Below are 56,501 nucleotides of genomic sequence, written 5' to 3' on the forward strand. Positions count from 1 at the left end.
GGACAGGACAGGACAGGACAGGACAGGACAGGACAGGACAGGACAGGACAGGACACTTGCGTCCGCGCCCGCCGCGGTCAACCCGCTGCCTGACGGGCGCGCCGTCCGTTTCACTCGCTTTTCTCCGCCGGCCGCGCCGGCGGCGCGGCGCCATTCCACCGGCGGGCGCCCGCCCATTCCCATCTTTCCCCACACCCCCAACCATGCGCGCCGCGCGGCCTCCGCTTTGCGGCCGCGGCCAGCGTGGCCAGGCAGCGCGCGGCTGTTCTCTCTGAGGTGGCTTTCCATGAAGAAAGACGACACTCGATGGCTGCATCGAGGCGCTTCTCCTCGCCTGTAATGCTGCGCGTGTGAGCGCGCGCGGCGGCATGGCCAGGCATCGCGATCGATGCCAGCGTAGGCAACGCCATCCGGGGCCTCCGGCAGGCCTGTCCGGAACTTTCTTTCAACCCGGTGAGGCCTTGATCGGGGAGTGCAAAGGAAATCGGCTCCGGGCGCCGTGCGGACGGCCGACAGACGCTGTGTGTCCTCGTCTATAGACTCTGCGTTCGTATTGATCGCCGCCTGCAACCAGGCGATTCGTGGAGGTCTGTGAGTGAAGCCGAGGGGCAAGAGGTGTCTACGCTATATGTGCAACGCCCTGCATTTGAGTTGGGTCGATGTGCGTACGCGCTATCGCAAAAGCGTCCTCGGGCCCCTCTGGCTGACGCTGGGCAATACCGTTGCCATTGTCGGTTTCAGCGCCGTATGGGCGCAGTTGCTGCGCGTGAACCGCGCCGAGTTCGTGCCCTCCCTGACAGTCGGCCTGGTGTTCTGGCAATACGTCTCGGGCTGTCTGAGCCTGGCGGTCACGGCCTACACGCAGAACGCCGCCGTCATGCGTAATCTGCGTGTGCCGGTGTGGTTTTTCGTCGCGCGCTTGCAGGGCTATCAACTGATCAACCTGGCGCACAACCTTCTGCTGGTCGCCGCCGTGCTGGTCTTCTATGGCGCCCGCCCGACCCTGGGGCTGGCCTGGTTCCTGCCCGGCCTTGCGCTGGTGGTGATGATCTGTGCCCTGCTCAGCCTGGCGCTGGCCGCCCTGGGGGCGCGCTACCGCGATGTGCGCTATGCCATCGAAGTCAGCTTGCCGCTGCTGTTTTTTGTCAGCCCCGTGCTGTTCCGGCCGGAAAGCCTGGTGAGTCACTATATATGGTTCAACCCGGTTTCCTACCTCATCGAGTTGGTGCGCGTGCCCCTGTTGTCCACGCTGGGCGGCCCCTTGCATCCGCCCGGCTGGGTCTACGAGGGCGCGTTGGTCATCCTGGCGGCCATGTCGCTTGTCTGCGCCGCGATCTATTGGCGCAATCCGCGCCGCATCTTGTTCTGGATCTGACATGGCGCTTATCCGGTTCGAGGGCGTGTCGCTCACCTATCCGCTGTTCGATCTCCAGGCCTCTTTTCTGCGCAACCAGATCGCCAAATGGCTGTCGCTGGGCCTGTTGCGCGGACGGGGCGGACAGGTGCGCAGCATCACGGCCCTGCGCGATGTCGATCTGGAGATCGGCATGGGCGACCGGGTCGGCCTCTATGGCCACAACGGCGCGGGCAAGAGCACGCTGCTGCGGGCCATGGCCGGCGTCTACGCGCCCCAGCGCGGCCGGATCGTGGTCCATGGCCAGGCCGCGATGCTCTTCGATATCGAGGCCGGGCTGGATCCCGAGTTGAGCGGACGCGAGAACGTCCTGAACCTGGGACTCATCATGGGCCTGTCGGTGGCGCAATGCCGTGGCATCGCGCCCGACGTCCTGGCCTTCAGCGGCCTGGACGAATGGCGCGATGTGCCGGTGGGGGCGTATTCCAGCGGGATGCGCATGCGCCTGCTCTTCGCCGTGGCGACCGCCGTGACGCCGGAGATCCTGCTGCTGGATGAATGGTTCTCGACCGGGGATGCCGAATTCCAGGAGAGAAGCCTGCGGCGCTTGCAGCAGATGATGGATCGCACGCACATCACGGTGCTGGCCTCCCATGACCGCCAGCTGCTGCGCCGCTACTGCAATCGCGTGTTCGTGCTGGATCGTGGCTGCCTGCAGGAAGTCGCACCGTCATCGTTGTAGTTATTTCGAGGAAGACAATGAAAAACACCAGTCTGGAAGAATTTATCGAGTCGTTCTTGACGGCCTGCGATTTTGTCGAAGACGTGCGCGTGACGGGGCAGAGCCGTTTCGACGAAATGGCCGACTTCGATTCCCTGGCCATGCTGGGCGTCATCATCATGATGGAGGCCGAGTACGGCCGGCCGGTGACGGCGGACAAGGTCTTCACGCTCGGCACCGTCGGGGCGCTGCATGCCTATGCTCAAGGAGCGGCTTGATGGCTGTCGTGCGTCTGGATCATGTGGCCTTGCGCGGCATCACGACCGTGGTTCCGGGCGGGCGCCTGGACAACCTGGCGGTGCCGCAGGAGCAGTTGGCGCAGCGCGAGCGCCTGGTCAGGAATGTCGGCGTACGCTGGCGACCGTATTGCGACGAAGGAATGATCTTCTCCGACCTGGCGCAGCATGCGGCCGAAAAACTGATCGCGGGACTGGGCTGGGACAAGGCGTCCATCGATGCCCTCATCCTGGTCACCCAGTCGCCCGAGTTCCTGATTCCGGCGACCGCCATCATTCTGCAAGACAGACTGGGCCTGCCAGAGACCACCGCCGCCTTCGATATCAACCTGGGCTGCTCCGGCTATACCTACGGAATTTTCAATGCCGCCGCACTGGTGGGCGAACATCGCTTTCGCCGCGTACTGGTGCTGGTGGGCGACCAGGCGGCGTCCAACGACGGCCTGGACAACGGGCGCGACATTCTATTTGGCGATGCCTGCACCGCGACCGCGCTGGAGTTCGACCCCCAGGCGAAACCGCTTTATTTCGAGGGGTTTTCCGATGGCTCGGGCTATGAGGCCATCATCATCCCGCATGGCGGCAAGCGCTATCCGCCCGGCGAAGACAGCCGCCGGCCCCGGCTATGCGCCGACGGCGTGCAGCGCCGCCCCGACGATGTCTGGCTGGACGGTCCGGCCATCCTCAGTTTCTCGACCTTGCGCGCGCCCCAGGCGATACGACGCATGCTGGATCATCTTGGCTCGGAGGTGGCCGATGTCGATTACTTCGTCATGCACCAGGCCAATCGCATGATCAACAACACCATACGCCAGAAGGTCGGCGGGTCGCCGGCGCAATGGCCATCCTCGCTGGAGCAATACGGCAACACGAGTTCGGCCAGCATTCCGGTGACGATATCCAGCCAGTTGAGCGCCGCCGCCCAGGAGCGCAGCCTGCGCTGGCTGTGGTGCGGTTTCGGCATCGGCTTGAGCTGGGGCACGCTGTCTCTGCAGACCGAGCCCTTCTATGCGCCCGCGCCCTTCGTTCTTGAGCATCGCTATGATTTCCAGCCGACTCGGATTTCGTGAGCGCCGCTATCTGGCGTTGGGCGGCGCCGCCAGTCCGGCAATGCAGGCCGCGCGCCGGCTGCTGGGCCTGGGCGCGGTGATGCACATCGCCAGCGCCGATGCCTTGGCGCCCGAGCTGGAGGCCTGCCGCATCGGCGCGCGCGCCCAGCCGGACGCCGCCGAGCTGGCGCGCGGCTTGGGCGGCATGAGGCTGCATGGCGCCGTGATCGCCGCGGCGTCAGGCGGGCCGATGGGCCTGTTGGACGGCGACGCGGCCGAGTGGGAGGACGCCATGGCGCGCGGTTTCCTGGCGCCCTTGCGGCTGGTCAGGGGCTTGCTCGCTGGCGGCGGCCTGGCGGCCGGCGCGTCGCTGGTCTTTTGTCTGGCCGATGAGGCGGCAGGCGACCTGGCCGCCGCGGCGGCGTCGGCCGCCTTGCAGCAGGCCTTCTTTCACGGCCGGCGCGAGCTGCTGCAGGCCGGCGTGCGGGTCAATTTCCTGGCCGGCGCCGACCTGGAGTCGGGACCGGTGCTCTTTCTGCTCAGTGATGCCTCGCGCTGGATGACCGGCAGCCTCATGGTGGCCGACCAGGGCCGGGGTTTGCGCAAGGTGCCTCTGTCATGAGCGCCGCGCCTTTCATGTCCCTGGAGGGCAAGCGCCTGTGGGTGGTGGGCGCTGGCTCCGATATCGGCAAGGCGGCGGCCCGGCATGCCCGGGCCCTTGGGGCCAAGGTGCAAGGCGTGGCCCGGCAGCCGCAGGACGATCCCGCCGTGGCGGTGGCCGACCTGCTCAATGACGAAGATCTCAAGCGCTGCCTGCGCGAGCTGGAGCATCCGCTGGACGGCATGGTGTTCTGCATCGGCCACGCGCTGCTCGTGCCGGCCCATATGCTGGGCCGCGATGCCGTGCGCCGCGTCATGGAGATCAATGTGGCCAGTTTCATCGCCGTGCTGACGGGTTTGCTGCGGGCGCGCAAGCTCAAGGCCGGCGCCTCCGTGGTGGTCTTGTCCTCCATCAGCGCGCACACGGCCACGGAGGGCGTGGCGCCCTATGCGATGTCCAAGGCTGCGCTGTCGGCGGCGGTGCGCAATATCGCCCTGGAGCTGCAACGCCGCGAAATCCGGGTCAATGCCGTTTCGCCCGCCATGGTGCGCACCAAGATGACGGCCAGCGGCGATGTCTTCAGCCTGGATGAGATGGCGCGCGAACGCTATCCCATGGGTGTGGCCGCGCCCGAGGATGTGGCCGCGCTGGTGCTCTTTCTGCTGTCCGACGAGGCGCGCATGTTCACCGGCTGGGACACGCTGATGACCGGCGGGGTGGTCGAAGTATGACGCCACGCATCTGCCTGCTGGGCGCGGGAGGGCTGGCCAGGGAACTGCAGGCCTGGCTGGGATGGCGGGTCGTGGGCTTTGTCGACAGCCGCGAGGCCATGCAGGGCCAGACCGTCGCCGGCTTGCCGATATTGGGCACGCCGGACAACGTGGCGCTGGACGAAGAGCGGGAATTCCTGTGCGCGGTCGGCAGCCCCCAGCTCAAGCGCCGGCTGGCCGCCGGCATCCTGGCGCGCGGCGGCCGGATGCTTTCGTTGCCGCCCCGAATGCTGGGCGGCCGCAGCGAGTTCGGCCGGTCCTGCGCGCTTGACGGGGTGAGGATCTCGCCGGATTGCCGGGTGGGCGACCATGTCCATATCGCCGCGGATGTGGTCATGGGACACGATTCGAGCATCGGCGACTACTGCCATATCGGCGAGGGCGTCTTCATCGGCGGCGAGTGCGTGATCCAGGACGATGTCGTCATTCACCCCCGGGCCTGCATCGGCCGCGGGGTGGTCGTGGGCCGGGGCGCGGAGATCGGCATGGGCGCCATCGTGATCCGGGACGTCCCGGCCGAAGCGGTGATGCTGGGCAATCCGGCAAGGAGGGTGGGATGAAGGAAGCCGTATTCCAACCGCAGTGGTATTGCGATGCGCGCTATGCCGAACTGGAGCGCGAGCATGTGTTCGAGAAGCTCTGGCTGACCGCCGGCTTTACCTCCACCCTGAAGAAAAGCGGGGACTATTTCACGCTCGCGGTCTATGGCCGGGAAATCGTGGTCCATCGCCTGGGCGAGGAACTGGTCGCTTACCTTAACGTGTGTCCTCACCGTGGCGGCGTGGTCGCCACGGGCAAGCGCGGCAATACGCGCCCGGTCTGCAAGTATCACGGCTGGGCCTTTCGCAACGGGGCGGCGCTGACCGGGATCCCCATGGCGAGCGATTTCGAGGCCGACGAGGCTTGGCGCGACAAGTCCTGCGGGCGCGCGCTCAGGCGGGTGGCGATCCAGGTGGTCGGGCCCGTCATTTTTATCAATCTCAGCGAGAACCCCTTGCCGCTGGAGGCCCAGTTCAGCGAGGAGATCCTAGGCTGGATACGGCGCATGGGCACGACGTCGACGTCCATCCAGACGGATTTCAGGGGCGACTACAACTGGAAGCTCAACGCCGAAAACATCCGCGACGCGCTGCATGTGCTGTTCGTGCATCCCACGTCTTTCTCCGGCGTGATGCCCGACGCCCTGAACGTGCTCAAGCAGGATCGCGTCCTGCGTGTGCAGGAAACGCCCTTGCGGCGGTATGGGAGCTTCGGCGCCGAGAAGACCCCGGACTTGCGGGCGCTGTCTCTCATCACGGACAGCCATATCGACGAGGGGCAGTACTGGTATGACGCGCTGGTGGACCGCTGCATGCCGCGCGAGAGCTTTCTCCAGATCGTCCTGTTTCCGAACACCAATCTGTATTCCGTGGCCGGCCGCTACTACGGCATGCAGCAATACCTGCCGACCGGCCCATCCGATTTCCACTATCGACTGACACTGGCCATGCCGCGCATGCTGCGCGCCTTCGACGCCAGCGCGCTGCTCATCTCCATCGCCCGTTCGGAGCGCTGCGTCATCGATGAAGACTCGGTCATATTGAAGAAAGTGCAGGGCAATCTGGCGGCCCTGGCTGGCCAGGATTTCCGATTTTCCCAGGGTGACTATGAGAGGCCGCTGATGGATTTCATGAGGTACATGGCAGACAATATATATTCGAGTCGAGTCGAGTCGAGTCGAGTCGAGTCGAGTCGAGTCGAGTCGAGTCGAGTGGTGCGCCGTAATGCTGTCCAAGGCCGTGATGGCTGGCGGCGCCGGCCGCGCCGGGTTGGCGGCATGAGCATGGCGGCCCTGGCATGAAACAGGCCGTCTTCAAGCCGGAGTGGTATGTCAGCCCGGAGTATGCCGAGTATGAGCGGGTCCGCGTGTTCGAGAAGCTCTGGCTGGCCGCGGGCTTCAGTTCCGCCATCCGCAACAACGGCGATTATTTCGTCCTGATGATTCATGGCCAGCGCGTGCTGGTGCATCGGCTGGGCGATGAGATCGTGGCCTATGTGGATGCCTGCCCGCATCGCGGCGGGGTCATCGCCACCGCCGAGATGGGCAATACGCGCCCGGTCTGCAAATACCATGGCTGGGCCTTCCGCGAAGGCCGCGACCTGACCGGCGTGCCCATGGGCGCGCAGTTCGAGAACGACGCCGCCCTGAGGGACCGCTCCTGCGGCCGCCGCCTCAAGCCGCTGGCGGTGCATTGCGTCGGGCCGCTGATCTTCGTCAATCTCGACGAGCGGCCATTGCCCTTCGAGGAACAGTTCAGCCCGGAACTCATCGCATGGTTCGAGCGCATGGGGCAGACCTCGACCATGATCCAGCTGGGTTTCAAGTGCGATTACAACTGGAAGCTCAACGCCGAGAATGTGCGCGATACGCTGCATCCTTTCTTCGTGCACGCCGATAGCTTCTCGTCGGTGCTGCCGGCGGCCGTCGAGACCTTCAACCAGGATCGCATGGTGCGTTTGCACCCGACCGCGGACGAGGACTACGCCCGCGATGAAACGCCCCCGCCGGCCCTGCGTGAGCTGAGTTTTGTCTGGATGCCCGAGTTCGACGAGGGCAGCTATTGGTATGACGGCCTGCTGCGGCGTTCCCTGCCGCAAGACCGCTTCGTGGACATGCTGCTGTTTCCCAATACGAATCTTTATTCGGTGGGCGGGCGCTATTACGCCATGCAGCAGTATCTGCCGACGAGCGCCACGACCTTCGACTACCGGCTGAGCATCGCGATGCCGCAGATGCTGCGGCGCTTCGATGCCCAGCCGCTGCTGACCTCGATCGCGCGTTCGGAGCGCCACGTCATCGATGAAGACAGCATCATCCTGCGGCGCGTGCAGCAGAACCTGGCCGCGATGTCGCAGCGCCGTTTCCGTTTCACGCAGGGCGACTACGAAACCCCAATCATGCAGTTCATGCGCTACATGGGCGAAGTCGTCTATCAAGAGTCCCAAGCTGACCACCGTTGACCTTCATGCAGATCATTCTTGCGCAACCCTATCTTCCCGGGCTGGTCCGTCGCTACATCGCCCGGTTCCCGGAGGCGTCCGTGCGGACCCTGGATTGCCTGCCGAATCTCGGACCCGACCCGGCCGCCATCGCCGAGCTGGAGTGCCCGGATGGGGAGGGCCTGCTGTTTGGCGACGGCATGTTTTCCAATTCGCCGCGCACCGCGCTCTTCACGCGCCTGAAGGCGCTGGGCGTATCCCTGGGCAGCGCGGTGCTGGACGGGGCGCTGGTGAGCGACGATGCGCGCATCGGCAGCGGCGCCGTGCTCTACCCCCATTGCGTGGTCGATGCGGGCGCGGTGATCGGCTTTAACACCATCATCGGCCCGGGCGCCGTCATCGAGGACGGCGTCAGCATCGGCAATCACTGCTTCATCGGCGCGCATTGCGTGGTCAAGCGCGGCAGCGAGGTCGGCAGCGGCAGCTACCTGGCCGACGGCTGCGTGGTGGGCGGCGTGCACGGCTACCGGGGAGAGACGACCGCGGTCAAGCTCGGGCGGGGCGTGGTGGTCTATGACACGCTGGCCATACGGCAGGACGTCGAACCCGGCGTCATCCGCGATTCCCTGGTGGGGGACGAGATCCGTGTCCTGCGTTAGCGGTCTGGCGCGGCGCGCCCTGGCGCTGGCCCTGCTCATCCTGCTGGCGCCCTTGCTGGCGCTGCTGGCCCTGGCGCTGGTCCTGACGCAGGGCCGGCCAGTCCTGTTCCGGCAGTGGCGCGCCGGCCTGATGGGCGCGCCTTTCCCGCTGTACAAGTTCCGCAGCATGCGGGCGCCGCGCTTCGATGGCGAGCCGGACGCGGCGCGGTTGACACGCCTGGGGCGCTGGCTGCGGCGCAGCAGCCTGGACGAGCTGCCTGGTTTGTGGAACGTGGTCCGCGGCGAGATGAACTTCATTGGCCCGCGGCCCTTGCTGCTGGACTATCTGCCGCGCTACAGCCCCGAGCAGGCCCGCCGGCACCTGCTGCGGCCCGGCATGACGGGATGGGCGCAGGTCCATGGGCGCAATGCGCTGGATTGGCCGGCGCGCCTGCGGCTGGATGTCTGGTACGTGGACCACGCCAGCTGGCGGCTGGATCTGCTCATCCTGTGGCGGACGCTGGGGATCGTCCTTGGCGGGGCGGGCATCGGTTCGCCTGGCCAGCCGACGGGAGAGGAATTCAGAGGATCGGACGGAGGCAAGTCATGAGCTGGCCGGTTTATGCCGCGGACGAGATCGCGGCGGTGGCGGATGTGCTGTCGCGCGCGCAGGGCAATGCCTGGTCCGGGCCGGACGTGGCGGCCTTCGAGCAGGCCTATGCCGCCCACCTGGGGCTGCCATACGCGGTCGCGCTGGCCAATGGCACGGTGGCGCTGGAGCTGGCCCTCAAGGGCCTGGGGATAGGCGCGGGCGACGATGTGCTGGTGACGGCCCGTTCTTTCGTGGCTTCGGCCAGCGCCATCGTGGCACTTGGCGCCCGTCCGATCTTCGCCGACGTGGATGCCGACAGCCAGAACGTCACGGCGCAGACCCTGGAGGCGGCCCGCACGCCGCGCACGCGGGCCGTGGTGCTGGTCCACCTGGCCGGCTGGATGTGCGAGATGGACGGCATCCTGGCCTGGGCGCGCGAGCATGGCATCAAGACCGTGGAAGACTGCGCGCAAGCCCATGGCGCGAGCTATCGGGGCCGGCCGGCCGGCAGCCTGGGCGATGCCGCGGCCTGGTCGTTCTGCCAGGACAAGATCCTGTCCACCGGCGGGGAGGGCGGCATGGTCACCACCGCTTCCGAGACGGTCTGGCGTCGCGTCTGGAGCCTGAAAGACCACGGCAAGCAGCCCGGCAGGCCGCGCGGCGCCGGCCCCGGCTTTCAATGGGTGCATGAGGATTTCGGCGGCAATGCCAGGATGACGGCGATGCAGGCCGCCATCGGCCGCATCCAGCTGGGCAAGTGCGCCGGCTGGGTGGCCGCGCGGCGCGAGCGGGCGCAGGCCTTGATGGATGCCGCGGCGCGCTATCCAGCCTTGCGCGTGCCGCGCCCGCCGGCCCATATCGGCCACGCCTATTACCGCTGCTATCTCTTTGTGCGCCCGCAGGCCCTGCGTGCCGGCTGGACGCGCGACGCGCTGCTGGCGGCCTTGCAGGCGCGCGGGGTGAGGGCCTTCCAGGGCTCCTGCCCCGAGATCTACCGCGAGGCGGCGTTTCGCCGCGCGGGTCTCGCGCCGCCCGCGCCGCTGCCGGTGGCCCGCGAACTGGGCCTGACCAGCCTGGCCTTTCCGGTGGATCCGGGCGTGGGCCCGGACGAAGCGGCGCATCGCCTGCGCGCGCTGGATGCCCTGATGGCGCAGGCCAGCCGCTAGGCCGTCCGGGCCGGCCGCGCCTTAAAACGGTAAACTCCCGGAATGCTCGCCCAGCGGGTGCGTCCGTCTTTTTGTCCTAGATGCTGCCATTTCCCGTCCTGCCCACTCCCGCGCGTGTCGCCCTGCGCGTCCTGAACACCTTGCTTGACCGCGAGGCCTGGGCGCGCGAACGCCTGGTCCGCCATAGCGGCAAGACCCTGCGTTTCGCGCTGGGCGGCTTCGGCGCGGCCCTGACCATAGACAGCGAGGGACGCCTGCAGGAGGCCGATGCGGCCATCGTGCCCGATGTGACGCTGTCGGCCGTGCCCGAGCGTTTCAGCCTGCTGCGCCTGCTGCCCGGTTCGCCCCGGCCGGACTTCGCCGACGTCACGCATATTTCAGGCGATGCCGCCCTGGCGCAGGTGGTGGCCGATCTGGCGCGCGACCTGCGTTGGGATGCCGAGGACGATCTGGCCCGCGTGGTGGGCGATATCCCGGCCATGCGCCTGATGTCGGGCGCGAAAGCCGTGCTGCAAGGCTCGCGGCAGGCCGCGGGCCGGCTGGCGGGCAACGCCGCCGAATACCTGGCCGAAGAGAGCGGCATGCTGGCCGGCAGGCCAGCCCTGGAGCAATGGCGCCTGGATCAGGCCGATCTGGAGCGCGAGACGCAGCGCCTGGCGCGCTCGGTCGCCGCCCTGCAGGCCCGGCTGGCGGGCCTGGCGGCCGGGAGCGCGGGTTCATGATGACTTTCCTGCGCCTGCTGCGCATCATCGTCGTGTCGCTGCGATATGGCCTGGACGAGCTGGTGCTGTCCAGCCTGAACCACCCATTGGCGACCTGCCTGCTGCGCGTCATGCGTCTGGGCACGCGGCCGCGCGCCCCGCGCGGCGAGCGCCTGCGCCGGGCGCTGGAGTCGCTGGGGCCCATCTTCGTCAAATTCGGGCAGGTGCTGTCCACGCGGCGCGATCTCATCCCCGCCGACATCGCCAACGAATTGGCGCTGCTGCAGGACCGGGTGCCGCCTTTCCCCTCGGCCCAGGCGGCCGCCTCCATCGAGGCGGCGCTGGGCGCGCCGCCCACGCAGCTGTTTGCGCAGTTCGAGACCGATCCGGTGGCCTCGGCGTCCATCGCCCAGGTGCATTTCGCCGTCCTGCATGATGGCCGCGAAGTGGCGGTCAAGGTCTTGCGGCCCGGCATGCGCGAGGTCATCGAGAAGGACATGGCGCTGCTGCGCATCGTGGCGCGCGTCATCGAGCGTCTGGGCCCGGACGGCCGGCGGCTCAAGCCGCGCGAGGTGGTGGCCGAGTTCGACAAGTATCTGCACGATGAGCTGGACCTGGTGCGCGAGGCCTCGAATTGCAGCCAGCTGCGGCGCAATTTCAGCCCGGAGTCGGGCCGCGGCGACATCCTGATCGTGCCCGAGGTGATCTGGGAGTTCACGGCCAGCACCGTCTTCACCATGGAACGCATGTACGGCGTGCCGGTGGGCCAGATAGACCGCCTGCGCGCCGCCGGCATCGACATCCCGACGCTGGCGCGCAGCGGCGTGGAGATTTTCTTCACCCAGGTGTTCACGGACGGCTTTTTCCATGCCGACATGCACCCGGGCAATATCTACGTCTCCGATAACCCGGCCACGCTGGGGCGCTATATCGCCCTGGACTTCGGCATCGTGGGGTCGTTGTCGGAGTTCGACAAGAATTATCTGGCGCAGAATTTCCTGGCCTTCTTCCGCCGTGACTACCGGCGCGTGGCGCAACTGCATATCGAATCGGGCTGGGTGCCGCCCGACACGCGCGAAGAAGAACTCGAAGGCGCGGTGCGCGCCGTCTGCGAACCCTATTTCGACCGGCCGCTGGCCGAGATCTCGCTGGGCCAGGTGCTGCTGCGCCTGTTCCAGACCTCGCGGCGCTTCAATGTCGAAATCCAGCCTCAGCTGGTGTTGTTGCAGAAGACCTTGCTCAATGTCGAAGGCCTGGGGCGGCAGCTGGACCCCAACCTCGACCTGTGGAAGACCGCCAAGCCCTACCTGGAGCACTGGATGCGCCAGCGGGTGGGTTGGGACGGCCTGAAACGCAGCCTGGCCAAGGAGGCGGTGCAGTGGTCGCAGATGCTGCCGGCCATGCCCCGGCTGATGCACGACTATCTGAGCCGCCCCAATGTCTCGCCCCAGATGCTGGCCGAGATGCAGCGCCTGCGCCAAGCGCAGGAGCAGGGCAATCGCCTGGTGGCCGCGCTGACCGCGGTGCTCGCCGTGGGGATCGCGGTGGCGCTGTGGGCGCTGACGAGATAAGGCGGTGCAAGTGTTGTAAGCCTCGCACTGTCATAGCTTCGTCATCGCGCTGTCACGACAGCTTCGTGTTGGCGGGCGATAACTAGACCATTCCTATAAACCTGTGGAACAGGGGAGACCGGGACTTGAGCGTCTCTCCCACACCCTGAGCTTCTCAGCGGGAAATCCAAAAAAGGGCGACTCATGCTTTATCCTGAACTCTTCAAGACCATGGAAGCCGTGCGCTGGAACATGGCGACCGACATTCCCTGGGACGATTTCGACCGCAGCAAGCTGTCCGAGGAACAGGCCTTCACCATCAAGATGAATGCCATCACCGAGTGGGCGGCCCTGCCCGCCACCGAAATGTTCCTGCGCGACAATCGCGGCGACAGCGATTTCTGCGCCTTTATGTCGGTGTGGTTCTTCGAAGAACAGAAACACTCGCTGGTGCTGATGGAGTACCTGCGCCGTTTCCGTCCGGACCTGATGCCCACCGAGGAAGAACTGCACAAGGTGCGCTTCGAGTTCGATCCGGCTCCCGAGCTGGAGACGCTGATGCTGCACTTCTGCGGCGAGATCCGCCTGAACCACTGGTACCGCTGCGCCGCCGACTGGCACACCGAGCCGGTCATACGCGCCATCTACAAGACCATCGCCCAGGACGAGGCGCGTCATGCCGGCGCCTATCTGCAATACATGCGCCGCGCCCTGCACGACCGCGGCGACGCGGTCAGCGGCGATGCGCGCCAGGCCTTTGCCAAGATCGGCGTGCTCATGGCCTCGGCCGGCCGCAGCAACCAGGCCATGCATCCGACCAATCTGCACGTGAACAAGGCCTTGTTCCCCAATGACACGGTGCAGTCGCGCCTGCCCGAGCCGGGCTGGCTGGAGCACTGGCTGGACACCCAGATCCGCTTTGACGGCCAATGGGAAAACAAGGTGAGCAGCCGCATCCTGCACATCTTGTCCAAGCTGCTGGACAGCCCCTTCGAGAACGTCAAGGACCTGAACCGCTACCGCAAGGAGCTGGCCGGCCGGCTGGCGCGCTCGGTGCGCGGCGAACCCGAAGGCGTGTTGGTCGGGGTCTGAACGGCCGGGCGGCGGGAACCGCTACAATCCCGCCATGTCCCAAGCCCGCTTCGAATCCAAGATCTATGCGCGTGCAGACCTGGCGGCCGCCGTGGCCGCCGGGAAGTTCCCGCGTCCGCTGGTGTTCACCAATGGGGTGTTCGACCTCCTGCACCGGGGGCATGCCACCTATCTGGACGAGGCGGCCCGCCTGGGCGCCTGCCTGATCGTGGCCGTGAACACCGACGCTTCGGCGCGCCGCCTGGGCAAGGGAGAAGAGCGGCCGCTGAACACCGAGGCCGACCGGGCGGCGCTGCTGGCCGCGCTGCAATGCGTCGATGCGGTGACCGCGTTTGACGAAGACACGCCCGAAGCGCTGATCGCCGAATTGCGTCCGGACATCATCGTCAAGGGCGGCGACTACGATATGGAAAAACTGCCCGAGACCGCGCTGGTGCGCGGCTGGGGCGGCCGCGCCGTGGCCATCCCCTTTCAGTTCGAGCGTTCGACCACGGCGCTGGTGCGCAAGATTCGCGGCGCCTGAGGCGACGTTCAGGGCGGGGGCAGGCGCAGCAGCCGGTTGATGGCGTCCAGGTCGGTTTCGGCCAGGACGCCGCTGGTGGCTTTCAGGCGCAGGCCGTCGAGCAGGGTCTGGTAGCGCGCCCGCGCCAGGTCGCGCTGCGTGGCGTAGAGCTGCTGCTGGGCATTGAGCACATCCAGGTTGATGCGCACCCCCAGCTCATAGCCGGTCTGGTTGGCCTGGACCGCGGCCCGGCTGGAGGTTTCCCCGGCTTCGAGCGCGCGCACCCGCGCCAGGCCCGTGACCACGCCATTGAAGTACTGCCGGGCGCCGCGCAGCGCTTCCCGCTTGGCGGTCTCGTAGTCCTGGCGGGCTTTTTGTTCCAGTTGGACTTTTTCTGTTACCTGGGAGGAGATACCGCCGCCGGCGTAAAGCGGGATGGACAAGGTCACGCCGACGGTGTTTTCGATGGGCCGGCCGGGGCCGGTGCCCTTGAGCGCGCCGTCGGTGGCGCTGCCGCTGGAGGCGCGCAGATTGAGCGTCGGATAGTGGCCCGAGCGCGCGATTTCGATATCGCGTCCGGCGATGCGGGTCTGCAGCTGGGCGCGCAGCACGTCGAGCGAGGCGCCCTGGGCTTGGTCGGACCAGTCGGTCAGGCGGGCGGGCTGGGGCATGGGCAGCGCCACGCCCGCGGGCAGCTCGGCCAGGGCGCCGGGCGGCTGGCCGATGATCTTGGCCAGGATGTCGCGCTGGGTCTGCACCTCGTTTTGCAGGCGCAGCTCCTCGGCCAGGATCAGGTCATAGCGGGCCTGGGCTTCGTAGGTGTCGGTGATGGTGGCATTGCCCAGTTCGAACTTGCGCTGGGCGGCCGCCAGCTGTTCGGATACGGCGGCCTTTTCGGCCTCGGTGGCCGTCAGCGCATCCTGGGCCCCCAGGATGCCGAAATAGGCATCGGCCACCCGCAGCAGCAGCCCTTGCAGGGATTGCTGCAGCTGGACCTCGGCGTCGGCCACGACCAGCTTGGATTGCTCGAAACGCTGCCAGCGGCCCCAGTCGAAGAGGGGCTGGGTCAGGACGAGATCCCAGGTGCCGCGTCCGCCGCTGCTGTCGTAGGCCAGGCCGCGCGTGCTGCGTGCCTCGTTGTAGACGCCGCCGGTCTCGCCGCTGACCAGGGGCAGCAGTCCGGCCCGGGCCTGGGGCAGTTTTTCGGTATTGGCCCGGTAGGCCGAACGGGCCGCGGCATAGACCGGATCATGGGCCAGGGCGTCGCGCCAGACCTGCATGAGGTCCTGGGCGTGCGCGCAAGCGCCGGTTGCCGCGGCGCAGAACAGAGTCAGTACTGCCGCAACGGACCGGACGCGCATTCGTTCAGAATTTGAAGTGCGAAACGGCGGTGCCGCGCAGGGGTTTGATGACGGTTTCGAAGAGCTCCACCGTCTCGAAGCTGGCGGCGGTGGTGCGGGTGATGCGACAGGCCGTCATGACGGGGGCTTCGCCCACGATCACGACCAGGCGGCCGCCCACGCGCAGCTGGTACTTCAGCGCGTCGGGCACGACGGGCACCGAGCCGGTGACCAGGATGGCGTCATATTCGGTCGAGCCCCAGCCATTGCGGCCGTCGCCGGTTTCGATCTTGACGTCGGTGATGTTGTTCAGCTGGAGGTTCTGCTGCGCGAAGGCCACCAGGCGGCTGTCGATCTCCACCGTGGTGACCTGCTGGGCCAGATGGGCCAGCAGGGCGGCCTGGTAGCCCGAGCCGGTGCCGATTTCCAGCACGCAGTCCGTGGGCTGCAGCTGCAGCTCCTGGGCCAGGCGGGCTTCCATCTTGGGCGCCAGCATGTTCTGGCGGGTGTCCACGGCGTTGATTTCGAGCGGCAGCTCCAGGTCGGAGAAGGCCAGGGCGCGCAGGGCCGGCGGCACGAACTGTTCCCGGCGCACGGCGAACAGGGCATCCAGGACGCGCGGGTCCAGGACATTCCAGGGGCGGATCTGTTGCTCCACCATGTTGAAACGGGCTTGTTCTACGTCGGGCAGGGTTGAAGCGTTCATGACGGCTTGAAAAAAAGATAGACAGTGAACTAACAGATCATTGTACCGGCTCCCCGCGGCGGGGCGGCCTGCGGGATTACCACCAAGCGTGGAAGTGGTGCACCGGGCCGTGGCCAGATCCCACCGACAGGCGGTCGGCCTGGCGGATGGCCTCGGTGAGGTAGGCCTTGGCGCGGCGGGCCGCCTCCGGTACGTCCCCGGTTTGCGGCAACAGGGCCGCCAGCGCGGCCGACAGCGTGCAGCCGGTGCCGTGGGTGTTGGCCGTGTCGATGCGCCGGCCTGGCAGCTCCAGCATGCGGTCGCCGTCGTGCAGCAGGTCCACGGTTTCGCTGCCGGGCAGGTGGCCGCCCTTCAAGAGCACCCAGCGCTGGCCGGAATGGGCCAGCTTGTTGCGCAGCTTTTCGGCCACGCGGCGCATTTCCTTGATGGTCTCGACCGGGCGTTCTTCGAGCAGCACGCCGGCTTCGGGCAAATTGGGGGTGAGCAGCGTGGCCTGCGGCAGCAGCGACTCGCGCATGGCGCCGACGGCGCCGCGTTCAAGCAGCAGGTCGCCGCTTTTGGCCACCATGACCGGATCGAGCACGACGTGGGCCGGCGTCCAGCGCGCCAGTTTTTCGGCCACGACGCGGATGACCGGCTCCTGGCCGACCATGCCGATCTTGGCCGCATCGATGCGGACATCGGCGAACAGCGTGTCGATCTGCTGGCCGACGAAAGCCGGGTCGACCGGCAGGATGCCCGTCACGCCCTGGGTGTTCTGGGCGGTGAGCGCGGCGATGACGGCGCAGCCATAGGCGCCCAGCGCGCTCATGGCCTTGACGTCGGCCAGGATGCCGGCGCCGCCCGAGGGGTCCACGCCGGCGATGGTCAGGGCATTGGGGATGCGGCGCGCCTGGGCCGATGCGGAGGTCGGGCTCATTTGGCGGGCGCGATCATGCCTTCGGTCGGCGAGGAGGGCGCGCCGCTGTACAGCTTGCGCGGCACGCGGCCGGCCAGGAAGGCCTCGCGGCCGGCCTGCACGCCCTTCCGCATGGCGCTGGCCATCAGCACCGGATCCTTGGCGCCGGCGATGGCGGTATTCATGAGGACGGCGTCGCAGCCCATTTCCATGGCGATGGCGGCGTCGGAGGCCGTGCCCACGCCGGCATCGACGATGACCGGCAGCTTGGTCTGGTCGATGATCAGGCGCAGGTTCCAGGGGTTGAGGATGCCCATGCCCGAGCCGATCAGCGAGGCCAGCGGCATGATGGCCGACACGCCCAGATCCTCCAGCATGCGGCACTGGATGGGGTCGTCGGTGCAGTACACCATGACCTTGAAGCCTTCGTCGACCAGGGTCTTGGCGGCCTTCAGCGTCTCGGGCATGTTGGGGAACAGGTTGGTGGGGTCGCCCAGGACTTCCAGCTTGACCAGGTCATGGCCGTCGAGCAGTTCGCGCGCCAGGCGCAGGGTGCGCACGGCGTCTTCGGCCGTGTAGCAGCCGGCGGTATTGGGCAGCAGCGTGAAGCGCGACGGCGGCACGTAGTCCAGCAGGCTGGGCTCGCCGGGGTTCTGGCCGATATTGGTGCGGCGGATGGCGACCGTGACGATCTGCGCGCCGCTGGCATCCAGCGCGGCGCGGGTTTCCTCGAAGTCTTTGTACTTGCCGGTGCCGACCAGGAGGCGGGACGAGTAGCTTTTGCCGGCGATGCTGAGAAGGTCTGGTGAGTTCATGGCGATGCGGGAGGGGGCGGCGGGCGGGGGCCGGCCGCAAAACAAGCGATGCCCCAATGATAAAGCACCGGCCGGCCGGCCCGACCCTGGCGGCGGCCGGGTCTTTGCCTGGCCGCGCCTAAGCCGGCCGCGCCTAGCCGGCCGCGCCTAGCCGGCCGCGCCTAATGCCGTCGGGCGCGGTCGATCTGCTCGCACAGGGCGGCCGCGCTCTCGATCAGGCGGGGGCCCGGACGGTAGAGGGTGTCGGCGTCCACGGCATAGACGTGGCCGGCGCGGGCGGCGGGCAGGCCGGTGGCGCGCCAATCGCGTTGCAGGGTTTCGGCCTCGCGCGCCGAACTGACCCCGGCCACCACGGCGTCGGGGGCGGCGGCCAGCACGCCCTCGACGCTGACCTGGGCGGCCAGCAGCCGGGAGGCGCCGAAGACGTTGACCGCGCCGCACAGGCGCAGGGCGTCGCCGATGATGCTGTTGTCGTTGATGGTGTAGAGGGGTTGCACGCCCGCCTGGACGAAGACGCGCACGGGCGTGCCGTGGGCGTAGCGGCGGCGCAGTTCCCGCAGGCGGTCGCGCAGCCGCCGCGCCTCGGCCTGGGCGATGGCTTCGGTGCCGAACAGCCGGCCGAATTGTTCGATGGCGGCGGGGATGTCGTCCAGCTTGCGCGGATCGCTGTAGTAGATCGGGATCCCCCATTTGGCCGGCAGGCCGGCCAGCGTGCCGGTGGCCGAGGGCTGCCAGGCGATCAGCAGGTCGGGCGCCAGGCCCAGCAGGCGTTCGAGGTCGGGCTGGAAGGCGTCGCCCACGCTGGGCAGCGCGCGGGCGGCGGGGGGGTAGTTGCTGCCGCGCGCGGCGCCGGCCAGGTAGGCGCCGGCGCCGGCCGCGTAGGCCAGCTCGGTGGCGTGGGGAGTGAGGGCGATGGCCCGCCGGGCCGGGCCCGGCAGGGAGAGGGCGCGTCCGGCGTCGTCGGTCAGCGCGATGGGCTGGGCGCCGGCCGGCGGTCCGGCCAGCGCCCAGGCGAAAAGGAGGATACGCAGCACGTTCATGCCTGCAAGATGAAGATCGCGCCGCCCATCCTACCCGTGCCGGTCTACATGCGCCAGGCCAGGTTCATGAACACCGTCGAACCCGGCGTGTTGTAGCCGCGCGCCAAGGTGTAGTCCTTGTTGAACACATTGTTCCAGCGCAGCTGGGCCGTCAGGTTCTTGCTCACGTCATAGGAGGCGGTGAGGTTGACCAGGCCGTAGCCGCCGAGCTCCTGTTTGTTGGCCGCGTCGTTGTAGCGCGAGCCGGACCAGAGATACTCGATGCCGGCGCTGGCCGGGCCGAAGCGCTGCTCGGCGCTGGCGCGGTAGATCTGGCGCGCGCGCTGGGGCAGGACGTTGCCGCTGTCGCGGTCGTGCGGGTCCTGGAAGTCGGCGCTGGCCCGCAGCGTGGTCTGACCGAAGCGCTGGCTGCCGGTCAGGGTGACGCCGCGCAGCTCGGCGCGGCCGATGTTCATGGGCGACCAGAGGAAGGAGCCGTCATTGCGGTCGGCCCAGACGATCATGTCCTTGACGCGATTGCGGTAGGCCACGATGCCGGCGGCCGTGGTGTCGTCGGCGTAATTCAGCGAGAGTTCGATATTGCGCGAGCTCTCCGGCTTCAGGTCGGGGTTGCCCACCGTGCCGCCATCGTTGCGCCAATACAGGTCATTGAAGGTCGGCGCCCGGAAGCCCGTGCTCGCGCCGATGCCGGCGCGCAGGTTCGGGGTGATATCGAAGCCGTATTCGGCGCCGCCGGTGACCTTGCCGCCGTACAGCGTGTTGTGGTCGCTGCGCACATTGAACTGCAGGTGGTGGCGCTCGAAGCGGGCGCGGTATTCGCCGAAGAAGGAATTGGTGATGCGCGAGTCCACGCCGTAGCCGGCGATGGAAGGCGGCGCGGGCCAGGGGGCCGAGGCGTCGTAGAGATCGCCATCGACGCGCTGCTTGAGGAATTCGTAGCCCACCGTCACGGTCTGGTCGGCGGCCACCTGGAAGTCGTTTTGCCAGGTGTATTGCTCCTGGCGGGTGCGAAAGCGCGTCCGGCCGTCTTCCGGGTAGCCATAGGTGCCGGGCGCCACCAGGTTGCGCTGGGTGTCGTTGCTCTGGCTCAGACGCAGGGTGCTGCGCCACCAGTCGGTCAGCTGGTTGGTGCTGCTGAGCGTGTAGAGGTTGATGATCTGGCGTAGGCGGTCGTCGTATTCGTTCATGGGCGGCATGCCGCCGCCGGCGTCGAACTGGCCGTTGAGCTTGCTGTGATAGAAGTCGAAGGCGATTTCCTGGCCGGGCTTCCAGGTGTAGCCCAGCGAGCCCGACACATTGTCCTGCTCGTAGCCGTCGCGGTCGGCGTTGTAGCCCCAGTTGGGCGCGCCGCCCACGGTCTTGGCCGTGGCGTTATAGCCGCGGCTGCGGCCATAGCCGGCATCCAGCGCGTAGCGCCAGCCGTTGGCGGCGCCGTCCAGGCCCACGCTCACGCGGCTGGTGTCGTGCGTGCCATAGCCCGCATTGCCGTGTACGCTCAGGGGGCGGTCGCCGCCGCCCTTGCGCGTGATGATGTTGATCACGCCGCCGATGGCGTCGGCGCCATAGAGGCTGCTGGCCGTGCCGCGCAGGATCTCGATGCGCTCGATGTTGTCCAGGGGCATGCCCTGGAAGTCGCCGGCGCCCAGGGTGGCGGTGTTCATGCGGCGGCCGTCGACCAGCAGCAGCGTCTGGTTGGCGTTGGCGCCGCGCAGAAAGACGCTGGTGGCCGTCTGCGGGCCGCCGGTGTGGTTGATTTCCACGCCCGGCTGGCGCTGCAGCAGCTCGGCCACGCTGCTCTGGCCGGCGCGCTCGATGGCGGCGCGGTCGATCACGCTGATGTCGCCGAGGGCGTCTTTCTGGTCTTGCTGGGTAAGGCTGCCGGTGACCACGACGGGTGCGAGCACGGGCGTGGCGGCTTGTTGGGCGCCGGCGGCCGCCGGGGCGGCCATGGCGAGGACACCGGCGTAGCGCCGGAGGGAGCGGGTTTTCATTGACAGGCTCTCGGTTGACGCGCGACCCCGCACGTCGTTCTCGGGATAAGGGCCGCCCCGGAGAGGGGGCATGCCCGGCTAGCGAACCGGCCGGTGTCGGGCTGCCACGGCGAGAACGCCGTGGGGACCGTTGCGGGGGCAGCACAGGCTGGGCGGCCGCCTTGCGGCGGCATGGCCTTCCTGTTTCCCGTTTAAATCTTGCGCGCGCCCTGGGGCGCCGAAAGTACCGGTTCGGGGTCGGAACTGTATCACCGTCCCGCCCGAGTCAAGCCCATTTTGTTACCATCTAGTGTTCATTTCGGGCGTTTTTTGCCTTTTTCGCCACACTGGGACCTCGTTGTGTCTTATCCCCGCATGCCTTATCCGCTGTCCGCCTACACGCGCGGCGCCGATTTCGTTCGTCTCCTGGGCGAGCGCATCCTGATACTGGATGGCGCCATGGGCACCATGATCCAGCGCTACAAGCTGAGCGAGGCGGATTTCCGCGGCGAGCGCTTTGCCGAGCACCACAAGGACCTGAAGGGCGACAACGAGCTGCTGTCCCTGGTGCGGCCCGAGGTGATCTCCGAGATCCACCGCCAGTACCTGGAGGCGGGCGCCGACGTCATCGAGACCAATACCTTCGGGGCGACCTCCATCGCCCAGGGCGACTATGACCTGCCCGAGCTGGCCTATGAGCTGAACCTGGCCTCGGCCCGGCTGGCGCGCCAGGCCTGTGACGCCTACAGCACGCCCGAGCGGCCGCGCTTCGTGGCCGGCGCGCTGGGCCCCCAGCCCAAGACGGCCTCGATCTCGCCCGACGTCAACGACCCGGGCGCGCGCAACGTGACATTCGACCAATTGCGCCTGGCCTATGTCGAACAATTGAACGGCCTGCTCGACGGCGACATCGACATCGTGCTGATCGAGACCATTTTCGACACGCTCAATGCCAAGGCGGCCATCTTCGCGGTCGAGCAGGTCTTCGCCGAGCGCGGCGTGCGCCTGCCGGTGATGATCTCCGGCACCGTGACCGACGCCTCGGGCCGCATCCTGTCGGGGCAGACCGTGGAGGCCTTCTGGAACTCCGTGCGCCATGCGCGCCCGGTCACCATCGGCCTGAACTGTGCGCTGGGCGCGGCCCTGATGCGCCCCTATGTGGCCGAGTTGTCCAAGATCTGCGACACCTATGTCTGCGTCTACCCCAATGCGGGCCTGCCCAATCCCATGGCCGAGACCGGTTTCGACGAGACGCCGGCCGACACCTCGGCCCTGCTGGAGGAGTTCGCCGCCTCGGGGCTGGTCAACATGGCCGGCGGCTGCTGCGGCACGACGCCGGATCACATCCGCGCCATCGCGGACAAGATCGAGCGCCTGACGCCGCGCGTGGTGCCCGAGGTGCCGGTCAAGACCCGCTTGTCGGGCCTGGAGCCGCTCAACATCGACGAAGACACCCTCTTCATCAACGTCGGCGAGCGCACCAACGTCACCGGCTCGAAGATGTTCGCCCGCCTGATCCGCGAAGAGCAATACGACGAGGCCCTGGCCGTGGCGCGCCAGCAGGTCGAGAACGGCGCGCAGATCATCGATATCAACATGGACGAGGCCATGCTGGATTCGGCGGCCTGCATGCACCGCTTCCTGAACCTGATCGCCTCCGAGCCCGACATCGCCCGGGTGCCCATCATGATCGACAGCTCCAAGTGGGAGGTGATCGAGACGGGCCTGAAGTGCGTGCAGGGCAAGGCGGTGGTCAATTCCATTTCCATGAAGGAGGGCGAGGCGCCTTTCCGCGAACACGCGCGCCTGTGCCGGCTGTACGGCGCGGCCGTGGTCGTCATGGCTTTCGACGAGCAGGGGCAGGCCGACACGCTGGAGCGGCGCCGCGAGATCTGCGGTCGCGCCTACCGCATCCTGGTCGAGGAAGAAGGCTTCCCGCCCGAGGACATCATCTTCGATCCCAATGTGTTCGCCGTGGCCACGGGCATCGACGAGCACAACCACTATGCCGTCGACTTCATCGAGGGCACGCGCTGGATACGCCAGAACCTGCCGCATGCGCGGATCTCGGGCGGCATCTCCAACGTGAGCTTCTCCTTCCGCGGCAATGAGCCGATGCGGGAGGCCATCCACACGGTCTTCCTGTATTACGCCATCCGCGAAGGCCTGACCATGGGCATCGTCAACGCGGGCCAGCTGGGCGTCTACGCCGACCTGGATCCCGTCCTGCGCGATCTGGTCGAGGACGTCATCCTGGACCGCGCCGAGCCCCTGGGCAAGCAAGCGGCCGATGACGAGCGCACGCCCACCGAGCGCCTGGTGCAGTTCGCCGACACCATCCGCGGTTCGGGCGCCAAGAAAGAAGAAGACCTGGCCTGGCGCGCCAAGCCGGTCGAGGAGCGGCTGGCCCATGCGCTGGTGCATGGCATCACGGCCTTCATCGTGGAGGACACCGAAGAGGTCCGCCAGAAGATCGCCGCGCGCGGCGGGCGTCCCATCGAAGTGATCGAAGGCCCGCTGATGGACGGCATGAATGTCGTGGGCGACCTGTTCGGCGCGGGCAAGATGTTCCTGCCGCAGGTGGTCAAGTCGGCGCGCGTGATGAAGCAGGCCGTGGCCCATCTCATCCCCTTCATCGAAGAAGAAAAACGCCAGATCGCGGCCTCCGGCGGCGATGTGCGCGCCAAGGGCAAGATCGTCATCGCCACCGTCAAGGGCGATGTGCACGACATCGGCAAGAACATCGTCTCGGTGGTCTTGCAGTGCAACAACTTTGAAGTCGTCAACATGGGCGTCATGGTCCCGTGCGCGCAGATCCTGGACAAGGCCAAGGAAGAAAACGCCGACATCATCGGCCTGTCCGGCCTGATCACGCCCAGCCTCGAAGAAATGGCCTATGTGGCCTCCGAAATGCAGCGGGACCCTTATTTCCGCGAGCGCAAGACGCCGCTGATGATAGGCGGGGCCACCACCAGCCGCGTGCACACGGCCGTGAAGATCGCGCCCAACTACGAAGGGCCGGTGATCTATGTGCCCGATGCCAGCCGCTCGGTGGGCGTGGCCACCAACCTGATGTCCGACCAGGCGCAAGCCTATCTGGACGAGCTGGCGCAGGAGTACGAAGACGTCCGCCGCCGCCATGCCAACCGCAAGGCCACGCCGCTCATGCCGCTGGCCGAGGCGCGCGCCGCGCGCCCGCAGATCGATTGGGCCCATTACACGCCGCCGCGCCCCAAGTTCATCGGCCGGCGCGCCTTCAAGAGCTACGACCTGGCCGAGATCGCGCGCTACATCGATTGGGGCCCCTTCTTCATTACCTGGAGTCTTTTCGGGGCCTTCCCGGCCATCCTGGACGACAAGGTCGTGGGCGAGCAGGCGCGCAAGGTCTACGCCGACGGGCAGGCCATGCTCAAGCGCATCATCGAAGGCCGCTGGCTGACCGCCAACGGCGTGATCGGCTTCTACCCGGCCAACCGGATCAATGACGAGGATATCGAGGTCTACCGCGACGAGACCCGCAGCGAGGTTCTGTTCACCTACCGCAACCTGCGCCAGCAGGGCGTCAAGCGTGAAGGCGTGAGCAACAAGAGCCTGGCCGACTATATCGCGCCCAAGGACAGCGGCAAGCTGGACTATATCGGGCTGTTCGCGGTCACCGCCGGCCTGGGCATCGAGAAGAAAGAAGCCGAGTTCCAGGCGGCGCTGGACGATTACTCCAGCATCATGCTCAAGTCGCTGGCCGACCGGCTGGCCGAGGCCTTCGCCGAATGCCTGCACGCGCGCGTGCGGCGCGATCTGTGGGGCTATGCGGCCGACGAGCAGCTCGACAACGAGGCGCTCATCGCCGAGAAGTATGTCGGCATCCGCCCGGCGCCCGGCTATCCCGCCTGCCCGGAACACGTCGTCAAGACCGATATGTTCCGCGTGCTGGAAGCCGAGGACATCGGCATGGAGCTGACCGACAGCTACGCGATGTTCCCCGCCTCCAGCGTCTCGGGCTTTTACTTCAGCCACCCCGAGTCGCAGTACTTCAATGTGGGCCCCATCGGCGAGGACCAGCTGGCCGATTACGTGGCCCGCAGCGGCCGGACCGAAGAGGACGTGCGGCGAACCCTGGCGCCCAACCTGGGCGGCTGAGGGCGCCGGCCTCTCAAGGCTTGACGACCACGATGACGGCGTTGTCGCTGGTGAAGGACCCGTCGTCCTGGATCTCGAAGTGCGCCTTGACCGGCCGCGGCGCGATCGCGGCCATCTCGCGCAGCGCGCGCACCAGGGCGTCGGGCGTGCGCATGCGCGCCACCCAGGACGAAAACTCCAGCGGCAGGCGGCGCAGGGTCATGGTTTGCAGCACGAAGCCGGCGTCGGCCAGCATGGCCAGCCATTCGGCCTGCGAATAGTCGCGCACATGCGAGGTGTCGCGCAGCACCTCGATGGTCTGTATCCAGGTGTCGAGCAGGGCCTGGCCGGGCGAGACCACGTCGGCGAAGACGGCCACGCCGCCCGGCTTGAGCACCCGGCGCGCTTCGCGCAAGCCCAGGCCGGGGTCTTCCCAGTGGTGGGTGGAATAGCGGCTCATCACCAGGTCGAACTCGCCGTCGCCGAACGGCAGCTGCTCGGCCTTGCCGCGACAGGTGCGCAGATTGTCCAGGCCGCGCTTGGCGGCCTCGGCGGCCACCACGTCCAGCATGGATTGCGACAGGTCGTAGGCCACCACCTCGGCCGTCAGCGGCGCCACATTGAAGCTCACATGGCCGCCGCCGCAGCCCAGGTCCAGCACGCGCGCGCCGGGGTGGGCGGCCGCGATGCCGGCCATCTGTTTCAGGTCTTCGCCCTGGGCGTGCACCGCGCTGCTCAGATAGGCCGAGGCCTGGGGGCTGAACTGGCGTTGGACGGCGGCGTCGTGGCTGGGTGCGGTCATGGGGGTTCCTTTGTGCGCGGATAGGGGATGGCGGCTAAGATAGGCAATCCACAGTACCCGTACAAGACCATAGACTATCCTGGTATGAATAGTGCCACCCCGGGCTCCACCCTGCGCCGCCAGACCCTGGGCGAATTCGTGCGCAATGCGCGCTCGCGCATCACCCCGCAGATGGCCGGGCTGCCGGCCGGCTCGCGCCGCCGCACGCCGGGCCTGCGCCGCGAAGAAGTGGCCCAGCTGTCGGATATCAGCGTCACCTGGTACACCTGGATCGAACAGGGCCGCGAGGTATCGGTCTCGCCGGCGGTCTGGTCGCGCATCGCCAATGTGCTGCAGCTGGCGCGCGCCGAACGGGCCTATCTGTTCGAGCTGGCCGAATGCGCCGACCCCCAGCATCCGCGCGACGAACCCGCCGGGGCGGCGGGCCTGCTGTTGCAGGCCTGCGTGGACGCCGTCTCCGCGCCGGCCTATGTGCTGGACCGGGCCTGGCAGGTGCTGGCCAGCAACCGCGCCATGCGCGAGCTGTTTGATCATTGGCCCGAGCGCGATCCGCAGCCCAATCTGCTGCGCTATATCTTTCTGGATCCGGCCGCCCGCTCGCTGGTGGTGGACTGGGAGCAGCGCGCCCGGCGCGTGGTGGCGGAGTTCCGCGCCGATGCCGGCGCCCATCTGGACGAGCCCGATGTGCGCGGCCTGATCGACGCGCTGGTGCGTTCAAGTCCGGTGTTCGCGCATTGGTGGACCCGCCATGCGGTGGTCGAGCGCGAAGGCGGCCTGCGCGATTTCAACCACCCGGCGCGCGGCCTGCTGCGTTTTCAGCAGGTGACCTTCCGCCTGGCCACCCACCCGGAACTCAAGCTTGTGATGCTGTTGCGCGAACCGGCTCAGGCCTGAACGGCCGCCTTCAGGCGCTCAGCGCCAGCGCGCCGGGCAGGCCGGCCTCGGCCAGGCCGAGCAGCAGTTTGCGGATGGGGGCGGGCAGCGCGACCGCGCCCAGTTCGGCGGCCGGCACCCAGCGTTCGGGCTGGCCGCCCGAGCGCAGGCCGGCGGCGCGCACCGGCACATACCAGGGGCGCACATGCAGGCGGTAATGCGTGAAGGTGTGCGCGAAGGCCGCCAGCGCATAATGCGTCCGCGGCTCCAGGCCCAGCGCCTGGCAGGCCAGCCTGGCGTCGCCCGCGGCGTCGAATTCCGGCAGGCTCCACAATCCGCCCCAGATGCCCGGCGAGGGCCGCTGCTGCAAGAGGATGGCGCCGTCGTGCTCCAGCACCAGCATGGCCGTCTGCCGTTCGGGCACGGCGCGGCGGGCCTTGGGCGTGGGCAGCTCCTGCTGGCGCCCCTCGCGGCGCGCGACACAGGAGTCCGCCACCGGACAGCGGCCGCAATCGGGCTTGCCGCGCGTGCATAGCGTGGCGCCCAGGTCCATCAGGCCCTGGGTGTAGGCCGTCATGTCCAGGCCGGGCACGGCCGCCACCAGGCTGTCGGCCAGCTGCCAGAGTTTCTGTTCGGTGTCGCGCTTGGACGGATCGCCCTCGATGCCGAAGTGGCGCGCGAACACGCGCTTGACGTTGCCGTCCAGGATGGGCGAGCGCTCGCCGTAGGCGAAGGCCGCGATGGCCGCCGCCGTGGAGCGGCCGATGCCGGGCAGGGTGGCGATGCGCTCGGCATCGGGCGGAAAGCGCCCATCCCAGCAGGCCATGATGTCCTGGGCGCAGCGGTGCAGGTTGCGCGCGCGGGCGTAGTAGCCCAGGCCGGCCCAGTAGGGCATGACGTCTTCCTGGCTGGCCGCCGCCAGCGCGCCCACATCGGGAAAGCGCGCCAGGAAGCGCTCGTAATAGGGGATGACCGTGGCGACCTGGGTCTGCTGCAGCATGATTTCCGAGAGCCAGATGCGGTAGGGGTCCCGGGTGTTCTGCCAAGGCAGGCGGTGGCGGCCATGGCGGGCCTGCCAATCGGCGATGAGGGCGGCGAATTCCATGCGGGGATTATCGCATCGCCCTATTGCGGGGACGGTTGGGGACAGGTAAAAAGAGGGAAAACAACAGGCGTAAGCGCCGACGCAGCGATCCGTGTGCCCCACAAGGGCTGTTTCGAGCGCTCGTGTCGGAAATCCACACCAACGGAGTAGACATGAATGCCCCTCTCACGCCCGCGCAGCGCGCGGCGCTTCAGTCCGTGCACCTGGACGACAAATACACCCTGGAAACCGGCCGCGCCTGGATGAGCGGCATCCACGCCCTGGTGCGCCTGCCCATGATGCAGCGCGAGCGCGACGCGCGCGTGGGCCTCAATACCGCCGGCTTCATATCGGGCTATCGGGGCTCCCCCCTGGGCGGGGTGGACCAGAACATGTGGAAGGCGGCCAAGTACCTGAAGGAACATCACATCGAGTTCCAGCCGGGCATCAACGAAGACCTGGCGGCCACCGCCGTCTGGGGCTCGCAGCAGGTCAATCTGTTTCCCGGCGCCAAGTACGACGGCGTGTTCGGCATGTGGTACGGCAAGGGGCCGGGCGTGGACCGCTGCGGCGATGTCTTCAAGCATGCCAATGCCGCGGGCACCTCGCGCCATGGCGGCGTGCTGGTGGTGGCCGGCGATGACCACCCGGCCAAGTCCTCGACGCTGCCGCACCAGAGCGATCACATCCTCAAGGCCTGCATGATCCCGGTGCTGTTTCCGTCCAGCGTCCAGGAGATCCTGGATTTCGGCCTGCACGGCTGGGCCATGAGCCGCTATGCGGGCGTCTGGGTCGGCCTGAAGACCATCACCGACATCGTCGAGGTCTCGGCCTCGGTGGACGTCGACAGCGAGCGCGTGCGCATCCTGCTGCCCGAGGATTTCACGCTGCCGCCCGACGGCCTCAATATCCGCCTGCCCGACACGCCGCTGCAACAGGAAGCGCGGCTGCTGGACTACAAGCTGTACGCGGCGCTGGCCTATGCGCGCGCCAACAAGCTCAACCGCGAACTCTGGAGCGTGCCGCAGGACCGCGCGCGTTTCGGCATCATCACCTCCGGCAAGGCCTATCTCGATACGCGCCAGGCCCTGTCCGACCTGGGCTTGTCCGAAGCCGTCTGCCAGCGCATCGGCCTGCGCTTGTTCAAGGTCGGCATGGTGTGGCCGCTGGAAGCCACTGGCGTGCAGCAGTTCGCCGATGGCCTGGACGAGATCCTGGTGGTCGAAGAAAAGCGCCAGGTCATCGAATACCAGCTCAAGGAAGAGCTGTTTTCCTGGATCGGCACGGGCAAGAAGATCCCGCGCGTGGTCGGCAAGTTCGATGACAAGGACGGCGGCGAGTGGTCGGTGCCGCAGGGCAATTGGCTGCTGCCGGCCCATTACGAGTTTTCGCCCGCCATGGTGGCCAAGGCGGTGGGCGCGCGCCTGCTGCGCCTGGCGCTGCCCGAGGACGTGCGCGCCGGCATCGAGGCGCGGCTGGCCTTCATCGCCGAGCGCGAAAAAGCCCTGTCCAAGCCGCGCCTGGTGGTCGATCGCAAGCCCTGGTTCTGTTCGGGCTGTCCGCATAACACCTCCACCCGCCTGCCCGAGGGCTCGCGGGGGCTGGCCGGCATCGGCTGCCACTATATGGTCACCTGGATGGGCCGCAATACCCAGGTCTTCACGCAGATGGGCGGCGAGGGCGTGCCCTGGCTGGGCCAGGCGCCCTTCACCGAAGAAAAACATGTCTTCGCCAACCTGGGCGACGGCACGTATTTCCATTCGGGCCTGCTGGCCATCCGGGCGGCCGTCGCGGCCAAGACGCCCATCACCTACAAGATCCTCTTCAACGACGCGGTCGCCATGACCGGCGGCCAGCCCGTCGACGGCCCCATCAGCGTGCCCATGATCACGCGGCAGATGGCCGCCGAGGGCATCGAGAAGATCATCGTCGTCACCGACGAACCCGAGAAATACCAGCATGTCGACGGCCTGGCGCCGGGCGTGCCGGTCAAGCATCGCGATGCGCTCGACAGCGTCATGCGCGAACTGCGCGAATACCCCGGCGTCTCCATCCTGGTCTATGACCAGACCTGCGCCACCGAGAAGCGCCGCCGCCGCAAGCGCGGCGCCTATCCGGATCCGGCGCGCCGCGTGGTCATCAACGAGCGCGTCTGCGAAGGCTGCGGCGATTGCTCCGAGAAGTCGCATTGCCTGTCGGTCGAGCCGCTGGAAACGGAGTTCGGCCGCAAGCGCACCATCAACCAGTCGAGCTGCAACAAGGATTTCTCCTGCCTGAAGGGCTTCTGCCCCAGCTTCGTGACGGTCGAAGGCGGCAAGCTGCGCAAGCCGCGCGCCCTGGCCCCGGAAGGCGACATCGCCGCCGGTCTGCCCGCGCCGGGCACGCCCGACATCGCCGGGCACTATGGCGTCTTCATCGCCGGCGTGGGCGGCACCGGGGTCGTCACCATCGGGCAGTTGATCGGCATGGCCGCCCATCTCGAAGGCAAGGGCTGCTCGGTGCTGGACATGGCCGGCCTGGCCCAGAAGGGCGGCGCGGTCTACTCCCATGTGGTGCTGGCGCCCACGCCGGGCGAGCTGATGAATACCCGCGTCGCCATGGGCGAGGCCGACCTGGTGCTGGCCGGCGACCTGGTCGTGGGCACCAGCCAGGAGGCCGTGGCGCGCATGCGCCCCGACCGCACGCGCGCCCTGGTCAATACCGACGTGGCGCCGACCGCCGCTTTCGTCCACAACCCCGACTGGACCCTGCCGGGCTCGGACCTGCAGGGCGACCTGGGCCGCGCCTGCGCGGCGGTGTCCCATATCGACGCGGCGGCGCTGGCCGTCGGCCTGCTGGGCGACGCCATCTATGCCAACCCGCTCATGATGGGCTATGCCTACCAGAAAGGCTGGCTGCCGCTGGGCGAAGCGGCCCTGCTGCGCGCCATCGAGCTCAACGGCCAGCAGGTGCCCAATAACCAGGCCGCCTTTGCCTGGGGCCGGCGCGCCGCCCAGGACCTCGCGGCCGTTCAGGCCCTGATCGGCCTGGCGCCGGCCAGCCAGGAGACGGAAATCGTCGAGGTGCGCCGCGGGGAGCAATCGGTGGTGGATTTCAAGCGTCCGGCCACGGGGCTGGAGCAACTGGTGGCCGTGCGGCGCGATTTCCTCACCGCCTACCAGAACGCCGCCTACGCCAAGCGCTACACCGACCTGGTCGACAAGGTGGCCCAGGCCGAACGCCAGGCCACGGGCGGCACGCGCCTGGCCGAGGCGGTGGCGCACAACTACTTCAAGCTCATGGCCTACAAGGATGAGTACGAGGTCGCGCGGCTCTACAGCGACGGCGAATTCCTCAAGAAGGTCGCGGCGCAGTTCGAAGGCGACTGGAAGCTCAGGTTCTACCTCGCGCCGCCCTTGATGGCCAAGCGCGACAGCCAGGGCCACTTGCAGAAGCGCGCCTATGGCCCCGGCATGCTGCGCGTGTTCTCGCTGCTGGCGCGGCTGCGCTTTTTGCGCGGCACCGCCCTGGACGTCTTCGGCCGCACGGCCGAACGGCGCGCCGAACGCGAGCTGATCCGCGAGTACGCCGAACACATGACGGCCGTCATCGGCAAGCTCAACCGCGGCAATCTGGAGCAGGCCGTGGCGCTGGCCAGCCTGCCCCAGGAGATCCGGGGCTATGGCCATGTCAAGGAAGCCGCGATGGCGCGCGCGGCCGACAAGCGCGAGGCGCTGCTGCGCGAGTTCAGCGCCGCGGTGCTGCCCATCGGCGGGGCGCGCGCGGCCTGAGCGGGCGCCGCCCGCCGGCCCGGGCCTAGGAGGGCAGGCCGGCCGGGCGGCGGCGCGGCATATTGAACATCTCGACCTTCATCTTGGGCGGGTCGAAACGCTCCACGCGGGGCGCCGAGCGCGAGTGGTCCTGCGCCGTCTGGGCGGCCAGCTGCTCGCGGCGGGCGATGACTTCCTCGGCGCGGGCGTGGTGCGGGGCCATCTTGCGCACCAGGACGCGCCCGTCCCGCGGGAAATAATGGATACGGCGCGCATGGACGTCGCCCAGATCCTGGGCGCGCACCGGGATGCCTTCCGTCTTGAGATACTGCAGCACGAACTGGCCGTTGCGCTCGCCGATATTCATCTGCTGCATGGCGCTCAGGACCGCGCCGCCGCCAAAGACCTTGGCCTCCAGGCGTTCGCGCGCCGCGCCGGCCTTGAGCAATTCGTTGATCAGCACTTCCATGGCGAAGGCGCCATAACGCATGGTCGAGGAGGCTGGCGACTGGGCGTCGCCTTCGGGCAGCATGAAATGGTTCATGCCGCCCACCCCGGTCACGGGGTCGCGCACGCAGGCGGCCACACAGGATCCCAGCACGGTGGACAGCATGATGTCTTCGCCGCTGGTGACGAAGTACTCGTTCGGCAGGACCTTGACCGCGGGGCGGTCAAAGGTAATGTCGAAGTAGTGGCGCGAAGCGCGGGCGTCAAGGCGGGCAGGCATAGGGCAGACTCAGCGGGGGGCAGCCGCAAAACCGAGAAAAATTTCAAATTGTTGTTATCGTTCGCAACATTTTGCCGGACAATCGTGATGTTTGTCTTGCATCCGGTCAAATGGCGTGCAAAAAGAAGCGCCCGTCCGGGGACTGTAGTCCCGGGCGGGCGCTTTCTTTCGGGCGATTAAGGGACTTAAAAGCGCGTACTGCGGGTCACTGACCAGCGCGCCGAGAGCGCGCCCAGGATGCCGGCGGCCAGCACCGCCACGGCCAGGGCGGGCAGCTCGGGCAGATGCAGGGCGAATTCGGCGCCGTAGCTGCGCGCCAGGCCCAGCACGGCGTGGTTCAGCGGCACCAGCGCCACGGCCGCCGCGCCGATGGCCAGCAGCGCGGCCAGCGCGCCGGACAGGGCGCCCTGGTACAGGAAGGGCCGGCGCACGAAGGATTCGGTGGCGCCGACCAGGCGGGCCACGGCGATCTCCTCGCGCTGGGTCAGGGCCTGCATGCGCACCGTGTTGAACACGGTGGCCAGCACCACCACGGCCACGCAGACCGCCAGAAAGCCCAGGCCCAGGCGGCCGAAGCGCAGAATGGCCTCCAGGCGCTGCACCCAGGCGCTGTCGAGCTGCACCTGATCGACGTATTGCCACTTGCTCCAGCCATCGGCCAGCGATCCGGCCCGCTGGGCCAGGTCTTCGCCGCCGGCCAGGGTGACGACCACGGCGTCCGGCAGGGGGTTGCCGGGCAGCACGGCCAGGGCTTCTTCCCAGGCGGGGTTCTGGCGCAGGGCCTTCAGGGCCTGGTCGCGCGGCACCTGGCGCACGGCCGCGATCTGGCCGCCGAATTCCCGCCCGATGCGTTCGGTGATGGCCGCGGCCGTGCCGGCGGGCGCGGCCGGCTGGATATAGAGGGTGAGTTCCGGCGTGACGGAAATCTGCCGGGCCAGGGGCTGGACGGAGACCAGCACGGCGCTGCCCAGGAGCGGCAGGGCCAGCACCAGGGCCATGACCAGCAGATTGGCCAGCGAGGAAAAGGGCTGGGCCGCCAGCCGCCTCAGGGTGATGGCCAGCGCATAGCGGTGTTGCCGCAGCCAGGACTTCATGCCGCCTCTCCTTGCGTATCGAGGAACTTGCCGTGGTCGATACGCAGCGTGCGCCGCGTATAGCGCGACATCAGCTGCTGGTCGTGGGAGGCAATCAGGGTGGTGACACCGACCCGGTTGAAATCGCGGAACACATTCATGATGCGCTGGGCGTTGTCATCGTCCAGGTTGGCGGTGGGTTCGTCGGCGATCAGGATGGCCGGCCGGTTGACGATGGCCCGGGCGATGGCCAGGCGCTGCTGCTCGCCGCCGGACAGTTCGATGGGGTTGAGGTCTTCCTTGCCCGCCAGGCCCACCTTATCGAGGGCGGCGCGCGCGCGGGCGGCGGCCGAATCCGAGGCCTGGCCCGTCACCGACAGGGGCAGCATGACATTGGCCAGCGCGCTGCGGTCATAGAGCAGATGGGTGTCCTGCAGGATGACGCTGACCGCGCGCCGCAAATAGGGACGGGCGCGGGCGGAGAGTTTGTCCAGGCGCTGCCCGTGCACCTGGATGGAGCCCCGGGTCGGCGGCTCCAGGCCGGCGATCAGTTTCAGCAAGGTGGATTTGCCCGCGCCCGAAGGCCCGGAAACAAACACGAATTCCCCCGCATCCACGCGGAAGTTGATATCGGCCAGAATGTTCCGGCCGCGCCCATAGGATTTGAATACGTGCTGGAATTCGATCATGGCGAGCAGGCAGATGAAGCCGCAATAGTAACTCCGGCTTCTCTTCGGACGCCAGGAAGGGACGCACCATTCCGGCAAGGAGGGGGGATGGCCCATGGCCCGGGGGGCGGCTAAATACGTCCCCGAAATGAGGAAAAGACGGAAAGGGATTTCCCCCATGTCCCCAAATTTAACCAACCTTTACCATCCGCCCAAGCACGTTGGCCCACCAGGCCGGCGCTTCGATGTCATCCTTACACGGAGATCACCATGAAAGCACTGAAATTGGCCGCCCTGGGCGCCGCTTTGTTCGCCGCAAGCTCGGCGGCCCATGCGGGCGCGACCTTCGATAACGTCAAGAAGAAGGGCTTTGTCCAGTGCGGCGTATCCACCGGCATTCCTGGCTTCTCCATCGCCGACAGCAAGGGCGAATGGAAAGGCATCGACGTCGATATGTGCCGCGCCATCGCGGCGACCATGTTCGGCGACGCCAGCAAGTTCAAGGTCACCCCGCTGAACACGCAGCAGCGCTTCACCGCCCTGCAGTCCGGCGAAATCGATGTCCTGACCCGCAACACCACCGTCACCCTGACGCGCGACACCACGCTGGGCCTGATCGGCGTGGGCGTGAACTACTACGACAGCCAGGGCGTCATGGTCTCCAAGGACCTGGGCGTCAAGAGCGCCAAGGAACTGGGCGGCGCCACCGTCTGCGTGCAGCCGGGCACCACCACCGAGCTCAACCTGGCCGATTGGTTCCGCGGCAACAAGATCGAATTCAAGCCCGTCGTGATCGACAAGTACGACGAAATCGTGCGCGCCTTCTCGGCCGGCCGCTGCGACGCCTTCACGACCGACAAGTCGCAGCTGGCGTCCACCCGCACCACGCTCGAGAACCCGGACAAGTACATCATCCTGCCCGAGGACTTCTCCAAGGAGCCGCTGGGCCCCATGGTGCGCCAGGGCGACGAGCAGTGGTTCAACGTGGTGCGCTGGTCGCTCAACGCCATGCTGGAAGCCGAAGAGTACGGCATCACCTCCAAGAACGTCGACGAGCAGGCCAAGAGCGCCAATCCCAACATCCAGCGCATCCTGGGCGTGACCCCGGGCATGGGCAAGAACCTGGGCGTGGATGACAAGTGGGCGTATAACATCATCAAGCAGGTGGGCAACTACGGCGAAAGCTTTGAAGCCACCCTGGGCAAGGGCGGTCCCATGAAGCTGGAGCGCGGCCTGAATGCTTCCTACAAGCAGGGCGGCCTGATGTACGGCTGGCCGGTGCGCTAAGCACAGGCAGACCGGCCGGGCGCGCAAGGCCCGGCCGAGCCCGTGCGGAGCGGGTAGCATTGGGCGGCCTCCTGCCGCCTTGAATCCGTTATTGGCAGAAGCATCTATGGCGACAACCCAGAAAAACGCCCCGGCCCAGGCTCCGCGACGTCGTCTCAACTGGAATGATCCCGGCGTGCGCGCCGTGGTCTACCAGGTCGTCGCGCTGGTCCTCGTGGCACTGGCCGCCTGGTTCCTGGTGTCCAACACCTTGCACAACCTGGCGGTGCGCAACATCTCCACCGGCTTTGGATTCCTCGGCAGGGAAGCCGGTTTCGCGATCGGGGAAACCCCCATCTCCTACACCCCCGCAGACACTTACGGCCGCGCCATCCTGGTGGGCCTGCTGAACACCCTGCGCGTGGCGGTCATCGGCATCGTGCTGGCCACCCTCCTGGGCACGCTGATCGGCATCGGCCGGCTATCCAAGAACTGGCTGGTCGCCCGGCTGACCTCGATGTACGTCGAGGTCATGCGCAACGTGCCGCTGCTGCTGCAACTCTTCTTCTGGTATGCGCTCATCACCGAGAACATGCCCGGACCCCGCCAGGCGCACCATCCCCTGCCTGGCGTTTTCATTTCCAACCGCGGCATCAAGGTGCCCGAGGCCGTGGGCGCTTCGCTGGATTGGATATTGGCCGGGCTGGCGGTGGCCATCATCGCCACGCTGGCGCTGGGGCATTGGGCCAAGAAGCGCCAGCATGCGACCGGACAGGTCTTCCCGCTGGGCCGCGCGGCCATCGGCCTGCTCATCGTCTGCCCCCTGGCGGGCTGGCTGGTCAGCGGCATGCAGCTGTCCTTGTCCTTGCCGGAACTCAAGGGCTTCAATTTCCAGGGCGGCCTGACGCTGACCCCGGAGTTCGCGGCCCTGCTGGCGGGGCTGGTGATCTACACCTCGGCCTTTGTCGCCGAAGTCGTGCGTTCGGGCATCCAGGCCGTCAACAGCGGCCAGTGGGAGGCGGCCGGCGCGCTGGGCCTGCGGCGTTCGCTGGTGCTGCGCCTGGTCGTGCTGCCGCAGGCGCTGCGCGTGATCATCCCGCCGATGACCAGCCAGTACCTCAACCTCACCAAGAACAGTTCTCTGGCCGTGGCGATCGGCTATCCGGACATCGTGTCGGTGGTCAACACCACGCTGAACCAGACCGGGCAGGCGATCGAGGGCATCCTGATCATCATGGGCGCCTACCTGACCGTCAGCCTGTCGATCTCGATCTTCATGAACTGGTACAACAAGCGCATCGCGCTGGTGGAGCGTTGATATGAGCGGCACTACGCAAACCCCGCGCGCCGACCTGCCGCCGCCGTCCAGCCACGTCGGCGCCTGGCCCTGGCTCAAGACGCGCCTGTTCTCCTCGCCGCTGTCCATCCTGGCGACCATCCTGCTGGCCTGGCTGGTCATCATGACCGTGCCGGCGCTGGTGGAATGGGCCTTCATCCGCGCCAACTTCACGGCCACCTCGGCCCAGGAGTGCCGCGCCTCGGGCGGCGCCTGCTGGGCCTTCATCGCCGAGAAGCACCGGCTCATCCTCTTCGGCACCTATCCCTACGACGAACAATGGCGTCCGCTGATCGCGACCTTCATCCTGATCGCGGTCATCATCATGAGCGGCATGCGCCGCTTCTGGAAGCCCGTCCTGGCGCTGATCTGGGTCGTGGGCCTGACCCTGGTGGCCATCCTGATGTGGGGCGGCATCTTCGGGCTGACCTATGTCGAGAACAGCCGTTGGGGCGGTCTGCCGCTGACGCTCATCCTGTCGACCTTCGGCATCGCCTTCGCCTTCCCGATCGGCGTGCTGCTGGCCCTGGGACGCCGCTCGCGCATGCCGGCCATCAAGGCGCTGTGCGTGGTCTACATCGAGCTGATCCGCGGCGTGCCGCTCATCAGCCTGCTGTTCATGTCCTCGGTGATGCTGCCGCTGTTCCTGCCCGAAGGCTTCACGATAGACAAACTGCTGCGCGCGCAGATCGCCATCATCATGTTCGCGGCGGCCTATATCGCCGAGACGGTGCGCGGCGGGCTGCAGGCCATCCCCAAGGGGCAGTATGAGGGCGCGGACTCGCTGGGCCTGTCGTATTGGCAGAAGATGCGCAAGATCATCCTGCCGCAGGCGCTGAAGATCGTCATCCCGCCGCTGGTCAGCATTTTCATCGCGCTGTTCAAGGACACCTCGCTGGTCGTGATCATCGGCATCTTCGACCTGACGCTGGCGGCCAAGGCGGCGCTGTCGGATGCGGCCTGGCGCGGCTTCGGCGTGGAAGCCTATATCTTCATCGCGCTCATCTACTTCGTCTTCTGCTATTCGATGTCCAAGTACAGCCAGCGGCTGGAGCGCCGCCTGGCGACCGGTCATCAACGATAGAAACGCGCCGGCCGACCTCGCGGCGGCCGGTCTCTTTTTCAGGAGTACAGGCATGTCCAATGCCATCATCCGCCTGCAGGACGTCAATAAGTGGTACGGCCAGTTCCACGTCCTGCGCAATATCAACCTGGACGTGGAGCCTGGCGAGCGCATCGTGATCTGCGGCCCTTCGGGATCGGGCAAATCGACCATGATCCGCTGCATCAACCGGCTCGAAGAGCACCAGCAGGGCAAGATCGTGGTCGACGGCACCGAGCTGACCAACGACCTCAAGCACATCGAAACCATCCGCAAGGATGTCGGCATGGTGTTCCAGCATTTCAACCTCTTCCCGCACCTGACCGTGCTGGAGAACCTGACGCTGGGGCCGGTCTGGGTCTTGAAGAAATCGCGCGCCGAGGCCGAGGCCACCGCCATGAAATACCTGGAGCGCGTGCGCATCCCGGACCAGGCCCATAAATTCCCGGGCCAGCTCTCCGGCGGCCAGCAGCAGCGCGTGGCCATCGCGCGTTCGCTGTGCATGAGCCCCAAGATCATGCTCTTTGACGAGCCGACCTCGGCGCTGGACCCCGAGATGGTCAAGGAAGTGCTGGACGTGATGGTCAGCCTGGCGCAGGAAAGCGGCATGACCATGCTCTGCGTGACCCACGAAATGGGCTTCGCGCGCAAGGTGGCCAATCGCGTCATCTTCATGGACCGCGGCGAGATCATCGAAGAGAACACGCCCGACGAGTTCTTCGACAAGCCGCAGAACGAGCGCACCAAGCTTTTTCTCAGCCAGATTCTGCATTGAAGCGGCACGCGGCCGGGCATGGCCGCGGCTGCCGCGACAGGGGGGGCTGCGTTATGCTACGGGCCACGCTGAAACATACGCACACATAACACCCCCTGTCCGGAGACTTTCCATGACTCGTTCTCTCGTGTCCGCCACGCGCCGCGCGCTGGTCGGCGGCGCCCTGGCCCTGGCGGCCGGTCTTTCCCTGATGGCCGCGCCCGCCGCCGCCCAGACCGAATTTCCGAGCAAGCCGCTGCGTTTCATCGTGCCCTATCCGCCCGGCGGCCCGCTGGACACCATGGCCCGCCTGCTGGCCGAGAAGGTGCGCGATGCGCTGGGCCAGCCCGTGGTGGTCGAGAACAAGGCCGGCGCGGGCGGCAATATCGGCGCCGACCTGGTCGCCAAGGCCGCGCCCGACGGCTACACCCTGGTCATGGGCGCGGTGGCCACGCATGCCATCAACCCCTTCCTGTTCGCCAACCTGCCCTACGATCCCATCAAGGACTTCGCGCCCATCACCATCGTGGCCTCGGTGCCCAATGTGCTGGTCATGAACCTGGAATTCGCGCAGAAGAACAAGATCAACAGCGTGGCGGACCTGATCGACTACGCCAAGAAGAATCCCGGCCGCCTGAACTATGGCTCGGGCGGCAATGGCAGCGCTGGCCATCTGTCCGGCGAACTGCTCAAGGCCCGGGCCGGCATCGCCGCCGAGCACATCCCCTACCAGGGCGCCGCGCCGGCCCAGCTGGCGCTGCTGTCGGGCCAATCGGATTTCATGTTCGACAACCTGGCCGCCTCGGCCCCGCTCATCAAGGACGGCAAGGTCAAGGCGCTGGCGGTCACGACGGCCAAGCGCTCCTCGCTGCTGCCAGATGTCCCCACCGTCGAGGAATCGGGCGTCAAGGGCTTTGACCTGGGCACCTGGTTCGGCGTGTTCGCCCCGGGCGGCACGCCGGCCGCGGTGGTCGCCAAGCTCAACAAGGCCTATGGCGATGCGCTGCGCCTGCCGGACGTGCGCCAGCGCCTGCTGACCATGGGTTCCGAACAGGAGCCGATGAGCGCCGACCAGTTCGCCGCCTTCGTCAAGGCCGAGAAAGACAAATACCAGGAGATCGTCAAGATCTCGGGCGCCAGCCTGAACTGACCCCGCCCCTGCCGGACCATGCTGTATACCGTCCTCAAGCTGCTGCACGTGCTGGCGATCACGGTCTGGATCCTGGGGCTGCTCTGGCTGTCCTCCAGCACCGGGTTCTCGGCCGCCGCGCCGGCCGGCTTGCGCCGGCTGGCGCGCTGGAACCACAGGCTGGTGCTGCCGGCCATGGCGCTGACCTGGTGCTTCGGCCTGGCCATGGGGGGAATGGTGGGATGGTTTGGCCAGCTGTGGCTGGACGTCAAGATGGGCCTGGTGGCGCTGTTGACCCTGCTGCAGCTGTGGCAGACCCGCGTCTTGTCGCGCCTGATCGCCGATGCGGACTACCGCGCGCCGGGCTGGATGGGTTTGTCCGGCGCCGCGGTTTTCCTGCTGACGGCGCTGGCCGTCACCCTGGCCGTGGCCAAGCCCTTTTTCTGAGGTTCAGGCCGCGGGCTGAGTCCAGTGCTTGGCCAGCTCGACGGCCTGGCGCCAGCGCTGCATGCGCGCCTGCCGCACATCGTCCGGCCAGCGCGGCTCGAAGCGGCGTTCGGCCTGCCATTGGCCGGCGAATTCTTCCTGGTTGCTCCAGATGCCGACCGCCAGGCCGGCCAGGCCGGCCGCGCCGAGCGCGGTGGATTCGGCCACCCGGGGGCGCACGACCGGCACGCCCAGCAGGTCGGCTTGCATCTGCATCAAGAGGTCATTGCGGGCGGCGCCGCCGTCGACGCGCAGCTCGGAGAGCGGGATGCCGCTGTCGGCATTCATGCAGGCCAGCAATTCGGCGCTTTGCAGGGCGATGGATTCCAGCGTGGCGCGGGCGATGTGGGCGCGGGTGGTGCCGCGGGTCAGGCCCACCAGCGTGCCCCGCGCATAGGGGTCCCAGTGCGGCGCGCCCAGGCCGGCGAAGGCCGGCACCATGAAGACGTCGTCGGTGTCGGCCACGCTGGCGGCCAGCGGTTCGATGTCCTCGGCATGCTGGATGATGCCCAGGCCGTCGCGCAGCCATTGCACGGCCGCGCCGGCCACGAAGACGCCGCCTTCCAGCATATAGGTGGCGCGCCAGCCTTGCGGGGCGGGCAGGCCCCAGCCCACGGTGGACAGCAGGTGGTTGCGCGAGGCGACCGGCGACTCGCCCACATTCATGAGCATGAAGCAGCCCGTGCCATAGGTGTTCTTGGCCATGCCGGGCGTGAAGCAGGCCTGGCCGAAGGTGGCCGCCTGCTGGTCGCCCGCCACCCCGGCAATGGGAACCGGGCCGCCCAGCCATTCGGGCTGCGCATGGCCGATGACGGCGCTGCTGGGCGCGATCCGGGGCAGCACCGAGCGCGGGATGTTCAACAGCGCCAGGATGTCGTCGTTCCAGTCCTGGGTGTGCAGGTCGAACAGCAGGGTGCGCGAGGCATTGCTGGGGTCGGTGCTGTGCACCGCGCCGCCGGTCAGTTGCCAGACCAGCCAGGTGTCGACCGTGCCGAAGGCCAGTTCGCCGCGCTCGGCGGCCTGGCGCGCGCCCGGGACATGCTCCAGCAGCCAGGCCAGCTTGGTGCCCGAAAAATAGGCGTCCACGACCAGCCCGGTGCGCGCCTGGAGCCAGTCGGCATGGCCGTCGCGGCGCAACTGTTCGCACAGCGGCGCGGTGCGGCGGTCCTGCCACACGATGGCGCGCGCCAGGGGGCGGCCGGTGGCGCGCTCCCAGAGCAGGGTGGTTTCGCGCTGGTTGGTGATGCCGATGGCGGCCAGGTCGGCCGCGCTCACGCCCGCGTTGCGCAAGGCCTCGCGCGCGACTTCGAGCTGGCTGGTCCAGATTTCGCCGGCGTCGTGCTCGACCCAGCCCGGCCGCGGATAGTATTGGCGGAACTCGCGCTGGCCCACGCCGCGCAGCCCGCCCTTGCGGTCGAACACGATGGCGCGGGAACTGGTCGTGCCCTGGTCGAGGGCGAGCACATAATCACTCGTCGTCACGTTGCACCTTGTTCCGGTTGAGTTGGGCCCCGGCGTCGGGCGCCAGGCGGCGGAAAGACAGCGTCGATAGCGCGCACAGCACGCCGATGGTGATGAAGGCGACGACGACATCGGACACGGCCAGGCGGTCGGCGCCGCGCGCCATCATGCTCAGGTTCAGGGTGATGGCCGCCACGCCCACGCCCAGGCTGATGCCCAGCTGCTGGGCCATGGCGGCGAAGCTGCTGGCCCGGCTCATCTTCTCGGGCGGGATGTCGGCGTATGACAGGGTGTTGACCCCCGTGAACTGCAGCGAGCGGAAAAAGCCGCCGATCAGCAGGATCAGGATCATCAGCCAGACCGGGGTGTCCGGCGTGAAGAAGGCGCAGCACATGATGAACAGGCCGGTCAGCACCGCATTGACCGTGAGCACGCGGCGGAAACCGAAGTGCTGCACGATGGGGGTGGCGACGAATTTCATCAGCAGGGCGCCGGCGGCGCTGGCGAAGGTGATCATGCCGGCCGAGAAGGGCGACAGGCCGAAGCCGACCTGCAGCATCATGGCCAGCAGGAAGGGCACGGCGCCCACGGCGAAGCGGCAGAGATTGCCGCCCAGGGTGGAAATGGCGAAGGTCGGGATGCGCAGCAGCGACAGGTCCAGGATGGGGTGCTCGATGCGCTTGGCGTGCCAGACATAGAGCAGGCCGCAGGCCAGGCCGCCCGCCAGCAGCAGGGCCAGCAGGGCGGGGCTGAGCAGGCCGTGGCCCAGGGCCTCGAAGCCGCTGACCAGGCCAGCCAGGCAGACCGCGCTCAGGATGAAGCCGACGGCGTCCAGGCGCGGCGCGTTCTCGATGCGGATTTCCTCGACGAAGTGCAGCACCAGGTAGATGCCGATGATGCCGATGGGCACGTTGATCAGGAAGATCCAGTGCCAGGACATATAAGTGACCATGAAGCCGCCCAGCGGCGGCCCGATGACCGGGCCCAGCAAGGCCGGGATGGACAGGAAGGACATGGCCTTGAGCAGGTCCTGCTTGGGCACGGTCCGCAGCAGGATCACCCGGCCCACCGGCACCATCATGGCGCCGGCGATGCCCTGCACCACCCGGGCGATCACCAGCTGCGCCAGGTCCTGGGACAGGGCGCAGGCCACCGAGCTCAGGGCGAACAGGGCGATGGCGCCGACGAAGACGCGGCGCGCGCCGAAGCGGTCGGCGGCCCAGCCGCTGATGGGCACGAAGACGGCGACCGCCAGCAGATACGAGGTGATGGCGACATTGAGCCGCACCGGCGTGGAGCCCAGCGCGGCCGCCATGGCCGGCAGGGCCGTGGCCACGACGGTCGAGTCCAGCATCTGCATGAACAGGGCGCAGCCGACAATGAAGGGGATCATGCGCGCCGCTCGCGCGGCCTTGGGATCGGTCAGGGAAGACGAGGCGGCGGCTGAGGCGGGTTCGGCGGACATGGGCGGCGGGGGCGGGGGCGGGTGTGCCGATCGATTGTAACGCCGCCGGAGGCGGCGCCCCGGCCGGGCTACAGTACACTATGTGCCATCCCGTAAACCTTTTTGCTAGCTTCGCCATGGCCAAGAATTACGAATCCGAGATCACCCTGTTCCTGAAGGACTACAAGGCCAAGCACCCCGGCACCGAAGAGCGCCAGCGCGAAGGCCGCGCCCGTCTTTGGGACAAGCCGCAGGACACCGAACTGCTGGAAGGATTCCGCTCGGCCCGCGTGCCCCAGAAGCCCTACGTCTACCAGGCCGACTGAGCCTGGATCGCGGCGGGCGCGAATGTCACAGAACACGATGATCCCGGGCGACGACATCCAGGCGCTGGTGCAGCCGCCGGTCGACAGCACGCCCGACACCGTCGACAGCGTGGCTTTCGCCCGTCTCTACGGCGAGCCGCTGTTCCAGCTGCCCACGGACCTCTATATCCCGCCCGACGCGCTGGAGGTCTTTCTGGAGGCCTTCGAGGGCCCGCTGGACCTCCTGCTCTACCTGATCCGCAAGCAGAACTTCAATGTGCTGGACATCCCCATGGCGGATGTCACGCGCCAGTATCTCTCCTATGTGGAGCAGATCCGCACGCACAACCTGGAGCTGGCCGCCGAGTATCTGCTCATGGCGGCCATGCTGATCGAGATCAAGTCGCGCATGCTCTTGCCCGTCAAGAAGAGCGACACCGGCGAAGAGCCCGAGGATCCGCGCGCCGAGCTGGTGCGCCGCCTGCTCGAGTACGAACAGATGAAGCTGGCCGCGCAGCGCCTGGATGCCCTGCCCCAGCTGGGCCGCGATTTCCAGCGCGCCCAGGGCGTGGCCGAGATCAGCGTCGAGCGCATGATGCCCGAGGTCAGCCTCGAGGACCTGCGCAGCGCCTGGGCCGACATCATCAAGCGCGCGCGCCTGAACCAGCACCATCACATCACCCGCGAACAGCTGTCCGTGCGCGACCACATGACCCACATCCTGCGGCGCCTGAACGATGTGCGCTTCATGGAGTTCACCGATCTCTTCCTGGAGCGCATCACCGAAGGCGCGCCCGTGGCGGTGGTGGTGGTGCATTTCATTGCCATGCTGGAGCTCGCGCGCGAGTCCTTGCTGGATATCACCCAGGCCGAGCCCTATGCGCCGATCTACGTGCGCCTGGCTTACACCAGCGTGACGGCCGCGGCCTAGACTCCGGAGAGTTTCTTGAAAGTCGTCCACACCATCCAGGACCTGCGCGACCATTTGCGCGGGCAGAACCGCATCGCCTTCGTGCCCACCATGGGCAATCTCCATGAAGGCCACCTGGCGCTCATGAAACTGGCGCGCCAGCATGGCGATCCGGTCGTCACCAGCATCTTCGTCAATCGCCTGCAGTTCGGCCCCAGCGAGGACTTCGACCGCTACCCGCGCACCCTGCAGGCCGATGTCGAGAAGATGGAGCGCGAGCGCGACGTCTATATGGTGTTCGCGCCGGACGAGCGCGAGATGTACCCGGAGCCGCAGAACTACCGCGTGCAGCCGCCCGATGACCTGGGCGACATCCTGGAGGGCGAGTTCCGCCCGGGTTTCTTCCAGGGCGTGTGCACGGTCGTGCTCAAGCTGCTGTCCTGCGTGCAGCCGCGCGTAGCCGTATTCGGCAAAAAGGATTATCAGCAGCTGATGATCGTGCGCGCCATGTGCCGCCAGTTCCAGCTGCCGGTGGAGATCCTGGCGCATGAAACCGTGCGCTCCTCCGACGGCCTGGCGCTGTCTTCGCGCAACCGCTATCTGTCGGCCGAAGAGCGCACCGAGGCGCCGCGCCTCTATGCCGCGCTGGGCGCGCTGCGCCAGCGCGTGCTGGACGGCGCGCGCGATGTCGCCGCGCTGGAGCAGGAAGCCTCGGCCGGGCTGTCCGGCCATGGCTGGAAAGTCGATTACGTGTCGCTGCGCCGGCAGCGCGACCTCAAGGCGCCCACGCCGGCCGATTTCGAGGCCCGCGAGCCCCTGGTGGTGCTGGCCGCGGCCAAGCTGGGCGCGACCCGGCTGATCGACAACCTCGAAATCTAGAGACTGTCGCAAAACCGCTCCGGCCTCGGAAGAATCAGATGGCCGGGGCGCATCCCGGATGACAGACTGCGCTGCAACACAGGATTGCAGGCGGTTTTCATGTGCGCTGATGTTTCTTTGGGTTCCGCGCTTACGCCGCGTGAGCGCCAAGTCCTGGCCTATCTGGCGCGCGGCCGGGCCAACAAAGTCATTGCGATCGAACTGGGCATCTCCATGCGCACCGTGGAAGCGCACCGGGCGCGGATTTTCCGCAAGCTCGGGGTGCGCAATGCGCTGGAGCTGGTCTGCCGGCTATGCCCGTACCGGCCGGCGCTGGCCGAGCCGGCGCCGGCCTGCCTGGGCGGGGGGCTTATTGCCCGCAGCGCGGCGCCGGCTGCTTGTCCAGTTCGGACACCGGGTCGAGATCCGGCTGGCGGGTCAGGGTGTAGTTGAGATTGGGCGTCTTGCCGTTGACCGAGCGCACGCGCAGGGTGTTGTTCACCGGCACCGAGAAATCCGCCCGCACGTTGCCGCCGCGGTCCATCAGCAGCACGCGCGGCGGGCGTTCTTGCAGCGCATCCCAGCAGCCTTGCTCGAACAGGGGTTTGCCGGCGTTGGGATGGCCCTCGAGATAGGCGATGCGGGCGCGCCACTGGCCGGTGGGCGCCAGAGTGAGCGTCACGCGCTGCGCTTCGCAGTTCAGTTCGGCGTTCAGGCAGGGCAGGGTGCCCTGGTAGGTCTGGGCCTGGGGCACCAGCGCGCGCGCCGCCGTCGAGGCCGCGGGGGCGGGGGCCTCGCCGGCGCCGCTGTTGCTGTCGTTGTCCGGGGCCGCCACGCCTTCTTCGTTGCTGGCCGTGGCCTGCTGCACATTCTGCTGGCGGCCGGGCTGGCGCGGCTTGAGTTCGATCTGCAGCTGCGAGGGCGCATGCACCACGCTGCGGTAGCCCGCGCCCTGGGCCTGGGACTGCGCATCGGTGACCGTGCTCTCGGCCGGCGGGTTGTAATAGCCATCGCTGCGCTGCTGCGCGCAGCCTGCCATGAGTGCCGCGGCCAACAGGGCACCGGCCAGGGGGAGAGGGCGGATTCGGGGAGCGAATGTGAGGGCGGCCATGGCAGCGTGTCCGGAATTTGTTGGTCTGTCCTGATTTTACGCACGATTGCAGTGATTCGATACGTCGGCGCCCGGCGGCGAGTGGCTTTGACAACGCTTTGTGCCCATAAACGGCGTCTCCAACGTTGTTCCGTCCGATACACTGCGACAGTGCAAGCGTCTCCCTTCAACGGCTCGTTTCACAAGGCAGCGCGCATGTCTCTCTCCGTGGTCTACCTTTTGGCTGCGCTAGCGGGGCTGGCGCTGGGCGGCTGGGTGACGGTGCTCAGCCACTATCTGCCCGCCCATCTGCGGCGCGCATGGCGCGGCCGGCCGGCGCGCGCCGCCTTGCCGCCGCAGGCGCGCCAGCGCGCCTGGCCATGGATAGGCTGGTATCTTGCCTCGCGCGGCGGCGCGGGGCGCCGCGGCCCGGCCTGGCGCGCGCCCTGGCCTGAGCTGCTGCTGGCGGCGCTGTTCATGGCCTGCGTCTGGCGTTTCGGCGCCAGCTGGCTGGCGGTGTGCGCGATGGTCTATTGCCTGGCGCTGGTGCTGATGGCCTGGGTGGATCGCCGCAGTTGCATCCTGCCCGACATCCTCACCTTGCCCTTTCTGTGGGCCGGCCTGCTGGTGAACCTGGACGGGGCTTTGACGCCTTTGCCGCAAGCGGTGCTGGGGGCGGTGTTCGGTTATGGTGTGCTCTGGGTCTTCTATCATGGCTTCAAGCGCTGCACCGGGCTGGAAGGCATGGGCTATGGCGACTTCAAGCTGACCGCCGCGCTGGGCGCCTGGCTGGGCGTGGGCGTGCTGGCGCCGCTCTTGCTGCTGGCCGCGTTGGCCGGCGTGGTGGCGGGGCTGGCGGCGCGGCTGCGCGGCGGGCCGGACCGGCCGCGGCCGTTCGCGCCTTTTCTCGCGATGGCCGGCGTGGCGGCGCTGCTGTGGCCGCCGAATTGGGGTGGTCTGTTCTGAACGGAAAAGAGATGCTGAAGATTGGTTTGACCGGCGGCATAGGCTCGGGCAAGACCCGCGTGGCCGATATGCTGGGGCAATGGGGGGCCTGCGTCATCGACACGGACGCCATCGCCCACGCCCTCACGCAGCCGGGCGGGCTGGCCATGCCCGCCATCATCGAGGCCTTTGGCGCGCCGGCCGCGCGCGCCGATGGCGCCATGGACCGCGATTGGATGCGCGCCCTGGTGTTTCGCGAGCCCGAGGCGCGGGCGCGGCTGGAGGCCATCCTGCATCCGCTGATCGGCCGGCAGACGCGCGCCGCGGCCGATCGCGCCCAGGGCAGCTATGTGGTTTTCGTCGTGCCGCTGCTGGTGGAGTCGGGACGCTGGCGCCAGCAAGTCGACCGCATATGCGTGGTCGATTGCGATCCCGAGACCCAGATCGCCCGGGTCCAGGCCCGCAGCGGGCTGACGGAGTCCGACATCCGGCGTATCATGGCGGCACAGGCCGCGCGAACAACCCGGCTGGAGGCCGCCGATGATGTCATCGTCAACGACGGCGCCACCACGCCAGAGGCCTTGCTTGCGCGGACAAGAAGTCTGCACGAACGCTATCTTGCATTGGCGTATGCGCAGGACCGGCCCGGAAATCCCGCGGCCGGCAATCCTTGACCAACCTCGGCCTCGCGGCCGATACAAGACGGGCCTGTAGCCAGCGTGATTCTGTACGAATACCCCTTCAATGAACGCATCCGGGCCTATCTGCGGCTGGAGTATCTCTTCGACCGCCTGGCCTTTTTCGCGCGCGAGGGCGATGCCCGCCAGCACCAGGTCGCCGTCACTTCGCTGTTCGACATCCTGGACGCCTGCGAACGCACGGACATGAAGGGGGCGGTGCTGCAGGACCTGGAGCGCCAGCGCATGACCTTGAACGGTCTGCGCGACCATCCCAGCGTCGATCCCGACGCCCTGGACGCCATGCTGGGCGAGCTTGAGCGGGTGTTCGCCGCCCTGTCGGTGGTCGGCAAGACCGGGCAGGGCCTGCGCGAAAACGAATGGCTGGGCAGCCTGCGCGGCCGGCTGGCCGTGCCGGGCGGCGCCACCCAGGTCGACATGCCTTCCTACTATGCCTGGCAGAACAAGCCCGAGGCCGTGCGCGTGGCGGACCTGCAAAACTGGATGCAGCCCTTCCAGCCGCTGCAAGAAGGCCTGAGCCTGGCCTTGCGCCTGCTGCGCGAGGCCGGCCGGCGCAATGACGCCTTGGCCGAGCAGGGCGCCTACCAGCAGATGCTGGGCGGCAAGACCTTCCAGCTGTTGCGCGTCTGGGTGGATCCCGAGACGGGCTGCTTTCCGGAAATCAGCGCCAACAAATACATGGTCTGGATACGTTTTTCCACCCAGGATGGCGATCTCAAGCCCCAGCAAGTGGGGCGGGACATCGGCTTCAAGATGTCTTTGTGCGCTTCCTGAGCGCCGGGCCGATTTCGTCTTCTGCCGCCATATAACGGGGACGTATTATTTCTCCCCGGGGGAAGATGTTGCGCGGGATTTCAGAGAGGCGTCAGAACCCTGACGTTAGGCGCGGGTCTGAGGGAGAATAGCCGCTCCCGTCCCTTCTTTATCTCTCGCATCCTGGGCCCGTCCTATGCAAGCATCCTCCCCCACCGCCTCGCGCCGCCGCCGTTGGATCGGCATCGCGCTTGTCGTCGTCGTTCTGGCCGCGGTGGCCTGGGTCGTGCTCAAGCCGGGCAAGCCGGGCGGCCGCCTGGGGCGCGGCGGGCCGGGCGGGCCGGCGGCGCTGATGAACATGGCCATACCTGTCAAGGTGGCCGAGGCGCGCGCCCAGGATATCGAGATCGTGCTGCGCGCCCTGGGGACGGTCACCGCCTACAACACGGTCACGGTGCGGCCCCAGGTCAGCGGCGAGCTGGTGCGGGTCGCTTTCACCGAAGGCCAGATGGTCAAGGCCGGCGATCTGCTGGCCCAGGTCGATCCGCGCCCCTTCGAGGTGGCCCTGGCCCAGGCCCAGGGCCAGCAGCAGCAGAACCTGGCCCAGCTGGAGAATGCCCGGCGCGACCTGCAGCGCTACCAGACGCTGTTCAAGCAGGATTCCATCGCCCGGCAGCAGCTCGATACCCAGGCGGCGCTGGTGCGCCAGTACGAGGGCTCGGTCAAGAGCGACCAGGCCGCCGTCGACAGCGCCAAACTGAACCTCACCTATGCGCGCATCACCGCGCCCATCAGCGGCAGGCTGGGCCTGCGCCAGGTGGACCAGGGCAACCTGGTGTCCAGCAGCGATGCCAACGGCCTGGTCGTCATCACCCAGACCCAGCCCATCTCGGTGATGTTCACGCTGCCGGAGACGCAGCTGCAGCAGGTGCTGGAGCAGGTCCGCGCCGGCAAGACGCTGACGGTCGAGGCCTATGACCGCGCCGATACGCAGCGCATTGCCTCGGGGGTGCTGGAGACCATCGACAACCAGATCGATGTGTCCACGGGCACGGTCAAGCTCAAGGCGCGTTTCGATAACGCCGACCAGCGCCTGTTTCCGAATCAGTTCGTCAACGTGCATCTGCTGGTCGAGACCCGCGGCGGCGTGACCGCCATCCCGACGGCCGCCGTGCAGCAGGGATCGGTGGGCGCCTTCGTGTTCCAGGTCCAGGCCGACGACACCGTGGCGGTCAAGCCGCTGAAGCTGGGCGCGGTCAATGCCGGCTGGGTGGCGGTCAACGAGGGCCTGGCGCCGGGCGACCGCGTCGTCACCGAAGGCACCGACCGCCTGCGCGCCGGCTCCAAGGTCCAGGTGACGGCGCCAGGCGCGCCAGCCGCGCCGGCCGTCCAGCCCGCGGCCGCGTCCGGCGGCCGCCGGCATGCCGCCAGGTAAGCGGCCGTGAGCCCGTCACGCCTCTTCATCCTCCGGCCGGTGGCCACCACGCTGTCCATGGTGGCCATCCTGATCGCCGGCCTGATCGCTTATCGGCTGCTGCCGGTGTCGGCGCTGCCCGAGGTCGATTATCCGACCATCCAGGTCGTGACGCTGTATCCGGGCGCCAGCCCCGATGTGATGACCTCGCTGGTGACCTCGCCGCTGGAGCGCCAGTTCGGCCAGATGCCGGGCCTGAACCAGATGTCGTCGACCAGTTCGGGCGGCGCCTCGGTCATCACCTTGCAGTTCAGCCTCAGCCTGTCGCTGGACGTGGCCGAGCAGCAGGTGCAGGCGGCCATCAACGCCGCCTCCAACCTCCTGCCCAACGATCTGCCGGTGCCGCCGGTCTATAACAAGGTCAACCCCGCCGACGCGGCGGTGCTGACCCTGGCCATCACCTCGCCCACCATGCCCCTGCCGCAGGTGCGCGATCTGGTCGATACCCGCATGGCGCAAAAGCTGTCGCAGGTGCCGGGCGTGGGCCTGGTCAGCGTGGCGGGCGGCCAGCGGCCGGCCGTGCGCGTGCAGGTCAATCCGCAGGCGCTGGCCGCCGCCGGCCTGGGCCTGTCCGACCTGCGCACGGCCGTGGTGGGCGCCAACGTCAACCAGCCCAAGGGCAATCTGGACGGGCCCTTGCGCTCGACCACCATCGACGCCAATGACCAGCTCAAGTCGCCCACCGACTACAACGACCTGATCATCGCCTACAAGAACAACGCGCCCTTGCGCCTGTCGGACGTGGCGCGAGCCGTGCAAGCCGCCGAGGACACGCGCCAGGCCGCCTGGGTGGGCGACAAGCCGGCCATCCTGCTGAATGTGCAGCGCCAGCCGGGCGCCAATGTCATCGAGGTGGTCGACCGCATCCGCGACATGCTGCCGCAGCTGCGCGCGGCCCTGCCCGCCACGCTGGACCTGCACGTGGTCTCCGACCGCACCCAGACCATCCGCGATTCGGTCAAGGACGTCCAGCATGAGATGTTCATGGCCGTCGCCCTGGTGGTGCTGGTGACCTTTGTCTTCCTGCGCAGCGCCACGGCGACCTTTATCCCGAGCGTGGTCGTGCCGCTGTCGCTGATCGGCACTTTCGGCATCATGTACCTGGCCGGCTTCAGCATCAACAACCTAACCCTCATGGCGCTGACCATCGCCACGGGCTTCGTGGTCGATGACGCCATCGTCATGATCGAGAACATCGCCCGGCATATCGAGGACGGCGAATCGCCCATGCAGGCCGCCCTGAAGGGCGCATCGCAGATCGGCTTCACGCTGATCTCGCTGACCTTCTCGCTGATCGCCGTGCTGATTCCGCTGCTCTTCATGCAGGAGGTGGTGGGCCGGCTGTTCCGCGAGTTCGCGGTGACGCTGGCGGTGTCCATCCTGATTTCGCTGGTGGTGTCGCTCACGCTCACCCCCATGATGTGCGCCCGCCTGCTCAAGCCCGAGTCGGCCCAGCGCCACGGGCGCTTTCATCAGTGGACCGGCCAGGCCATCGACCGCGTCATCGCCGGCTACGACCGCATGCTCAAAGTGGTGCTGGAGCACCAGGCGCTGACGCTGCTGGTGGCGCTGGCGACCTTCGCCTTGACGGTCCTGCTGTACATCGCCATCCCCAAGGGCTTTTTCCCGCAGCAGGACACCGGCCTCATCCAGGGCATCACCCAGGCGCCGCAGACCATCTCCTTCGCGGCGATGTCGCAACGCCAGCAGGAGATCGCCAACCGCATCGCCCAGGACCCGGATGTGGAGGCGGTGTCGTCCTTCATCGGCGTGGACGGCAGCAACGCCACGCTCAATGCCGGGCGCATGCAGATCGCGCTCAAATCCCAGGGCGAGCGCGGCTCCAGCCAGAAGGCGATCATGCAGCGCCTGCAGGATGCCGTGGCCGGCATGAACAACGGCGTGACGCTCTATCTGCAGCCCGTGCAGGACCTGACCATCGAAGACCGCGTGGCGCGCACGCAATACCAGATGACGCTGTCCAACCCGGACCTGGCGCAGTTGAGCGAGTGGGCCCCCAAGCTGGTGGAGCGCCTGCGCCGCCTGCCCGATCTGGCCGATGTCTCGCACGACTTGCAGGACCAGGGCCTGATGACCTGGGTGGAGATCGACCGCGACGCGGCCTCGCGGCTGGGCATCACGGCCTCGACCATCGACGAGGTGCTGTACGACGCCTTCGGGCAGCGCCTGATCTCGACGATCTTCACGCAGTCCAACCAATACCGCGTGGTGCTGGAGGTGCTGCCGCAGTTCCGCCGCGATGCCTCGGCGCTGGACCAGATCCATGTGCCGACCGCCGGCGGCGGCCAAGTGCCGCTGTCGTCGGTGGCGCGCATCTCGGAAGGGCATACGGTGCTGGCCATCAACCGGCTGGACCAATTCCCCATGGTGACGGTGTCCTTCAACCTGGCGCCGGGGGCGTCGCTGTCGGCCGCCGTCGATGCGATCACCGCGGCCGAGCGCGAGATCGGCATGCCCACGGCCATCGAGACGCGCTTTCAGGGCGCGGCGCTGGCCTTCCAGAATTCGCTGACCAGCACGCTGTGGCTGATCCTGGCGGCGGTGGTGACCATGTATATCGTGCTGGGCGTGCTCTATGAGAGCTACATCCACCCGATCACCATCCTCTCGACCCTGCCTTCGGCCGGGGTGGGGGCGCTGCTGGCCCTGCTGCTGTCGGGCACCGACCTGGACATGATAGGCATCATCGGCATCATCCTGCTGATCGGCATCGTCAAGAAAAACGCCATCATGATGATCGACTTCGCCCTGGAAGCCGAGCGCAAGCAGGGCATGGCCCCGCGCGAGGCCATCCACCAGGCGGCGCTGCTGCGCTTTCGGCCCATCCTGATGACGACGCTGGCCGCCCTGTTCGGCGCCTTGCCGCTCATGCTCTCGACCGGCACCGGCGCGGAGCTGCGCCAGCCCCTGGGCCTGGTCATGGTGGGCGGCCTGCTGGTGAGCCAGGTGCTGACGCTGTTCACCACGCCGGTGATCTACCTGATGTTTGACCGTCTGGCCCGTCCGCGCGCCGAGGCCGGCCGGGCGCGGACCGAGCCATGATCCTGTCGGCGCCCTTCATCGTCCGGCCTGTCGCCACCACTTTGCTGGCGCTGGCCGTGGTGTTGGCCGGCGCCCTGGCTTTCCGCCTGCTGCCGGTCGCGCCGCTGCCCCAGGTGGACATCCCGACGATTTCCGTCACGGCCAGCCTGCCCGGGGCGAGCCCCGAGACCATGGCCTCCAGCGTGGCGACCCCGCTGGAGCGCTCGCTGGGCAGCATCGCCGGCGTGACCGAGATGACCTCGCGCAGCACGCAGGGCTCCACCCGCATCACCTTGCAGTTCGACCTGAGCCGCGATATCGATGGCGCGGCCCGCGATGTGCAGGCGGCCATCAATGCCGCGCGCTCGCTGCTGCCTACCGGCCTGCGCAGCAATCCGACCTATCACAAGGCCAATCCCTCGGCCGCGCCCATCATGACGCTGGCCATGACGTCCAAGACGCTCACGCAGGGCCAGCTCTATGACCTGGCCTCGACCATCGTGGCCCAGAAGCTGGCCCAGGTGAACGGCGTGGGCGAAGTGACCGTGGGCGGCAGCTCCCTGCCGGCGGTGCGGGTGAGCCTGAATCCCGGCGCGCTGGCCAACCGCGGGGTGTCGCTGGACCAGGTGCGCCAGACCCTGTCCAGCGCCAATGCCCTGCGCCCCAAGGGCTTGCTCGAGAACGATGAATACCATTGGCAGATCCTGGCCAGCGACCAGCTCGGCCGCGCCGAGCAATACCGGCCGCTCATCGTCGCCTGGGTCAACGGCGCGGCGGTGCGGCTGTCGGATGTGGCGACAGTGGAGGATTCGGTCGAAGACCTGTTCCAGACGGGTTTCTACAACGACGGCAAGGCCATCCTGCTCATCCTGCGGCGCCAGGCCGACGCCAACATCATCGAGACGGTCGACGCGGTGCGCGCCCAGCTGCCGCAGCTGGCCGCCTTCCTGCCCGGCGACGTGGATCTCTCCGTGGCGCAGGACCGCACGCCCAGCATCCGCGCCTCGCTGCACGAGGCCGAGCTGACCCTGGTCATCGCCGTGGGCCTGGTCGTGATGGTGGTGCTGATGTTCCTGCGGCGCTGGCGCGCGGCCCTTATCCCCTCGGTGGCCGTGCCCGTGTCCCTGGTGGGGACTTTCTGCATCATGTATCTGTGCGGCTACACGCTCAACACCATCTCGCTGATGGCGCTGATCGTGGCGACCGGCTTCGTGGTCGATGACGCCATCGTCGTGCTCGAGAACATCATGCGCCATATCGAGCGCGGCGTGTCGCCCATGCGGGCGGCGCTGCGCGGCTCGCGCGAGGTGGGCTTCACGGTGCTGTCCATGAGCCTGTCGCTGGTGGCGGTGTTCATTCCCATCCTGCTCATGGGCGGCGTGGTGGGGCGTTTGTTCCGCGAATTCGCGGTCACGCTGTCGGCGGCCATCCTGGTGTCGCTGGTGGTCTCGCTCACGCTCACGCCCATGATGTGCGCCCGGCTGCTGCGCGCCGAGCCCGAGGCGGACGCCGGAAGCCGGCGGGGCGCTTGGATCGCGCGGTTTTTCGACGGCATGCGCGACGGCTATGGCCGTTCGCTGCACTGGGCCCTGCGCCATGGGCGCCTCATGATGGCGATCCTGCTGGGCACGATCGCGCTCAACGGCTACCTCTATACGGCCGTGCCCAAGGGCTTTCTGCCGCAGCAGGACACGGGCCAGCTGCTGGGTTTCTTCCGCGTGGACCAGGGCACGTCCTTCCAGGCCACGGTGCCCAAGCTGGAGTTCTTCCGCAAGATCATCATGGCCGATCCGGCGGTGCAGAGCATCACCGCCTACGCCGGCGGACGCGGCGGCAGCAATTCCAGCTTCATGCAGATCCAGCTCAAGCCCCTGGCCGAGCGCGGCGTGAGCGCCGACGAGGTGATCAACCGCCTGCGCGGCCGCCTGCAGCGCGAGCCGGGGGCCCAGCTCTTCCTGGTGTCGCAGCAGGATATACGCATCGGCGGCCGCCAGAGCACGGGCTCCTACGACTACACCCTGATGGCCGGCGATCTGGCCCTGCTGCGCACCTGGATGCCGCGGGTGCAGCGCGCCATGTCGGAGCTGCCCGAGCTGACCGACGTCGATGCCGATGTCGAGGACAAGGGCCGGCAGATCAACCTCATCATCGACCGCGAGACCGCCACCCGGCTGGGCATCAACATGGCCACCATCGCCGCGGTGCTCAACAACTCCTACAGTCAGCGGCAAGTGTCGGTCATGTACGGCCCGTTGAACCAGTACCACGTCGTCATGGGCGTGGACCAGAAGTTCGCCGAGGATGCGGAGTCGCTCAAGCAGCTTCATGTCGTGGCCGCCGATGGCAGCCGGGTGCCGCTGGCGGCCTTCGCGCGGCTGGAGGTGGGCAATGCGCCGCTGAGCGTCAGCCACCAGGGCCTGTTCGTGGCCGACACCATCTCTTTCGCCACCGCGCCGGGCGTGTCGCTGGACCAGGCCACGCGGGCCATCGATGCCGCCGTGGCGCGCATCGGCCTGCCTTCGGACCAGATCCAGGCCGGGTTCCAGGGGACGGCGGCCGAATTGCAGAAAACCCTGGCGCGCCAGCCCTGGCTCATCCTGGCCGCCCTGGTCGCCATGTATATCGTGCTGGGCATCCTGTACGAGAGCCTGGTGCATCCGCTGACCATTCTGTCGACCTTGCCCTCGGCCGGCATCGGCGCGCTGCTCGCTCTGATGGCGCTGAACACCGAGTTCACCCTGATTGCCCTGATCGGGGTCTTTCTGCTCATCGGCATCGTCAAGAAGAACGCCATCATGATGGTGGACTTCGCGCTGGACGCCGAGCGCAGGCAGGGGCTGGCGCCGCGCGAGGCCATCTACCAGGCCTGCCTGACGCGCTTTCGGCCCATCATGATGACCACCCTGGCCGCGATATTCGGCGCCCTGCCGCTGGTGCTGGCCACGGGCGCGGGCGTGGAAATGCGCCGGCCGCTGGGCATCACCATCGTCGGCGGCCTGGTGCTCAGCCAGATCCTGACGCTCTACACCACCCCGGTGGTCTATCTTTATCTCGACCGTTTCCGTCTGTGGGCCAGCCGACGGCCCATCCTGAACCCGAACCGCCATGATGCCTAAGTTCCTTCCCGCCCGCGCATTGCCTTTGGTGCTGGCCGCCCTGCTGGCGGGCTGTGCCGTCGGTCCGGACTACCAGCGGCCGGACATCGACGTGGGCGCGGCCTTCAAGGAAGGCCAGCAGACCGTGCCCGGCTGGCGGCCGGCGCAGCCGGCCGATACCCTGGCGCGCGGCCAGTGGTGGACGATTTATGGCGATCCCCTGCTCGACGGCTTGATGGCCCGGCTGAACGCGGCCAACCAGACCATCGCCCAGGCCGAAGCCAATTACCGCCAGGCCCAGGCGCTGGTGGGCGTGGCGCGGGCGGGCTTCTTTCCGGCCGTGGGCGCCGGCGCCGGCGTGACCCGCTCCGGAGGCGGGACGTCGTCCAGCGGCGCGTCCGTCGGCAACCAGTACTCCCTGACCGGCAATGTGAGCTGGGAGCTGGACCTCTGGGGCCGCCTGCGGCGCGAGCTGGAGTCC

General features: G+C 67.7%; 50 protein-coding genes (1 of these 50 running past the window's edge). 36 read left to right on the top strand and 14 right to left on the bottom strand.

Annotated elements, in window-relative coordinates:
- Nucleotides 1–628 precede the first annotated feature (628 nt).
- From L540_RS09270 to rfaE2, 16 genes are all read left to right on the top strand, one after another.
- Nucleotides 629–1,375 (top strand): ABC transporter permease, encoded by a 747-nt coding sequence (locus tag L540_RS09270; protein WP_231584768.1) that lies wholly within the window; start codon nt 629–631, stop codon nt 1,373–1,375.
- Between the two features lies 1 nt (nt 1,376).
- A complete protein-coding gene (locus L540_RS09275) occupies nt 1,377–2,096 on the top strand; it encodes an ABC transporter ATP-binding protein (RefSeq protein WP_043210056.1) in 720 nt (239 codons plus the stop codon).
- 17 nt (nt 2,097–2,113) lie between these two features.
- On the top strand, nt 2,114–2,353 hold the full coding sequence (locus L540_RS09280; protein WP_043210054.1) for an acyl carrier protein: 240 nt from the start codon (nt 2,114–2,116) through the stop codon (nt 2,351–2,353).
- A complete protein-coding gene (locus L540_RS09285; RefSeq protein WP_043210052.1) occupies nt 2,353–3,441 on the top strand; it encodes a ketoacyl-ACP synthase III in 1,089 nt (362 codons plus the stop codon). Before L540_RS09280 ends, L540_RS09285 begins: the two co-directional genes overlap by 1 nt.
- Entirely contained in the window at nt 3,413–4,042 is a 630-nt protein-coding gene (locus L540_RS09290; protein WP_043210051.1) for a hypothetical protein, read from the top strand. The genes L540_RS09285 and L540_RS09290 overlap by 29 nt, the downstream gene beginning before the upstream one ends.
- Entirely contained in the window at nt 4,039–4,752 is a 714-nt protein-coding gene (locus tag L540_RS09295; protein WP_043210049.1) for an SDR family NAD(P)-dependent oxidoreductase, read from the top strand. The genes L540_RS09290 and L540_RS09295 overlap by 4 nt, the downstream gene beginning before the upstream one ends.
- Entirely contained in the window at nt 4,749–5,351 is a 603-nt protein-coding gene (locus tag L540_RS09300) for a PglD-related sugar-binding protein (protein ID WP_043210047.1), read from the top strand. Before L540_RS09295 ends, L540_RS09300 begins: the two co-directional genes overlap by 4 nt.
- Complete coding sequence (locus tag L540_RS09305; RefSeq protein WP_082149596.1) at nt 5,348–6,631, top strand: aromatic ring-hydroxylating oxygenase subunit alpha; 1,284 nt, start codon at nt 5,348–5,350, stop codon at nt 6,629–6,631. The genes L540_RS09300 and L540_RS09305 overlap by 4 nt, the downstream gene beginning before the upstream one ends.
- Nucleotides 6,628–7,791, top strand: a complete 1,164-nt coding sequence (locus L540_RS09310) for an aromatic ring-hydroxylating oxygenase subunit alpha (protein WP_043210045.1) — start codon at nt 6,628–6,630, stop codon at nt 7,789–7,791. The genes L540_RS09305 and L540_RS09310 overlap by 4 nt, the downstream gene beginning before the upstream one ends.
- A 5-nt stretch (nt 7,792–7,796) precedes the next feature.
- On the top strand, nt 7,797–8,429 hold the full coding sequence (locus tag L540_RS09315) for an acyltransferase (protein WP_043211019.1): 633 nt from the start codon (nt 7,797–7,799) through the stop codon (nt 8,427–8,429).
- Complete coding sequence (locus L540_RS09320) at nt 8,416–9,018, top strand: sugar transferase (protein ID WP_082149597.1); 603 nt, start codon at nt 8,416–8,418, stop codon at nt 9,016–9,018. Before L540_RS09315 ends, L540_RS09320 begins: the two co-directional genes overlap by 14 nt.
- The gene (locus tag L540_RS09325) at nt 9,015–10,166 is read left to right on the top strand and encodes a DegT/DnrJ/EryC1/StrS family aminotransferase (protein ID WP_043210044.1); all 1,152 of its coding nucleotides are present in this window, start codon (nt 9,015–9,017) and stop codon (nt 10,164–10,166) included. The genes L540_RS09320 and L540_RS09325 overlap by 4 nt, the downstream gene beginning before the upstream one ends.
- 80 nt (nt 10,167–10,246) lie before the next feature.
- Entirely contained in the window at nt 10,247–10,888 is a 642-nt protein-coding gene (locus tag L540_RS09330; protein ID WP_043210042.1) for a ubiquinone biosynthesis accessory factor UbiJ, read from the top strand.
- A complete protein-coding gene (ubiB, locus tag L540_RS09335; protein ID WP_043210040.1) occupies nt 10,885–12,438 on the top strand; it encodes a ubiquinone biosynthesis regulatory protein kinase UbiB in 1,554 nt (517 codons plus the stop codon). Before L540_RS09330 ends, ubiB begins: the two co-directional genes overlap by 4 nt.
- A 183-nt stretch (nt 12,439–12,621) precedes the next feature.
- Nucleotides 12,622–13,509, top strand: coding sequence for a ferritin-like domain-containing protein (locus tag L540_RS09340; RefSeq protein ID WP_043210038.1), 888 nt, complete (start codon nt 12,622–12,624; stop codon nt 13,507–13,509).
- Nucleotides 13,510–13,543: 34 nt separating this feature from the next.
- The gene (rfaE2, locus tag L540_RS09345) at nt 13,544–14,032 is read left to right on the top strand and encodes a D-glycero-beta-D-manno-heptose 1-phosphate adenylyltransferase (protein WP_043210036.1); all 489 of its coding nucleotides are present in this window, start codon (nt 13,544–13,546) and stop codon (nt 14,030–14,032) included.
- An 8-nt stretch (nt 14,033–14,040) separates the two neighbouring features.
- Here rfaE2 and L540_RS09350 read toward each other — a convergent pair whose 3' ends face one another.
- The 6 genes from L540_RS09350 to L540_RS09375 form a co-directional block, all read right to left on the bottom strand.
- On the bottom strand, nt 14,041–15,372 hold the full coding sequence (locus L540_RS09350) for a TolC family outer membrane protein (protein ID WP_043210033.1): 1,332 nt from the start codon (nt 15,370–15,372) through the stop codon (nt 14,041–14,043).
- A gap of 4 nt (nt 15,373–15,376) precedes the next feature.
- Nucleotides 15,377–16,057 (bottom strand): protein-L-isoaspartate O-methyltransferase family protein, encoded by a 681-nt coding sequence (locus L540_RS09355; protein ID WP_043210031.1) that lies wholly within the window; start codon nt 16,055–16,057, stop codon nt 15,377–15,379.
- Nucleotides 16,058–16,133: 76 nt separating this feature from the next.
- On the bottom strand, nt 16,134–16,976 hold the full coding sequence (gene thiD / locus L540_RS09360) for a bifunctional hydroxymethylpyrimidine kinase/phosphomethylpyrimidine kinase (protein ID WP_043210029.1): 843 nt from the start codon (nt 16,974–16,976) through the stop codon (nt 16,134–16,136).
- A complete protein-coding gene (locus tag L540_RS09365) occupies nt 16,973–17,770 on the bottom strand; it encodes a thiazole synthase (RefSeq protein WP_043210028.1) in 798 nt (265 codons plus the stop codon). Before L540_RS09365 ends, thiD begins: the two co-directional genes overlap by 4 nt.
- 161 nt (nt 17,771–17,931) lie before the next feature.
- Entirely contained in the window at nt 17,932–18,810 is an 879-nt protein-coding gene (locus L540_RS09370) for an ABC transporter substrate-binding protein (RefSeq protein WP_043210027.1), read from the bottom strand.
- A gap of 44 nt (nt 18,811–18,854) precedes the next feature.
- The gene (locus tag L540_RS09375) at nt 18,855–20,801 is read right to left on the bottom strand and encodes a TonB-dependent receptor domain-containing protein (protein ID WP_043210026.1); all 1,947 of its coding nucleotides are present in this window, start codon (nt 20,799–20,801) and stop codon (nt 18,855–18,857) included.
- A 339-nt stretch (nt 20,802–21,140) separates the two neighbouring features.
- Between L540_RS09375 and metH the strand changes: the two genes are divergently transcribed.
- Nucleotides 21,141–24,917, top strand: coding sequence for a methionine synthase (gene metH, locus L540_RS09380; RefSeq protein ID WP_043210024.1), 3,777 nt, complete (start codon nt 21,141–21,143; stop codon nt 24,915–24,917).
- Nucleotides 24,918–24,930: 13 nt separating this feature from the next.
- On the opposite strand, the gene L540_RS09385 is transcribed toward metH, so the two are convergent.
- Entirely contained in the window at nt 24,931–25,698 is a 768-nt protein-coding gene (locus L540_RS09385) for a class I SAM-dependent methyltransferase (RefSeq protein ID WP_043210022.1), read from the bottom strand.
- Nucleotides 25,699–25,782: 84 nt separating this feature from the next.
- Here L540_RS09385 and L540_RS09390 point away from each other — a divergent pair, with 84 nt between their 5' ends.
- A complete protein-coding gene (locus L540_RS09390; RefSeq protein ID WP_043210021.1) occupies nt 25,783–26,592 on the top strand; it encodes a helix-turn-helix transcriptional regulator in 810 nt (269 codons plus the stop codon).
- A gap of 10 nt (nt 26,593–26,602) precedes the next feature.
- On the opposite strand, the gene mutY is transcribed toward L540_RS09390, so the two are convergent.
- Nucleotides 26,603–27,676: an A/G-specific adenine glycosylase gene (gene mutY / locus L540_RS09395; RefSeq protein WP_043210018.1), complete on the bottom strand. Its 1,074-nt coding sequence runs from the start codon at nt 27,674–27,676 to the stop codon at nt 26,603–26,605.
- A gap of 152 nt (nt 27,677–27,828) precedes the next feature.
- Between mutY and L540_RS09400 the strand changes: the two genes are divergently transcribed.
- Complete coding sequence (locus tag L540_RS09400) at nt 27,829–31,425, top strand: indolepyruvate ferredoxin oxidoreductase family protein (protein WP_043210017.1); 3,597 nt, start codon at nt 27,829–27,831, stop codon at nt 31,423–31,425.
- Between the two features lie 25 nt (nt 31,426–31,450).
- Here L540_RS09400 and cheD read toward each other — a convergent pair whose 3' ends face one another.
- The 3 genes from cheD to L540_RS09415 all read right to left on the bottom strand — a co-directional run bounded on the left by cheD (nt 31,451) and on the right by L540_RS09415 (nt 33,893).
- Nucleotides 31,451–32,131 carry a chemoreceptor glutamine deamidase CheD gene (gene cheD / locus L540_RS09405; RefSeq protein WP_043210015.1) on the bottom strand — a complete coding sequence of 227 codons (681 nt, stop codon included), beginning with the start codon at nt 32,129–32,131 and terminating at the stop codon, nt 31,451–31,453.
- 185 nt (nt 32,132–32,316) lie between these two features.
- Nucleotides 32,317–33,225, bottom strand: a complete 909-nt coding sequence (locus L540_RS09410; RefSeq protein WP_043210013.1) for a cell division protein FtsX — start codon at nt 33,223–33,225, stop codon at nt 32,317–32,319.
- Complete coding sequence (locus L540_RS09415) at nt 33,222–33,893, bottom strand: cell division ATP-binding protein FtsE (RefSeq protein ID WP_043210012.1); 672 nt, start codon at nt 33,891–33,893, stop codon at nt 33,222–33,224. The genes L540_RS09410 and L540_RS09415 overlap by 4 nt, the downstream gene beginning before the upstream one ends.
- Before the next feature lie 249 nt (nt 33,894–34,142).
- Here L540_RS09415 and L540_RS09420 point away from each other — a divergent pair, with 249 nt between their 5' ends.
- The 6 genes from L540_RS09420 (at nt 34,143) to L540_RS09445 (ending at nt 39,906) form a co-directional block, all read left to right on the top strand.
- Nucleotides 34,143–35,159 carry an amino acid ABC transporter substrate-binding protein gene (locus L540_RS09420; RefSeq protein ID WP_043210010.1) on the top strand — a complete coding sequence of 339 codons (1,017 nt, stop codon included), beginning with the start codon at nt 34,143–34,145 and terminating at the stop codon, nt 35,157–35,159.
- Between the two features lie 106 nt (nt 35,160–35,265).
- The gene (locus L540_RS09425) at nt 35,266–36,456 is read left to right on the top strand and encodes an amino acid ABC transporter permease (RefSeq protein WP_043210008.1); all 1,191 of its coding nucleotides are present in this window, start codon (nt 35,266–35,268) and stop codon (nt 36,454–36,456) included.
- A 1-nt stretch (nt 36,457) separates the two neighbouring features.
- Nucleotides 36,458–37,558: an amino acid ABC transporter permease gene (locus tag L540_RS09430; RefSeq protein WP_043210007.1), complete on the top strand. Its 1,101-nt coding sequence runs from the start codon at nt 36,458–36,460 to the stop codon at nt 37,556–37,558.
- Between the two features lie 52 nt (nt 37,559–37,610).
- Entirely contained in the window at nt 37,611–38,351 is a 741-nt protein-coding gene (locus L540_RS09435) for an amino acid ABC transporter ATP-binding protein (RefSeq protein WP_043210004.1), read from the top strand.
- Nucleotides 38,352–38,463: 112 nt separating this feature from the next.
- Entirely contained in the window at nt 38,464–39,480 is a 1,017-nt protein-coding gene (locus tag L540_RS09440) for a Bug family tripartite tricarboxylate transporter substrate binding protein (RefSeq protein WP_043210003.1), read from the top strand.
- A gap of 18 nt (nt 39,481–39,498) precedes the next feature.
- Nucleotides 39,499–39,906 carry a CopD family protein gene (locus L540_RS09445; RefSeq protein ID WP_043210000.1) on the top strand — a complete coding sequence of 136 codons (408 nt, stop codon included), beginning with the start codon at nt 39,499–39,501 and terminating at the stop codon, nt 39,904–39,906.
- Between the two features lie 3 nt (nt 39,907–39,909).
- Here the strand turns inward: L540_RS09445 and glpK are convergent, their stop codons facing one another.
- On the bottom strand, nt 39,910–41,427 hold the full coding sequence (gene glpK, locus L540_RS09450; RefSeq protein WP_043209998.1) for a glycerol kinase GlpK: 1,518 nt from the start codon (nt 41,425–41,427) through the stop codon (nt 39,910–39,912).
- Nucleotides 41,414–42,871: a DHA2 family efflux MFS transporter permease subunit gene (locus tag L540_RS09455; protein WP_043209995.1), complete on the bottom strand. Its 1,458-nt coding sequence runs from the start codon at nt 42,869–42,871 to the stop codon at nt 41,414–41,416. Before L540_RS09455 ends, glpK begins: the two co-directional genes overlap by 14 nt.
- 116 nt (nt 42,872–42,987) lie before the next feature.
- On the opposite strand from L540_RS09455, the gene L540_RS09460 reads away from it, so the two are divergent.
- The 4 genes from L540_RS09460 to L540_RS21525 all read left to right on the top strand — a co-directional run bounded on the left by L540_RS09460 (nt 42,988) and on the right by L540_RS21525 (nt 45,376).
- Nucleotides 42,988–43,176, top strand: a complete 189-nt coding sequence (locus tag L540_RS09460) for a DUF3460 family protein (protein ID WP_043209993.1) — start codon at nt 42,988–42,990, stop codon at nt 43,174–43,176.
- A 22-nt stretch (nt 43,177–43,198) separates the two neighbouring features.
- Nucleotides 43,199–44,086, top strand: a complete 888-nt coding sequence (locus L540_RS09465) for a segregation and condensation protein A (RefSeq protein ID WP_043209991.1) — start codon at nt 43,199–43,201, stop codon at nt 44,084–44,086.
- 15 nt (nt 44,087–44,101) lie between these two features.
- On the top strand, nt 44,102–44,944 hold the full coding sequence (panC, locus tag L540_RS09470) for a pantoate--beta-alanine ligase (RefSeq protein WP_043209990.1): 843 nt from the start codon (nt 44,102–44,104) through the stop codon (nt 44,942–44,944).
- A gap of 99 nt (nt 44,945–45,043) precedes the next feature.
- Nucleotides 45,044–45,376 (top strand): response regulator transcription factor, encoded by a 333-nt coding sequence (locus L540_RS21525; RefSeq protein WP_082149601.1) that lies wholly within the window; start codon nt 45,044–45,046, stop codon nt 45,374–45,376.
- On the opposite strand, the gene L540_RS09475 is transcribed toward L540_RS21525, so the two are convergent.
- The gene (locus tag L540_RS09475; protein ID WP_043209988.1) at nt 45,294–46,034 is read right to left on the bottom strand and encodes a copper resistance protein NlpE N-terminal domain-containing protein; all 741 of its coding nucleotides are present in this window, start codon (nt 46,032–46,034) and stop codon (nt 45,294–45,296) included. The genes L540_RS21525 and L540_RS09475 overlap by 83 nt on opposite strands.
- 195 nt (nt 46,035–46,229) lie before the next feature.
- Here L540_RS09475 and L540_RS09480 point away from each other — a divergent pair, with 195 nt between their 5' ends.
- The 7 genes from L540_RS09480 to L540_RS09510 form a co-directional block, all read left to right on the top strand.
- A complete protein-coding gene (locus L540_RS09480) occupies nt 46,230–46,979 on the top strand; it encodes a prepilin peptidase (RefSeq protein ID WP_043209986.1) in 750 nt (249 codons plus the stop codon).
- An 11-nt stretch (nt 46,980–46,990) separates the two neighbouring features.
- Nucleotides 46,991–47,632, top strand: a complete 642-nt coding sequence (gene coaE / locus L540_RS09485) for a dephospho-CoA kinase (RefSeq protein ID WP_043209984.1) — start codon at nt 46,991–46,993, stop codon at nt 47,630–47,632.
- A 45-nt stretch (nt 47,633–47,677) separates the two neighbouring features.
- Nucleotides 47,678–48,430 carry a cell division protein ZapD gene (gene zapD, locus L540_RS09490; RefSeq protein WP_043209982.1) on the top strand — a complete coding sequence of 251 codons (753 nt, stop codon included), beginning with the start codon at nt 47,678–47,680 and terminating at the stop codon, nt 48,428–48,430.
- A 175-nt stretch (nt 48,431–48,605) separates the two neighbouring features.
- Nucleotides 48,606–49,844 (top strand): MdtA/MuxA family multidrug efflux RND transporter periplasmic adaptor subunit, encoded by a 1,239-nt coding sequence (locus L540_RS09495; RefSeq protein WP_043209980.1) that lies wholly within the window; start codon nt 48,606–48,608, stop codon nt 49,842–49,844.
- Nucleotides 49,845–49,850: 6 nt separating this feature from the next.
- Entirely contained in the window at nt 49,851–52,946 is a 3,096-nt protein-coding gene (locus tag L540_RS09500) for an MdtB/MuxB family multidrug efflux RND transporter permease subunit (RefSeq protein WP_043209979.1), read from the top strand.
- Nucleotides 52,943–56,041, top strand: coding sequence for a multidrug efflux RND transporter permease subunit (locus L540_RS09505; RefSeq protein WP_043209977.1), 3,099 nt, complete (start codon nt 52,943–52,945; stop codon nt 56,039–56,041). The genes L540_RS09500 and L540_RS09505 overlap by 4 nt, the downstream gene beginning before the upstream one ends.
- A protein-coding gene (locus tag L540_RS09510; protein ID WP_043211014.1) for an efflux transporter outer membrane subunit crosses the window boundary here: on the top strand, nt 56,034–56,501 show its 5' end (the start). 963 nt of this gene lie beyond the right edge of the window; the window shows 468 of its 1,431 coding nt (coding positions 1–468); the start codon lies at nt 56,034–56,036; its stop codon lies beyond the right edge, outside the window. The genes L540_RS09505 and L540_RS09510 overlap by 8 nt, the downstream gene beginning before the upstream one ends.

This window comes from Bordetella pseudohinzii, assembly GCF_000657795.2.
Classification (GTDB): domain Bacteria; phylum Pseudomonadota; class Gammaproteobacteria; order Burkholderiales; family Burkholderiaceae_B; genus Bordetella; species Bordetella pseudohinzii.

Excerpts from the sequence above, each read along its gene's own strand:
- L540_RS09310 (WP_043210045.1), top strand. The coding sequence starts at position 6,628 with ATGAAACAGGCCGTCTTCAAGCCGGAGTGGTATGTCAGCCCGGAGTAT.
- L540_RS09365 (WP_043210028.1), bottom strand. The coding sequence starts at position 17,770 with ATGAACTCACCAGACCTTCTCAGCATCGCCGGCAAAAGCTACTCGTCC.
- L540_RS09325 (WP_043210044.1), top strand. The coding sequence starts at position 9,015 with ATGAGCTGGCCGGTTTATGCCGCGGACGAGATCGCGGCGGTGGCGGAT.
- ubiB (WP_043210040.1), top strand. The coding sequence starts at position 10,885 with ATGATGACTTTCCTGCGCCTGCTGCGCATCATCGTCGTGTCGCTGCGA.
- L540_RS09315 (WP_043211019.1), top strand. The coding sequence starts at position 7,797 with ATGCAGATCATTCTTGCGCAACCCTATCTTCCCGGGCTGGTCCGTCGC.
- L540_RS09495 (WP_043209980.1), top strand. The coding sequence starts at position 48,606 with ATGCAAGCATCCTCCCCCACCGCCTCGCGCCGCCGCCGTTGGATCGGC.
- L540_RS09275 (WP_043210056.1), top strand. The coding sequence starts at position 1,377 with ATGGCGCTTATCCGGTTCGAGGGCGTGTCGCTCACCTATCCGCTGTTC.
- L540_RS09445 (WP_043210000.1), top strand. The coding sequence starts at position 39,499 with ATGCTGTATACCGTCCTCAAGCTGCTGCACGTGCTGGCGATCACGGTC.
- rfaE2 (WP_043210036.1), top strand. The coding sequence starts at position 13,544 with ATGTCCCAAGCCCGCTTCGAATCCAAGATCTATGCGCGTGCAGACCTG.
- L540_RS09475 (WP_043209988.1), bottom strand. The coding sequence starts at position 46,034 with ATGGCCGCCCTCACATTCGCTCCCCGAATCCGCCCTCTCCCCCTGGCC.
- L540_RS09295 (WP_043210049.1), top strand. The coding sequence starts at position 4,039 with ATGAGCGCCGCGCCTTTCATGTCCCTGGAGGGCAAGCGCCTGTGGGTG.
- L540_RS09280 (WP_043210054.1), top strand. The coding sequence starts at position 2,114 with ATGAAAAACACCAGTCTGGAAGAATTTATCGAGTCGTTCTTGACGGCC.
- mutY (WP_043210018.1), bottom strand. The coding sequence starts at position 27,676 with ATGGAATTCGCCGCCCTCATCGCCGATTGGCAGGCCCGCCATGGCCGC.
- L540_RS09420 (WP_043210010.1), top strand. The coding sequence starts at position 34,143 with ATGAAAGCACTGAAATTGGCCGCCCTGGGCGCCGCTTTGTTCGCCGCA.
- L540_RS09300 (WP_043210047.1), top strand. The coding sequence starts at position 4,749 with ATGACGCCACGCATCTGCCTGCTGGGCGCGGGAGGGCTGGCCAGGGAA.
- L540_RS09425 (WP_043210008.1), top strand. The coding sequence starts at position 35,266 with ATGGCGACAACCCAGAAAAACGCCCCGGCCCAGGCTCCGCGACGTCGT.
- L540_RS09330 (WP_043210042.1), top strand. The coding sequence starts at position 10,247 with ATGCTGCCATTTCCCGTCCTGCCCACTCCCGCGCGTGTCGCCCTGCGC.
- L540_RS09400 (WP_043210017.1), top strand. The coding sequence starts at position 27,829 with ATGAATGCCCCTCTCACGCCCGCGCAGCGCGCGGCGCTTCAGTCCGTG.
- L540_RS09440 (WP_043210003.1), top strand. The coding sequence starts at position 38,464 with ATGACTCGTTCTCTCGTGTCCGCCACGCGCCGCGCGCTGGTCGGCGGC.
- L540_RS21525 (WP_082149601.1), top strand. The coding sequence starts at position 45,044 with ATGTGCGCTGATGTTTCTTTGGGTTCCGCGCTTACGCCGCGTGAGCGC.
- L540_RS09340 (WP_043210038.1), top strand. The coding sequence starts at position 12,622 with ATGCTTTATCCTGAACTCTTCAAGACCATGGAAGCCGTGCGCTGGAAC.
- L540_RS09285 (WP_043210052.1), top strand. The coding sequence starts at position 2,353 with ATGGCTGTCGTGCGTCTGGATCATGTGGCCTTGCGCGGCATCACGACC.
- L540_RS09385 (WP_043210022.1), bottom strand. The coding sequence starts at position 25,698 with ATGACCGCACCCAGCCACGACGCCGCCGTCCAACGCCAGTTCAGCCCC.
- cheD (WP_043210015.1), bottom strand. The coding sequence starts at position 32,131 with ATGCCTGCCCGCCTTGACGCCCGCGCTTCGCGCCACTACTTCGACATT.
- L540_RS09460 (WP_043209993.1), top strand. The coding sequence starts at position 42,988 with ATGGCCAAGAATTACGAATCCGAGATCACCCTGTTCCTGAAGGACTAC.
- L540_RS09480 (WP_043209986.1), top strand. The coding sequence starts at position 46,230 with ATGTCTCTCTCCGTGGTCTACCTTTTGGCTGCGCTAGCGGGGCTGGCG.
- thiD (WP_043210029.1), bottom strand. The coding sequence starts at position 16,976 with ATGAGCCCGACCTCCGCATCGGCCCAGGCGCGCCGCATCCCCAATGCC.
- L540_RS09390 (WP_043210021.1), top strand. The coding sequence starts at position 25,783 with ATGAATAGTGCCACCCCGGGCTCCACCCTGCGCCGCCAGACCCTGGGC.
- L540_RS09410 (WP_043210013.1), bottom strand. The coding sequence starts at position 33,225 with ATGAAGTCCTGGCTGCGGCAACACCGCTATGCGCTGGCCATCACCCTG.
- coaE (WP_043209984.1), top strand. The coding sequence starts at position 46,991 with ATGCTGAAGATTGGTTTGACCGGCGGCATAGGCTCGGGCAAGACCCGC.
- L540_RS09415 (WP_043210012.1), bottom strand. The coding sequence starts at position 33,893 with ATGATCGAATTCCAGCACGTATTCAAATCCTATGGGCGCGGCCGGAAC.
- L540_RS09465 (WP_043209991.1), top strand. The coding sequence starts at position 43,199 with ATGTCACAGAACACGATGATCCCGGGCGACGACATCCAGGCGCTGGTG.
- L540_RS09350 (WP_043210033.1), bottom strand. The coding sequence starts at position 15,372 with ATGCGCGTCCGGTCCGTTGCGGCAGTACTGACTCTGTTCTGCGCCGCG.
- L540_RS09370 (WP_043210027.1), bottom strand. The coding sequence starts at position 18,810 with ATGAACGTGCTGCGTATCCTCCTTTTCGCCTGGGCGCTGGCCGGACCG.
- L540_RS09505 (WP_043209977.1), top strand. The coding sequence starts at position 52,943 with ATGATCCTGTCGGCGCCCTTCATCGTCCGGCCTGTCGCCACCACTTTG.
- L540_RS09270 (WP_231584768.1), top strand. The coding sequence starts at position 629 with ATGTGCAACGCCCTGCATTTGAGTTGGGTCGATGTGCGTACGCGCTAT.
- L540_RS09435 (WP_043210004.1), top strand. The coding sequence starts at position 37,611 with ATGTCCAATGCCATCATCCGCCTGCAGGACGTCAATAAGTGGTACGGC.
- L540_RS09305 (WP_082149596.1), top strand. The coding sequence starts at position 5,348 with ATGAAGGAAGCCGTATTCCAACCGCAGTGGTATTGCGATGCGCGCTAT.
- L540_RS09430 (WP_043210007.1), top strand. The coding sequence starts at position 36,458 with ATGAGCGGCACTACGCAAACCCCGCGCGCCGACCTGCCGCCGCCGTCC.
- L540_RS09375 (WP_043210026.1), bottom strand. The coding sequence starts at position 20,801 with ATGAAAACCCGCTCCCTCCGGCGCTACGCCGGTGTCCTCGCCATGGCC.
- L540_RS09355 (WP_043210031.1), bottom strand. The coding sequence starts at position 16,057 with ATGAACGCTTCAACCCTGCCCGACGTAGAACAAGCCCGTTTCAACATG.
- L540_RS09290 (WP_043210051.1), top strand. The coding sequence starts at position 3,413 with ATGATTTCCAGCCGACTCGGATTTCGTGAGCGCCGCTATCTGGCGTTG.
- L540_RS09455 (WP_043209995.1), bottom strand. The coding sequence starts at position 42,871 with ATGTCCGCCGAACCCGCCTCAGCCGCCGCCTCGTCTTCCCTGACCGAT.